This window comes from Flavobacterium nitrogenifigens (genome assembly GCF_003254565.1).
In the GTDB taxonomy this organism is placed as follows: Bacteria; Bacteroidota; Bacteroidia; order Flavobacteriales; family Flavobacteriaceae; genus Flavobacterium; species Flavobacterium nitrogenifigens.
The window spans coordinates 57,672-115,342 of the sequence record NZ_QJRI01000173.1 but is presented as its reverse complement, the minus strand read 5'-3'; the positions used below and the strand labels follow the sequence as shown (position 1 = coordinate 115,342).

Here is a 57,671-nt window from a genome sequence, read left to right as displayed (position 1 = left end):
CGAAAAATTGCAAATAATCGCCTCTAGTAAATCCGGAATGCTAGTCCTTATTTGAAGCCTATAACCTTTTATTAATTTTTTAAAAACTTACTTTATGAGAAATCTTAATTTCTTTATGATGGCATTCCTCGCACTTACTATTTTCGGCTGTAAGAAAGCTGATTACTCTGCCGCGGAGGCTGTAGATTCTACCGCAGTTGCGGTAACAACGACCGATTTAATTGAAGAGGAAAATTATATTCCTGATGCAAATACAGAAAGCTATGCAGGATTAGAAGAAAATCCGTTTGAATCTCCACTAAAAGAACCACTATCCACTTTTTCTATCGATGTTGATAATGCATCGTATACCAATATCCGCCGATTTATAAACGAAGGACAGAAAGTTCCAAAAGACGCAGTTCGTGTCGAAGAAATGATCAACTTCTTTAAGTACAAATATCCACAGCCAGATGGCGAGCATCCGTTTGCGATTAATACAGAATACAGTGACTGTCCGTGGAATAAAAACAGCCGACTGCTTAAGATTGGTTTGCAGGGAAAAAATATTCCAATGGCAAATTTGCCGGCTACTAATCTGGTTTTTTTAGTGGATGTTTCTGGTTCTATGGATGAACCAAACAAATTGCCTTTGCTAAAAGAATCTATGAAGGTTTTAGTGAAAGAGCTAAGAAGTATTGACAAGGTTTCCATCGTAGTTTATGCGGGATCTGCGGGAGTAGTTTTAGAACCAACTTCTGGAGATAATAAAGACGAAATTATGGATGCTTTTGACGATTTGCACGCAGGCGGAAGTACAGCAGGAGGAGAAGGAATCGAATTGGCGTATAAACTCGCACAGCAAAATTTTATTAAAGACGGAAACAATAGAGTAGTAATAGCTACAGATGGTGATTTTAATGTTGGCGCTTCTTCTGATGATGATATGCTGAAATTGATTGAACAAAAAAGAGAGTCTGGTGTTTTCTTAACTGTTTTAGGTTTTGGAATGGGAAATTACAAAGACAGTAAAATGGAAATTTTGGCCGACAAAGGAAATGGAAATTATGCTTACATCGATAACATTCAGGAAGCAAATCGTTTTCTTGGAAAAGAATTTAAAGGATCTATGTTTGCTATCGCGAAAGATGTAAAAATCCAAATTGAGTTTAATCCGAATCATGTTCAAGCGTATCGATTGATTGGTTATGAAAACCGAAAACTAAACGCAGAAGATTTTAAAAATGATAAAATTGATGCAGGAGAATTAGGCAGCGGACATTCGGTTACGGCTTTGTATGAGATTGTTCCGGTAGGTGTAGAGAGTGACTATGTTACTTCTGATTTAAAATATACTAAAACGCAGAAAGTTGCTGAAAATCATAGTGATGAGTTGGCTACGGTAAAGTTTAGGTATAAAAAACCTGATGGCAATAAAAGTATTGAAATCGTAAATGTTATAGCAGATAAGAAAACTGACTTAGAAAATAGCTCTCAAGATTTCAAATTCACAACTGCGGTTTCTTGGTTCGGACTAAAATTACGCGAATCAAAATATATTGCCAACAGCTCAAGTTCGGATATCAAAAGATTAGCAAAATCTGGTTTGTCAAATGACGAAGATGGTTACAGATCTGAATTTGTTAGATTGGTTGATGCGGTGAATTAATTATTAAATTCCAAATAATTTAAAATCCCAAATTCCAAAACAGTAATTGGAATTTGGGATTTTTATATTTAAATATTTTAAAACTTTATTTCACTTCTTTAATTGTAGAAGAATCAATCCAACCTTGAGTTCCATCTGTTAGTTCGATTTTTTTCCAGCCAGCAACACTTTCCAAAACATAAACTTTTGCGCCCTCATGCAATAAAATAATTCCATTTGAAGATTTTTGAGGTTTGTGTCTTACTTGGCTTAATTCAGAAAATACAATAGCAACACGATCGTTTTCAAAATGACTTTTTTCAGACATTCCGGCAGAAATGCTTAAAGCAAAAGCTACTAAAATGATAAACATTCCGACAAAATAAATTCTTTTTGCCAATGTAGCATTTGAAAAATAATATCCTATAAAACTTAATAAAAACACAAAACCAAGTGCAACAGAGATTTTAGCCCAAACATTATAGTCAAAAATTGAAGTAAAGTTCTGAATCAGTTTGGCAAAACCTACTTTCGGAACTTCTTTGATTTCGTCAATCGTCAGTTTTTTGGCAAACTTTAAATTGTTTAAAGTCTCCGGATCGTTTGGTTTGAGAACCAAAGCTTTTTCATAATTATAAATCGAAGGTGCAACCTGATTTAGTTTGTAATAACAGTTTCCAAGATTAAAATACACTTCGGCAGAATGTAATTTATCTTCTTTTATAATGTTCTCATAAACTTGCGCAGCTTCTTTATATTGCCCTTTTTGGTACAATGCATTAGCCGATTCAAAGCGACCTTGCGCAAAGAAAACCTGCGAGATGAATAAAAAGAGATATAGTATGTTTTTCATTTTCTTTTTTAATAAGATTTTCAACTTTGCGAACTTAAAATCGACGCAATCTAAATCAATTTTCTTAGAGAACTTTGCGGTAAAAAAAAATTAAACAATCTGTTTTTCTAATTCAGAAATAATCAAAACAGCTTTATCATAATCCTGCTGAATTGAAGCGCTTGATGCTGGTGCATAACGTGCAAACTCACAGTTTTCGGTCAAAGCAATAAAATTCTGAACCGTTTCTGCATTTGCATTTCTAGACAATAGCAATTCTCTAATATTGTCTTTGCTCATTTCTGAAGTTTCAATATGCAGTTTAGCTTTCAAGAAATTATGCATTGCTTTTTCTAATGCGATATAGAAAGGCTCTTTGTTGTTAAGATGTTTCTTCGCTTGCGATAAATATTTCTTAGCCAGTTTATTGTTCATTCTAATTCTATTTCCAGTAACATCACTATCCATAGCTTCTTTTTTCTTTCTAGCTAAAATGATGATCGGAATAATGATGAATGGAGCAAACAATAATCCTAAATAAAGACTTGAATCGTAAAAATCTTTTTTCTCAACTGGAATTAATGCTGTTTTAGATTTAATATTTTTGAATTGATCTGCTTTGGCCACAATATTTTTAGAAGCTGCTCCTGTATTTGCCTCAGCAGGTGTTGGCCCGTCTAAAACATCAATCATAATTTCTTTTGAAGTGATCGTTTTATAAGTTCCGCTACTCAAATCAAAATACGAAAACTGCATTGGTTTAATGGCATATTTTCCTCTGTATTGAGGAACAATCGTATACTTATCTGTAATTCTTCCAGACATACCTGTTAGAGAAGTTGTTACACTCTCATCATGAACAGGATCATACATTTCTAATGCATTTGGAACAACTGGTTTAGGAAGCGTGAATAATTTCATGTTTCCAGTTCCTTGTGCACTTACAATTAAATCAAGCCCTTCGCCATTTTTAAGCGTTGTTTTTGATGGAGTAACTGTAAAATTTAATTTTCCAACTGCGCCTGTAAATCCTTCTGGTTGAGTGCTTTCAGGAAGCGGTCTTACATTGATTGCTTTAGCTCCAGCAGTAACTATTTTATTACCTTGTGTCGTAATCATTTGACCAAACATATCACGACGATTAGAAGCCATTTCTATTTCAATATCTAATGAAAGAGGATCAATAGTAAGTCTTCCTGATTTCTGAGGGTATAAAATCGTCTTTTTTAAGATTACATAGTAAGCCTGTTGACCTTGATAAGATCCTTGTTGTACAGAAAGTTGTTTTACATCAATATTCTGATTCCAGAAATCATTGTATTTAGGTTTTGCTAATTCTTTAAAACCATTAACACCAATATTATTAAAATACAATTTATAAACGACTGTGATTGGTTCGTTTAAGTACGGATTTGTTTTTGAGATTTCTGCAACAAGTTCCAATAATTCATTTCCAGATCCTTGAGGTCTGTCATTTGGATCTCTTTCTTGAGCAACTGCATTGGTTACTGTAACTTTTATCGGATTGGTTTTGTAAACCTGGCCATTAAATTCTATTGCCGCCTGTTTGATTGTAATGGATCCTTTTCGCTCAGGCTGTATGATATAAGAATATATTTTTTGAAAAGAGCTACGACCATTTATCCAAGACTGGCTAATCTGTTGGCTTGGTCCCGCAACCATTTTAAATCCATCGAAAGAAGGTTGCTCGAAATTATCTCCGTCCACATTCATGATGAAGTCTATGCGGAGTCTTTCATTTATTCCAAGCGAGTTTTTGCTGACTCTGGCTTCAAATTGTACTTGAGCCATAAGTCCTTGAAAAGTGATTAGAAATAGAATTAAATATCTTTTCATTACTTGTTTTAGTCGTTGTTTGTTTAACTGTTTAATCGTTTAACCGTTTTGTGTACTAACAAATAAACGATTAAACGATTCAACTTATTTTACCAGTCTTTTTCTGTTTTCTTAGGACTACCTTTTACTTTTTGAGCGTTTACTTTGTCCTGAATTTTCTTTTCTTCATTATTAACAGCATCTAATAAATTCTGAACACGTTCTTTTGATATTCCTCCAGGCTGTGGTTTTGGCTGGCCTTGATTGTCTGATTTATCGTCTTTTTTAGGATCATTTTGGCCATCTTTTTTGTCTTTGTCTTGATCGCCTTTATCGTCTTTTTTATCCTTGTCCTTATCTTTATTTTTGTCCTTGTCTTTATCTTTGTTTTTATCCTTATCCTTGTCTTTGTCCTTATTTTTATCTTTCTGATCGTTTTTAGGAGGATTTTCTTTTAGCTTTTGTTTGGCATAAGCATAGTTGTAACGCGTTTCTTCATCTGTTGGATCGTTACGAAGTGCTTGCTTGTACGCTTCAACTGCCTGCGTATAATCTTTCTCTTTCATGAAAGTGTTTCCAAGATTATGATAAGCCTTGTGTTTTTCAGGTCTCGTTTTGGCATTTTTTATCGCTTTCGCGTAAGCAAATTTAGCTTCCGAAACTTGATTTTGTCTATAAATGGTATTTCCTAAGTTATAGGCCGCTGCAGATTTTTTAGGAAATTTTGATTCCGAAATTCTATAGTTTGCCTCAGCATCAGTAAATTTATTCTGCTTATATTCTTCATTCCCAACAGGCAATGATTTGTCTTTTTCTTGTGCAGCAACTGCAAAAGAAACGGTTAGTAAAATATAAAGGAGTAAATTTTTCATTCTAGTTTTATTTTTTTTCGCCACGAATTTGCTTCGCCTGTTCACTATCGTTCGGGTCACAAATTGGCACTAATTTTTTTTTATCATTATTTTTGAATTTCACAAATTAAATAATTGTCTTTCGTGTAAATTCGAGTAATTAGTGGCTGACTTTTTTATTTCTTTTCATTAAATAAATCCAACTCTTTGATCCAGCTTGTTTTTCTTTCTAATAAGAAAATGTCTAGGAAAAGCAATAAAAATGCAAATCCGATGAACCATTGAAACTGCGATTGAAACTCGGCCATTTGCGTAGCTTCAAATTCTGTTTTCTGAATATTGTTTAAAGCATTTTTTACATATTCTAAAACTTCTTTTGTGCTTCCGCCGTAAACATAACCACCTTTTGTTGCTTTTGCAATTGTTTTTAAACCTTCTTGATTTAATTTGGTGATTACTGTTTCTCCGTTCTGATCTTTTTGATAGCCTCTTACAACACCATTTTCTTTTAACGGAATTGTTCCTCCTCGTTCTGTACCAACACCAATTGTAATGATTTTCATTCCCAATTTATTGGCTTCTTCTGCCGCAGCAGTCGCACCTTCAGAATGATCTTCTCCATCAGAAATTAGAATTAATAATTTGCTGGTTTTGCTTTTTTCATCAAAATAAGTCGAAGACAATTTAATCGCTTCGTCCAAAGATGTTCCTTGAGACGAAACCATTCCTGGGCTCATGCTTTGCAGGAACATTTTAGCAACGCTGTAATCTGATGTGATTGGCAAAACAGGGAAAGCGCTTCCTGCATAGGCCACGATTCCGATTCTATCGCTTCCTAAATTGTTGATGATCTGCGAAACCAACTGTTTGCTTTTATCCAAACGGCTTGGAACAACGTCTTCTGCCAACATACTTTTAGAAACGTCGACAGCAAAAACAATATCAATACCTTCTCGTTTTACGGTTTCCATTTTGGTTCCAATCTTCGGATTTACCAAACCAATAATCAAACAGGTAAGAGCTAGAAGAATGACTACAATTTTTAAAACAGGTTTAAAAACCGATTTCTCCGGACTCAATCTTTTTACCATTTCTAAATCACCAAATTCACGTTGTGTTCTTCTTTTCCAATACATATTGAAAAGGAAAATACATACCACAATCGGGATGAGTAATAAGAGATATAAATATTTTTTTTCGTCTAATTCCATAAATATTTTTAAAATTCCAATCTCAAATTACTGTTGAGATAAATTCCAAATTCCAAACTTGTTTTAAACTCCAATTCTAAAAATTTCAAATTCCAATTTGTTATTTGGAATTTCATTTTTGGAATTTTTTGATTTTGAAAAAATCAAATGAAGCTTCTATAAACTGTATTTCTTAATCCAACTTCAAGCAATAATAAAAAGCCAGCAAATAAAACAAAAAACCTGTACTTTTCATCATAATCATAGAACTTCAATTCTTGAATTTCTGTGGTTTCCAATTTATTGATTGAGTTGTATATTTCTGCTAATTTATCGTTGCTGGTAGCTCTAAAATAAGTTCCGTCTGTTTTACGGGCAATACTCTTCATCAATCTTTCGTCGATTTCAACTTTCTGCATTTTAAACAAGAAACCTCCGTTTGGCGCGTAAGCATATGGTGATTCTGCCATTCCGTTTGTACCAAGACCGATTGTATATACTTTTATACCGTATTGTTTTGCAATGTCAGCTGCAGTTTCAGGTTCGATAAATCCAGCATTGTTTACACCATCAGTAAGCAGAATGATAACACGGCTTTTTGCTTTACTGTCTTTTAGACGGTTAACAGCGGTTGCCAATCCCATTCCGATTCCAGTTCCATCTTGTAAAACAGTATCATATTTAATTCCTTTTATGGCTTCAAGAATAATGGCTTTATCACTGGTAACTGGAGTTTTAGTATAAGCTTCAGAAGCGTATAAAACCAAACCAATTCTGTCGTTTGGTCTTTCTCCAACAAAATCTGCAGCCACTCTTTTTAAAGCTTCCATACGGTTTGGCTTTAAATCTTTTGCCAACATAGATCCAGAAACGTCAATTGCCATTACAATATCAATTCCTTTTGTTGTTTTAGTCTGGTTACTAATGTCTACCGTTCTTGGTCGAGCCAAAGCTATAATCAAAGAACATAAAGCAAGAATTCTGAAAACGTATAAAGCAGGTTTGAATTTTGTCCAAAACGATTCGCTGTTTTGAAATCCTGCAGTCGAACTCATTTTTAAGGTAGCCGATTGCTGGTTGCGTTTCCAGAAAAACCAGATTATTGCAATCGGAATTAATAGAAACAACCAAAGAAATTCTGGATTTAAAAAAGTGATCTTGCTCATTAGTTGTTTGCTCTTTGAAGTTCAACAGAATTTAGTATTCGGGTCGTGATTTCATTGGCATATGTATCGCCTTCTTCGTGCAGAATCATGATTTGCTGTAAACCTTGATCTTGTTTGAAAAGCAGTAATTCATAATATGCTTTTGTACTCGTTTTGGTTGCTGGATTCAAAACAGTCATTGTTCCGTAACCTTTTATTCCCTGAATACCTTCGTTTGTTTGAAAATCTTCTTGTTTTACAATAATATTTTGTCCGCCTTGAGCTTCAATGATTTTTAGTGTGCCTTCAAGCGTTTTGTTTAAGTCAATATCGGTTGGCTGTTTAAATTTAGATGTAGAAACCGTTACATAGAAATTGTCAATCAGGCTACCATATGTAAAAAGCTGCATTTCTTTGATAAGAGCCATCGCTTCTTTTGGAAGTGCTTTTTGTGCGTCTAGTCTTTTTAAAACCTTTGGAGTTTCGATAAGAACGGCTGGATTTCCGTAAGCACTTTTTACCCATTCGCCTTCTAATAATTCTTTTGAAGGGTGGCCAATTATATTGTCTTTTACGTAATTGAACCCTTTGGTAACCACAAAGAAAGTTGTTGTGGCAAACAATAAAAGTATGATAGTCGCAACAGCATAGCCAATTCTTGCGTTACGCTGTTTTTTAAGCTGTGCCTGAATTTGTTTTTGTCTTTGCGCTTCGTTTAACAATTGATCTTCGATATCCTCAGGAACTTCTGTCGGGATAGCATTATCAAGTGTTAAAATTACTTTCTGAATCTTATTTTTATCTTCTTTAATTTCAAAATCAAGCGGTTTTGATTTCGCAAATTTTACTAAATCGGCCTGACGTAAAACACGTTCCAGATTTTCAACTGTTTCTGGTGTCAGCGTCATTTTCTTTTGAGTCGATGCTGTTCTAATTGCTGCAATTAACTCAGAAGTTGTACTTTCCATTGCTGGAATATGAATAGCTTCTTCAATGTAGTTACGAGCAATATCAGTTAGTTCACTATAGTATTCTTTAATCTCACCTTTTTGAACCAGTTCTTTTTGCTCTAAGTTGTTTAATAAACTAGTCGCTTTTTCGATAGGTGTTTTGTAAACTTCCTCTTCGATTTTTTTCAGCTGGCGCTTTTTAACGTACCAATAAACAAAAGCTCCGATTCCGATAATAGCTAAAGCAATTAAAACATAAATCCACCAATTGCCGATTCCTTCGTCAACAGTGGAAATATCTTTAATGTCGTACATTTTTTGCTGTAAAGTGTCCACTTTTACATTGGCAACTTCAACTTTAATCGAATCGCTGTAAAAAGGCTTTTTGTCTATTAAAATCTTAACACTTGGAATTGTATAACGACCAGAATCAAACTGAGTTAAACCATATTTTTTTATAAGTTCGTAATTAGTAGCATCTTTCTTAACCGTATCAATTGGATACGATTGAATAACTTCTAACGGGCCAATATTTTTAAGTTTCGGAAATTCAACTTTTGCTGTTGAAGTTACAACTGTTTTCAAGGTCAGTTTGAACTCGGCACCAATTTTATTTTTGGTAGTATCAATACTTGTTTCCACTTGTTTCTGCTGAGCAAAAATCATAGTAGAAAAAAGCAATAAAAATATATAAAGTTTAAATTTCATTTGATTAACGATTGAAGATTAACGATTTTTGATTTTTGATTTTTCCAAGGATTGTCAATAGTTTTCTAAAATTGTAATCTTTAATTTTTATGAATTATTTTTTGATGTTTTAATACTTGAAATGAAATTGATATTAACTGATTCACTTCTTCTTTTGCTTTCAAGATTTTATAAAAAATCAAAAATCTTTACCTCGATTTAAAATAGCCTAATAGTTTAGTAACGTAATTTTCGTCTACTCTGGTATTTACAATTCCTGCTCCAGATTTACGGAAGGTATCTTTAAAGTAATTTAATTTCTCCTGATAGTGCTTCTCATAATTCATTCGAACTGCTTTAGAGCTAGTATCAACCAATTGTATTTTTCCTGTTTCAGAATCCAGCATAGAGACCATTCCTAAATTTGGAATTTTTTCTTCGCGCATGTCATATACACGAACTCCAATAATATCATGTTTTTTAGAAGCAATTTTTAAAGTATGCTCGTAAGAGTCAGACATAAAATCGGAGATCATAAAAACGATGGCTTTCTTTTTTTGAGTTCCAGATAAAAACTTCAAAGCTTGAGCGATATCTGTTTTGTAGCTTTTTGGTTCAAATTCAATCAATTCGCGAATGATACGAAGTACGTGCGAACGTCCTTTTTTTGGCGGAATATATAATTCTACTGTATCAGAAAATAAGATTAAACCAATTTTGTCATTATTCTGTGTAGCAGAAAAAGCCATCGTTGCCGCAATTTCGGTTACGATGTCTTTCTTAAATTGATTTTTAGAACCAAAAGATTCCGAACCCGAAATATCGACCATTAAAACCATGGTTAATTCGCGTTCTTCTTCAAAAACTTTAACGTGAGCTTCGTTGTAGCGTGCGGTTACATTCCAATCGATGTTACGAATATCATCTCCGTATTGGTATTGACGCACCTCGCTAAACGTCATTCCTCGTCCTTTAAATGAAGAGTGGTATTCTCCCGAAAAGATATGATTACTCAGTCTTTTCGTTTTGATTTCTATTTTCCGTACTTTTTTTAAAAGCTCTTTTGTATCCATTTTTTTTAGTGTTCAGTGATCAGTTAGAAAGTGATCAGTCAAGTCCAAATTCCAACAGGTCTTTCTGTCTTTATTAGTGTTCAGTTAAAAGTATTAGTAGGGAACTGAATACTAAAAATCTGAACACTGAGCACTTTTTTTAAGGTACTTCAATCTCGTTAACGATTTTGTTGATAATGTCTACAGAAGTAATGTTTTCTGCTTCTGCTTCGTAAGTGATTCCAACTCTGTGGCGCAATACATCGTGAACAACTGCACGAACGTCTTCTGGAATTACATAACCGCGACGTTTGATGAAAGCATAGCATTTTGCAGCATTAGCCAAGTTGATACTTCCACGAGGAGAAGCTCCGAAACTGATAAGCGGTTTTAAATCGGCTAATTTGTATTTTTCTGGGTAACGTGTAGCGAAAATAATATCTAAGATGTATTTCTCGATTTTTTCATCCATATAAACTTCACGAACCGCTTCCTGAGCACGTAAAATCTGATCAACAGAAACTACAGGATTTACTTTTTCGAAAGATCCTTTTAAGTTTTGACGAATTACGAAGCGCTCTTCATCAATTTTTGGATAATCAATCACAGTTTTTAGCATAAAACGGTCAACTTGCGCTTCAGGAAGTGCGTAAGTACCTTCTTGCTCAACTGGGTTTTGTGTTGCTAATACTAAAAATGGACGATCTAATTTGAAAGTTGAGTCACCAATTGTAACTTGTTTCTCCTGCATCGCCTCCAAAAGTGCTGACTGAACTTTTGCAGGAGCACGGTTAATCTCATCGGCAAGTACGAAATTGGCGAAAATCGGTCCTTTTTTAATTGAAAACTCGTTTGCTTTAATATTGTAAATCATGGTTCCGATAACATCGGCAGGCAATAAATCTGGTGTAAACTGGATACGGCTGAAAGAACCTTGCACCGCTTGAGAAAGCGTATTGATGGCTAAAGTTTTTGCCAGACCAGGAACTCCTTCCAATAAAATATGCCCTTGTCCAAGTAATCCGATCAATAGACGCTCGACCATATGTTTCTGACCCACAATAACTTTGTTCATTTCCATTGTAAGAAGGTCTATAAAAGCACTTTCTCTTTCAATTTTTTCATTTATCGCTCTAATGTCTAAAGTCGTTGTATTTTCTTCCATATAAATATTTTTAAAACCTTGATTTTAACGCCTAATTTTTGAGAGTGCAAATTGAATATTTTTTGATAAGTAAGATGTTAAAGAATGGTTAAAACTTCGACCAATGACTTAATTTTAAGGACTAATTGTGAATCTATTTTTATATTTTTAAGAACTTTGATGATTATGTTTTATAAAAGCATAATTATTACCAAAAATAACGCATAATTATTATGAGCAAAACAGTCTTATCGCCTATAATTTCGGGCACTATGAATTGGGGAGTTTGGGATAAAAACCTTACAACCAAAGAAATGGAAAACATGATACAGGTAAGTATCGAAAACAAAATTACGACTTTTGATCACGCGGATATTTACGGTTCGTATACGACCGAAGCCGATTTTGGAAAAGCCTTTCACGCAAGTAAGATTGCCCGTGAAAAATTACAACTAATTACCAAGTGCGGAATTCAGATGATTGCTGAAAAACGCCCTGAAAACAAAATCAAACATTATGATTATTCTAAAGACTATATTATTAAGTCTGTAGAAACTTCTTTGAAGAATTTAAAAACAGATTATGTAGATGTTTTTTTACTTCACAGACCAAGTCCTTTAATGCAGGCTGATGAAATCGCAGAAGCAGTAGAAAAGTTAAAAGGCGAAGGGAAAATTATCGATTTTGGTCTTTCAAATTTTACAAGTTCTCAAACCGAATTAATTCGTAGTAAAACAGAAGTGAGCTATAATCAAGTGCAATTTTCGGCAACGCATTATGAAGCAATGACAGATGGAAGTTTAGATTATATGCAGACGCATGGAATTCGTCCGTTGTCTTGGAATCCGCTTGGAACTGTTTTTAGAGAAGACACCAAAAAAACACGTCGTCTGAAAAAACTGTTCTCTGAGTTGGTAGAAAAATACCATTTAGGTTCTGACACTTTATTATTGGCTTGGATTTTAAAACACCCAGCAAAAATAATTCCTATTGCAGGAACAGTAAACATTGCCAGAATTCAGTCTTTAATGAAAGCAGTTGAATTGGAAATGGATAACCAAGATTGGTTTGCTATCTGGACAGAAAGTATGGGCGACGATGTGCCTTAATTTGTGCTATTCTGAAAAATGATATACCTAGAAAATTTTGAAAAAAAAGATTATTCAGAATTGATCGATTCTGTCAAAAATGCCAAAGATTTAATGCAATTTGGCGGACCAGAATTTGCTTTTCCTCTAACAGAAGAGCAGATAGATAAAACGCTTTCTGATGAAAATAGAATTGCTTTTAGAGTTGCAAATATTTCTAATGGCAATACTATTGGACATTGTGAGATTTATTTTTACGATGGTTTTGCAAAATTAGGACGAATCTTGATTATGGATAAAAACCAAAGAGGAAAAGGAATCGGCGAGCAGATGGTTACTTTATTGCTGCAATATATTTTTGAAAACAGAAAAGAAAGAAATATTGAGTTGAATGTTTTTGACTTTAATATCGGAGATCAAAAGTGTTATGAAAAAGTTGGGTTTACTTTAAATCCCGATAAAAAATACCTAAGAGAAGTAGATGGAGAAACCTGGACGGCGCTCAATATGGTATTGAATTTAGAAGAATGGAAAAATAAGAATTGAAATATTCTACAGATTAAAGACATTCACAGATTTAGAAGTCATTTTTAATTCTTTAAATGAATAACCATAAAAAAACAGCTATTCTACTTTTCAGAATAGCTGTTTTTTATGTTTTAGAGTTTTATTCTAAAATCAGAGTGTTCATGTTTGTGATTTGCCCGTTTACGACCACCACATTAGGAACAATTAAAGCAGGCAATTGTGAACTTACATCAGGTGTAATGGTTACAGAATAAGTTCCCGCCGGAATACCATTTAGCTGAAACACTCCTAGCTCATCTGTATAAGCTGAAACAGTTGTGTCTCCAACCTGAACTGATACTAAAGATTGGAAAGTAAAAGGTGTTACAATTCCTTTGATTATTCCAGATGTTGCATTTGTAGAAACTCTAATTACAGGATGTAAATTGAAGTTGCCAGAATTACCAGCTTCTACAACTATAGAATGCTCTACATCAAAATCTAATAAAAAGTCATAAGTTGCGCCAGCTGTCAATGTTTGGTTAACTTTTAATTTTAAACCCGATTGTTGAGCACTTGGTGTTTTTAAAGGATAAGTTGTGCCGTCTTTAACAACAGTATTTTTATCTCCAAGAATTAATCGAATTTGGCCTAAATATCCAGATGGCACTTCGTTATCTGCCAAAAGTACATTTACACCACCAGTTAAATCCAATAAATTATATACTCCAGGTTTAATATTTCCTATACTAACCCATCCATCTTCGCCAGTTTCAGAATTGCTTTTAATTTTAACGTCTAAAACTTCAACGTTTACCTGATCGTAATCACCCGGTGCATCTGTCATTCGTACACTTACTTTTGAAGTTTGTGAACTATCATTATTATCACTACTGCTACAGCTTGCTAGAAATAGAGTAGATAATGACGCCAAGAGAAAAATTCTAAATTTGAGGTTTACAGCTTTCATAAGTCTCTTTGTTTTTAAATTAGTAAATTTATAACGCAGAACGAACTTCATTTAGTGCTTTTATGCCGTAATTTTGTGTTGAATTAATCTAATCTTTAGATAATTGGGTTTTGTATAAAGTATAAAAATTGAACTTTACAATTGACACGTTACTTTAATCTGTGTCAAAAAAATAAATAATTTAAAATGAAAAAAACAGTTTTAATTACTGGTGCTACGAGCGGAATTGGAAAAGCGACTGCTCAGATTTTAGCAAAAAACAATTATAAAGTGATTCTCTGCGGAAGACGTATAGACCGCTTAGAAGAACTTCAAAATGAACTTTCAGCTTTTACTGAAGTGCATTCTTTAGCATTTGATGTTCGTGACAAAGAAGAAGTTTTAGAAAAAATAGGTTCTCTGCCAAACGATTTTTCTACAATCGATGTTTTAATTAATAACGCTGGAAATGCTCACGGTTTAGATCCAATTCAGAACGGAAATTTAGACGATTGGGATGCCATGATAGATATTAATGTAAAAGGACTTTTATATGTGTCAAAAGCGATAATTCCGCAAATGGTCGAAAGACAATCGGGTCATATTATTAATATTGGTTCAACTGCGGCAAAAGAGGTTTACCCGAACGGAAATGTATACTGCGGTTCTAAGCACGCCGTTGATGCCATTACAGCAGGAATGCGAATCGATTTGAATCCGTTTGGAATTAGAGTTGGTGGTATTCATCCAGGAATGGTGGCAACAGAATTTAGTGAAGTCCGTTTTAAAGGAGATGTTGAACGAGCAGCAAATGTTTATAAAGGATTTGATCCGCTACAGGCAGAAGATATTGCCGATATTATTCACTTCATGGTTTCGAGACCTTATCATGTAAATATTGCCGATTTGGTTGTTATGAGTACAGCACAGGCGTCTTCGACGATTGTAAAGAAAAATATTTAAATAAAATCGAATGTAGAGACGCACAGTAGTGCGTCTTTTTTTTAATTTTAAGTTTTAATAAATTAAATTAGTGCGAATTAGTGCAATTCGTGGCAAAATAAAACCGACATGATTAATAAGCGCCTTTTAATTAAAAATCTACTCGCTCATAATGACGAAAGTAGTTTTTATGATAAGAAAAGGCAATTGAATCTTCATTCCAGAGAAGGAAAAGGAAAGTTCTTAAAGCACATTTGCGCATTATCCAATTCCAATCCAAACAATAATTCTTATATCGTAGTTGGAGTAGAAGATCAGGATAACGAAATTGTAGGTGATGACTTCTTTGATGATAGCCGAATTCAAAATCTGGTCAACGCTTTCTTAGAAAATCCACCGAAAATTCAATATGAAAACGTTCCTTTTCCCAACCTTCCAAAAGATAAAGTAATCGGTCTGGTTACCATCAAACCAAAAAGTAAAATTTCTTACTTTAAAAAAGGAATTCACACCATTCTTGCTAATAGTGTTTTTATAAGACGTGGCAGTAATTCTATTCCTTTAGAGGAACACGAGGAAATTGAAAAAAGCAATCAGAATACAGAAACCGTAATTGGAATAGAAAATAGTTCTCGAAATAGCATTCAATATACTTTAGACGGAGTTATTGATTTTATGAATTTCAGACATAAAGATATGTCTCCGAAATATCGTGTTTTCAAGGAATTGTTTGTAATCTGCTGGGCTGGAGTCCCGAAGAAACTTAGAGATATAACTTATTTGTCACGTGTTGATATTGAATTGATAAACGAACAGATTAAACTTTTTTATTCTGCGCAAGATGTGGTTACGATCGATTATAATGATGATACTTTTACGATAACAGAGTATGTGCCGCTTGGTTTAAATGACAAAACGAGTTATTATCCGTTAGAAGAGCAAACAATTCATTTTTTTGATAACGGATATTATAAAATTGATCGTCAAATGCTTTTTCAGCCACCTGAGTTTAACCGAAAAATGCTGCATCATATTTATAATTCTAATATAGCGCTACTTAGAAAATTGGAAAAAGAGATGTCGTTATCCGAGCGCGAAATGAAAGATCTGGAAAACCTTCCTTCTACTTTTATGATTTGTTATTTGAATGGTTTTGAAGATGCCAGACAGAAGTTAATTGATGCAAAGTTACTTCTGAAACCTTATAAAAATATTTATTCTTCTTTTAAAGAGGCTTTGAGGGTTTTGCGTAAAATGAAATATGATGTGCAGTAAGAAAGGTTCTGAGCTGCTGAGATACTAAGGTTCTAAGGTTTTTCTGTAGAGACGCACTGCAGTGCGTCTAACACAATCTTTGTCGATATGCTGGATTTAGACACACTGCAGTGCGTCTCTACGATAATATACAGGAACTAAATTAAATCGTTTGATTTATTTTTTCTATTGAAAATTCAAATACTTTTTTACTTCTTCGTACGGAAACACAAGTTCTTTTGGACCGTCTGCGTAAGATGCGGCTTCGTATGAGTTATAGTATAAAAGTAAACCTTGAGAAGTATAAAAAATGTTTTGAGGAAGTTGAAACTTATCGTTTTCAAACATTAAACCTGTAGCATTAATATTGGCTTTTTCTGGAATTTTATATTTTGATCTAAAAGTTTTTTCGGCGAAAGCTTTAAACTCATTTTCGTTTTTAAATAACTGTTTGTTGAAAATGGTTTTCCCAGTTTTCTTATCAAACAATAATGATCGGTAGCCTTGATAGCCGTGAGCGCCGCCAGTAAACGTATAATGGTCGATTTTAAGGTTTAAAACTTGATCAGAATCAAATTCGACATTTCCAATAATTTTTGCTTCCCAGCCAAAAGTATCATTTGGGAATTTTTGATGCATTTCTTCGTATGAGGTAATAAACGATTTTGCCAACGATTTATAATCATCGACTTTTACTGAATCTTCTTCGAAAAATACAATCTCTTTTATAACAGCAAAAACTTTTTTATTAATGCTGTCTGATGTTACTTTAATATTTTTAGCAATAGGGACTTCTATCGTGATTTTTGGGCAATCATTTGTGCACGGTACAGTAGATTTCTCTTCAAACGTTTCATTTTCAAATGAAAGCTCTTTTTTGCAACTTGTAAAAATCAAACACAAAAAGAGTATAAATAAGTAATTTTTCATATCAAAAAGTGTTAATTATCTACAAAGGTAAGAAGTTGTGTCGCGATAAAATAAATTAAGCGGTAAATTTGTAAAAGAATTTAGGAATTTAAATTTATAACTATATGAAATTCAATACAAAAGTAATACACGGCGGACAGCATCATGATCCAAGTACAGGTGCAGTTATGCCGCCAGTATATCAAACTTCAACATTTGTGCAAACAAGCCCAGGGAAACCTTTGGCAGATTACGAATATAGTAGAGCTTCAAATCCGACTCGTACTGCTTTAGAAGACGCTTTGGCAAGTATTGAAAACGGAACCCGCGGATTGGCATTTTCGTCTGGTCTTGCAGCTACAGATTGCGTTTTAAGATCGTTTAAAGCTGGAGACGAAATCATTGCGATGGATGATTTATACGGAGGAACATACAGAATGTTTTCTCGTGTTTACAAAGATTCAGGTATCAAATTTCATTTTGTTGATATGACAAATATCGAAAAATTGAAAAGTTTAATTAACGAAAATACTAAACTGATCTGGGTAGAAACACCAACCAATCCGTTGATGAAATTGGCGGACATTCAAGAAATAGCAAAAATCACTCAAGAGAAAAAAATTCTTCTTGCTGTAGATAATACTTTTGCAACTCCTTATTTACAGAAACCTCTTGATTTAGGAGCTGATATTGTAATGCATTCGGCTACAAAATATTTAGGAGGACATTCTGATGTTATTGCTGGAGCTTTAATTGTAAAAGACGCAGCCCTTGGAGATCAATTGCATTTTCAACAATTTGCAACAGGAGCAACTCTTGGGCCAATGGATAGCTTTTTGGTTTTAAGAGGAATTAAAACTTTGGCTTTAAGAGTTCAGAGACACTGTGAAAATGGAGAAAAGGTGGTAGAATACTTAAGTAATCACCCAAAGATTAAAACAGTTTATTATCCAGGTTTAAAAAATCATCCGTTTCACGAAATTGCTAAGAAACAAATGAAAGCGTTTGGCGGAATGGTTTCGTTCGATTTCAAATCTGGTAAAAAAGAAGATTCGATTGCGTTTTTAGAAAAACTGAAAGTATTTACATTGGCTGAATCTCTTGGTGGAGTAGAATCATTGGCAAATCATCCAGCTTTAATGACGCACGCATCGATTCCTGCCGATAAAAGAGCAGAGGTGGGTATAACTGATGATTTGGTCAGATTAAGTGTTGGTATCGAAGATGCAGAAGATTTAATCGCAGATTTGGAGCAAGCGCTTTCTTAAAAAAGAAATTCCAATAAACTAAAATCCCAAATTCCAATTTTGATTACTTTGGAATTTGGGATTTTTATATTTTGGTTTTAATTTTTTTTAGTATTCTAAATAGTAGATATATCCGAAATTAAACCAAACCTGCCAATCGTTAGATTTGTTTTCTTTGTAAATATCTTTGTTTGGGTTTAATCCGTCGATCCAGTCTGAGTTGTACATTTGAAAACGAGTTTCAAACATTAAATCGCTCATTTTTGTTAATTTGTAATGAACTCCCACGGAAGCTGTTGCAGATAAAACTACGCCAGTCTCAGTAGAAAATCCATGTGCTCGTCCGTCAGACGGAGTTAAGTATTTTCCTGGAGTATTAGCAGGAAGTGTAATGTCTCCTAAACGCGATCCAATTTTTGTAGAATAATAACTTGCTTGAATACCCAAAGCTCCATACGGACTGAAGCTACCAACTGTGTTTTCAAAATCGTGAATTTTCATAAAAGGAGAAAATTCAATCTGTGCGCCCAAATTTACTATACTTGAGCTTGCGTGCATGTTTCTTAATTGCGTAGCAAATATCCCATTAGGTTTATGTTCAACCCATTGGCCATGATGCTTTAAGGTAGTTTTACTGTATGACAGATCAGATCTTACTTTAAAATGTTCTGTAAAATAATTTTCTCTATTGTTATTGGCAGAGAAGTTTATAAAGTGCATGATTCCAATGCCAAAGCCTGTATTTCTGATGTTATTATCAAAGTTGTTTCTTTCTCCAAAATCGGACTGTAAAGTAACGGGTCCTGCATAGATTCCGATCTCTTGAGCCAATCCTTGTGCTGATACAGCAGTTGAGATGCCCAATAAGGCAAATAATGTGATAAATAGGTGCTTAGGCATTTTTTAGGGGCTTACAAATCGAAGCAAATATATAAAAAACCTAATCGATTCAAAATATTAAATTGCTGTATTGAAAAATAAGTAACAAAATACTTAATTTACTAACTTTTAAAAGGTGATTTGCATGTAAACACCTACATGAAAAATGTGTTTTTTTTGGAATGTTTGAAAAAACCACAAATCGTTTCAAAAAAGTGAAAAATGTAACATCGAATCATTATTTGCTATATCTTTGTCAGTTAAAACGAAAACGTTTTCTTAAACAGGTTTTCTTATTTTTATAAGAGTAAAAATTAAATCTAAATTATCTGAAAATTTATTTCAAAGATGGAACAAAAAATAAATGAGTTTATGGCTCTTGTTGAGTCAAAAAATCCAAATGAGCCAGAATTTCTTCAAGCAGTTAGAGAATTTGCAGAAACTGTAATTCCGTTTATATCTGAGCGTAAAAAATATGATGGAAAGAACATTCTTTTGAGAATCGCTGAACCAGAAAGATCAATAATATTCAGAGTTCCGTGGGTAGACGATAAAGGAGAAATTATTGTAAATAGAGGTTTTAGAATTCAGATGAACTCTGCAATTGGACCTTATAAAGGAGGGATTAGATTTCACCATACAGTAAATCTATCAGTTTTAAAATTCCTTGCTTTCGAACAAGTTTTCAAAAACAGTTTGACAACTCTTCCAATGGGTGGAGGTAAAGGAGGTTCTGATTTTGATCCAGAAGGAAAATCTGATGCAGAAATTATGCGTTTCTGCCAGTCATTCATGACAGAATTATGCCGTCATATTGGTCCAGATCTTGATGTTCCAGCTGGAGATATTGGTGTTGGAGCAAGAGAAATTGGTTATTTGTTCGGACAATATAAAAGAATTAGAAATGAATTTACAGGAGTTTTAACTGGAAAAGGTTTGGCTTATGGTGGTTCATTAATCAGACCTGAAGCTACAGGGTATGGAGTAGTTTATTTTACAGATCAAATGCTTCGTACTATCGGGCATGAGATTAAAGGTAAGAGAGTAGCTATTTCTGGTTTTGGAAACGTGGCTTGGGGAGTAGCTTTAAAAGTAAATGAATTAGGAGGTAAAGTGGTTACAATCTCTGGACCTGACGGATACATTTATGACGAAGAAGGTATTTCTGGAGAAAAAATTGACCATATGGTTGAAATGAGAGCTACCGGAGATAACAGAGCAGAAAGATATTTAGAAAAATATCCAAATGCGATATTCCATAAAGGGAAAAGTCCTTGGGAAGTAAAAGTAGATATCGCTATTCCATGTGCTACTCAAAACGAATTAAACGGAGAGGATGCTAAGAAATTAATCGATAATGGCGTTTTATGTGTGACTGAAGCTGCAAACATGCCTTCTACATTAGATGCTATTAAGCTTTTCTTAGATAATAAAGTATTATTCGCGCCAGGAAAAGCTGCAAATGCTGGTGGTGTTGCTGCTTCTGGATTAGAAATGACTCAAAACTCAATCCGTTTGAACTGGACTAGTGAAGAAGTCGACTTGAGATTGAAAGAAATCATGATCGGAATTCATAACCAATGTAAAAAATACGGTGCTGAAGAAGACGGATATGTGAACTACGTAAAAGGAGCAAACATTGCCGGATTTGTGAAAGTTGCCGATGCGATGCTTGCACAAGGTGTTGTTTAAGATTTACTTACTACTATAAAAAATACCCTCGATTATCATCATAAGATATCGAGGGTATTTTATTTGTGCTAAAAATTAAATAAAATCTCGTTTGTAGTATATTTGCGATAATCGAATACATTAAATGATGAAAAAAGTATTTTTCTGCAGTTTGTTTTTACTTCTCATTCAGTTGTGCGAGGCACAAGGCGAACTGTCTTGGCAGGGATATTTTTCATTTAATGAAATAAAAGATATTTCTGAGTCGGCTACGAGCGTATTTGCTGCTTCAGAAAATGCATTGTTTTCAAAAAATACAGCAACAAATATTCTTAAAACTACGACCACCGTTGACGGACTATCAGGTCAAACCATTTCTGCGGTTTACTATAGTGAGACATTCAAAAAAACAATAATCGGCTACGAAAATGGCTTGATAATTTTGATTAATGATGTTGACGGAAGTATTCTAAAAGTAGTTGATATAATAAATAAACAATTGCCAGCAAACACAAAAAAGATCAATCATTTTATGGAAGATAATGGATTGGTTTATGTTTCCTGTGATTTTGGAATTGTGCAGTTTAATTTGAAAACTTCACAGTTTGGTGATACTTATTTTATTGGTGATAATGGCGTTGAAATAAGCGTTAAACAAACCGCTATGTTTAACGGATTTATTTTTGCAGCAACATCGGGTGGTATTAGAAAAGCAGATAAGACAAATGCCAATCTTATAGATTACAAGCAATGGTCGGTAGTAAATAGTGGAAATTGGTCTAGTTTAGAGGCTTTAGATGCTGAGCTTATTGCAATAAATGATTCTGGATACATTCATAGATTCAATTCAAACACATTTGTTGGTTTTTTGCAATTGCCTCAGGCAGCTGTAGATACAAGAGCAAAAAATCATAGTTTATTTGTTACCACTGCCAATACGGTTTATGTTTATAATAATCAGATGATGCTGAACCGACAAATTACAAATTCTGAGGTTTTAGATAATACTTTAAATTTTAGCTGTGCAACGGCAGTAGGAAATCAGATTTTTATTGGAACAAAAGAAAAAGGATTATTTGTCTCTTCTCTTAATACTATTGCTGCTTTTGAGAATAATACGCCTGCGGGGCCTGTTCGAAACAATATTTTTGCCATAGATGCAGGTTCAAGTGTTTTGTGGGCGGTTTATGGCGATTATGATGTTTCGTATAATCCTTATCCTTTAGATAATTACGGAATCAGTAAGTATAATGCTTCAGGATGGCTGAATATTCCATATTCTGAAGTGTATGATGCAAAATCAATTACAAGAGTTCTTGTTAATCCAAACAATGAAAAACAAGTTTATGCAAGTTCTTTTTTTTCTGGTTTGGTAAAAGTTGAAAATGATGTTCCGAGTTTTTTATACAATGAAAAAAATAGCGGTTTAGAATCTTTAACAACAGGAGATCCAAGCTATATTGATATCCGTATCAATGCAACGGCATTTGATAAATCTGCAAATCTTTGGGTAACAAACAGCCGAATTAAAAATGGGCTCAAAGTTCTAAAAACAAATGGACAATGGGGAAGTTATGCGATGACTTCTATTTTGGATAATGCTGAAGAAAGTAATTATTCAAGTTTGGTTATTGATCGAAATAATGTCAAATGGATTGGAACCAATAAAGATGGAGTTGTTGGTTTTAATGAAAGCGGTAATGTCTTCAAAAAAATGACTTTTGGAGTTGATGCGGGAAATCTTCCAATTGCAGATGTCAGGGCATTAGCTTTAGATACAAAAAATCAGCTTTGGATTGGGACAACAAAAGGTTTGAGGGTTTTGTCTAATGTTGGAAGTTTTCAGTCGGAAAGTCAGCTAAAAGCAAATGCAATTATTATTACAGAAGACGATTTGGCTCAAGAATTATTATATGAGCAGTTTATCACTTCTATTGTAGTTGACGGCGCAAACAATAAATGGATTGGAACTGCCGATTCTGGAGTTTTTATGGTTTCGCCAAATGGTCAAGAAACCAAATATCATTTTACCATAAATAATTCTCCATTACCAAGCAATTATGTAAATGACATCAAGATAAATGCTAAAACGGGAGAAGTTTTTATTGCAACCAATAAAGGATTAATCTCATTTAACGGAATCGCAACAGGAGCAAACGATGACTTGAGCAATGCATACGTCTATCCAAATCCTGTGCGCCCAAATTATACTGGAACAGTAAAAGTTGCTGGATTAATTGATAAAGCCAATGTTAAAATTACTGATATAGAAGGTAATCTGGTTTTTGAAACAACCTCTTCTGGAGGAACAATAGAATGGGACACAACAGCTTTTGGCAAATACAAAGTGGCTTCTGGTGTTTATATGGTTTTTATTTCTGCCGAAGATGGAGGTGAAACTAAGGTTAAAAAAGTAATGATAATTCGTTAGTATTCAGTCGCAGTTTTCGGTCACAGTCACAGTTTTTAGTTTTGGATAGAAATCTAAAATCTAAAATCTACAATCTAAAATTAAAAATGCTCGTTAAAACCAAAGCCATAGTAATTTCATCATTAAAATTTCAGGAAAAAAGCTTGATTGTAAAATGTTTTACACTTTCCAGCGGACTGAAATCTTATTTTGTGCGTGATGCTTTTTCTAGCAGAAAGGCAAGTCAGAAGATTGCCTATTTTCAACCGTTTTCGATTTTAGAAATTGAAGCTGTCCATAAAAATAAAGGCACGCTTGAAAATTTTAAAGAAATAAAAACGGCGGTTCCATTTCAAAGCATTCACACGGACATTGTGAAAAGTACAATGGTAATGTTTCTTTCAGAAATGCTTCATTATTCCATTCAAGAAGAAGAGAAAAACGAACAGCTTTTCTTGTTTTTAGAAACGGCGCTAACTTGGTTGGATCATCATGATGAAATTTCTAACTTTCATTTAATACTCCTCTTAGAAATTACAAAATACCTCGGTTTTTATCCTGATTTGTCAGAGGTTAATCTTCCTTTTTTTGAGATGAATGAAGGGATTTTTACTCTTTTTCAGAATGGGAATGTACTTTCGGAACATGAAACCAATCTGTTTAAAAAACTCCTTGACTTAAAGTTTGATAATGATCAAAAAGTTTTTCATGTTTTGGAAAGACAAATTCTGCTGAGAATTCTGATTGATTATTACAGTTTGCATTTGGAGGGATTCAAAAAACCTAAATCTTTAGAGATTTTAAAGGAAGTTTTCTCTTAAATCACGAAAAAAGATATTATTTGTTGCGGAATATACTCAAAATTTCCAAGAACTGGTCTTTTTTACCTTATCTTTTATCTATTTTCCTCAAAATTCCTTACTTTCGCACCTCGTTTAAGAAAAGGATAAAATGAGTACAAAATTTACTGAATACAAAGGACTTGACTTACCAACTGTAGCGTCTGAAGTTCTTGATTTTTGGAAGAAAGAAAATATATTTGAAAAGAGTGTAACAACTCGCGAAGGTGCTGAGCCTTTCGTATTTTTTGAAGGTCCGCCTTCAGCAAACGGATTACCTGGAATTCACCACGTAATGGCACGTGCGATTAAAGACATTTTTTGCAGATATAAAACTCAGAAAGGTTTTCAAGTAAAAAGAAAAGCTGGATGGGATACTCACGGTTTGCCTGTGGAATTGGGTACCGAAAAAGAATTAGGAATTACAAAAGAAGATATTGGCAAGACCATTTCTATCGAAGAATATAACGAAGCGTGTAAAAAAACCGTTATGCGTTATACGGACGTATGGAATGATTTGACCGAAAAAATGGGGTATTGGGTTGATATGGATGATCCGTATGTGACTTATAAACCAAAGTATATGGAATCTGTTTGGTGGCTTTTGAAACAAATCTACGATAAAGGTTTGTTGTACAAAGGATACACGATTCAGCCTTACTCTCCAAAAGCAGGAACTGGGTTATCTTCTCACGAAGTAAATCAGCCTGGAGCTTATAGAGATGTTACAGATACTACAATTGTAGCGCAATTCAAAACTTTACCAGAAACACTTCCGAGCTTTTTACAGGGATTTGGAGATATTCACATTTTGGCCTGGACGACCACGCCTTGGACACTTCCGTCAAACACAGCCTTGACAGTTGGTCCAAAAATCGATTATGTTTTAGTTAAAACTTTCAATCAATATACTTTTGAGCCAATCAATGTGATTTTGGCTAAAAACTTAGTTGGAAAACAATTCGGAAAAGGATATTTCGTAAGTGAAGACGATGCTGATTTTGACAATGTAAAAAATGGCGACAAAAAATTGCCATACAAAATCTTAACAGAAGCGAAAGGAGCAGATTTAGTAGAAATCCGTTACGAGCAATTATTGCCATACGTATTGCCATACCAAAATGCTGAAAATGCATTTAGAGTAATTTCTGGAGATTTCGTTACAACAGAAGACGGAACAGGAATCGTGCATACGGCTCCGACTTTTGGTGCAGATGATGCTAAAGTAGCAAAAGAAGCTAAGCCAGAAGTACCGCCAATGTTGGTTTTAGACGAAAACGGAACAGCAGTTCCTTTAGTTGATTTGCAAGGAAAATTCACTTCTCATGTAGGTGATTTGGCTGGTAAATATGTTAAAAACGAATATTACGATGCAGGACAAGCTCCGGAGAAATCTGTAGATGTTGAAATTGCTATTCGTCTTAAAGAAGAAAACAAAGCTTTTAAAGTTGAAAAATACGTGCACAGTTATCCACACAGCTGGAGAACAGACGAGCCGTTATTATACTATCCTCTAGATTCATGGTTCATCAAAGTAACCGATGTAAAAGATAGAATGTTCGATCTGAACGAAACTATCAATTGGAAGCCTAAATCTACTGGTGAAGGACGTTTTGGAAATTGGCTTAAAAATGCTAATGATTGGAACTTATCTCGTTCTAGATATTGGGGAATTCCGTTGCCAATTTGGAGAACAGAAGATAAAACAGAAGAAGTTATTATCGGTTCTGTTGAAGAATTGTACAATGCAATCGAAAAGTCAATCGAAGCAGGTTTCCAAAAAGAAAATCCATTTAAAGGGTTTGAGATTGGAAATATGTCTGAATCAAACTATGATTTAATTGATTTGCACAAAAATGTTGTTGATGCTATCACTTTGGTTTCGGCTTCTGGAAAACCAATGAAGCGCGAAAGTGATCTAATCGACGTTTGGTTTGATTCTGGAGCAATGCCTTATGCACAATGGCACTATCCTTTTGAGAACAAAGATAAAATTGACGGAAACAAAGATTTTCCAGCGAATTTCATTGCCGAAGGAGTAGATCAGACTCGTGGATGGTTCTATACTTTACACGCTATCGGAACTTTAGTTTTTGATAAAATAGCGTACAAAAACGTAGTTTCAAACGGTTTGGTTTTGGATAAAAACGGAATTAAAATGTCTAAGAGTAAAGGAAATACCATAGACCCGTTTAAAACCATTGCAGAAAACGGCCCAGATGCTACACGTTGGTATATGATTATGAATGCAAATCCGTGGGATAACTTGAAGTTTGACCTTGAAGGAATTGCTGAGGTGAAACGTAAATTCTTCGGAACACTTTATAATACCTATTCGTTCTTCTCGTTATATGCAAACATCGACGGATTTAAATATGCTGAAGCCGAAATTCCGTTAAACGAAAGACCTGAAATTGATCAATGGATTATTTCTGAATTACATTCGCTAATCAAATTTGTTGACGAATGCTACGAAGATTACGAGCCAACAAAAGCTACAAGGGCCATTTCTGACTTCGTCCAGGAAAACTTAAGTAACTGGTACGTTCGTTTATGCCGTCGTCGTTTCTGGAAAGGAGAATACGCTAAAGATAAAATTGCGGCTTACCAAACGCTTTATACTTGTTTACTTACAATCAGTAAACTAAGCGCTCCAGTAGCTCCATTTTTTATGGATAAATTATACAGAGATTTGACAGCTTCTACGGGAACCGAGGATTTTGCTAGTGTTCACTTGGCAGAATTCCCAAAATTTGTCGAAAACTTTGTTAATAAAACGTTGGAAAGCAAAATGCAGAAGGCGCAAACGATCTCATCTTTGGTATTATCACTACGTAAAAAAGAGATGATAAAAGTACGTCAACCTTTGCAAAAGGTAATGATTCCAGTACTTGACGAGAATCAGCGTGCTGAAATCGAAGCAATTTCGGACCTTGTAAAAGCCGAAGTAAACGTGAAAGAAATTGAACTTTTAGACGATGCTTCAGGTATTTTAGTGAAACAGATTAAGCCTAATTTTAAAGCTCTTGGACCACGTTTTGGTAAAGATATGGGTCTGATTTCTAAGGAGATACAAGGTTTTTCTGCAGATCAGATTAACCAGCTAGACAAGCAAGGGACGCTAGATATTGTTATTGCAGGAAATAGTGTAACTTTATCATTAGAAGATGTGGAAATTACATCACAAGATATCGAAGGATGGTTGGTTGCTAATTCAAACGGAATAACAGTTGCGCTTGATATTACTCTTACCGAAGAATTAAAAAATGAAGGTATCGCTAGAGAATTAGTTAATAGAATACAAAATATTCGTAAAGATTCAGGATTTGAGGTTACGGATAAGATTAAAGTTCAAATAAAACGAGACGGTATTTTAGAAGATGCAGTTTCAAAAAATGAAGACTATATTAAGTCAGAAACATTAACAGACGAACTGGTTTTTGCTGACACGTTAGAAAACGGCACAGAAATTGAGTTTGATGACATTAGAACCATTATATTAATTTCAAAATAGTTAGAAAATGATAGATGAAATTACAAGATACTCTGACGCAGATTTAGCAGAGTTCAAAGAGATAATCCAAGCAAAAATTAAAAAAGCGCAAGAAGATCTTGATTTGATCAAAAGTGCCTATATGAACGATTTGAATAACGGAACTGACGATACTTCTCCAACTTTTAAAGCTTTTGAAGAAGGAAGTGAGACCATGTCAAAAGAAGCGAACTCTCAGTTGGCTATCAGACAAGAGAAATTCATTCGCGATTTAAAAAATGCTTTATTCCGTGTAGAAAACAAAACATACGGTATCTGCAAAGTAACGGGTAAATTAATTAGCAAAGAAAGGCTTAAAATCGTTCCTCACGCAACAATGAGTATCGAAGCTAAAAACTTGCAGAGATAATTATAAAATATCTTTAGATAGAAAGAAAACGCTCCTAAAAAGGGAGCGTTTTTTTTGTTTAATGTTCACTGAAATTCAGATTTGATGATGTAAATTACTATTGAAAGAAATTATTTATAATTAATCAAGATAAGCGAATTTTAAGGTCGTTTTTTTTGTAAGAATTAAGCAGGTAAAATTACCTAAGATTTTTTGCGATAAATAAAAAAAACCGCCTTGGTTAGGGGCGGTGTTTTTTAAAAGTAAAATTGTTGCATAATTACGCTAGATTTTTTTCAACGTCTGCTTTGTGTTTTCTTAAAATAGCTCTTGTCATACCTAAATTTGCTTTTGAAGCATCAGCTGCAAGATAGATCATGAATTTTTTGTTAGGAGAAATGTCGATAATGTGAATTTGATTCGATAATGTAATCAAAATATCTTCGATGTCCTGGTTTAAGTTAAGTGCTTTAACTGCACTCAATTTAGCTTTTACAACTTCTAAGTTGTACGCTGCAGCTAATTCAGGATCAAAATTAGGATCGACTGTTAGGTTTCCAAAACTTAATCCAGATTCAATTTCTGTTACTGCTACAGCGATAAAGCCGTTTACGTTAGTTTTCATTTCGTTTAAAAACACGTTTAAAAAATCATTGCTCATAGTTCATTTGGGTTATTTGTTAATAGAATTTTATGTTATTTCAATAGAGAATTTTTGCTTAATTCAACAGAAACTTCTTCTGTAGAACGCATTAATAAGGCTAGATTACTTCCTTCTTTAGAAAAAGCAACGATAAAGTTAGAACCGCTTATTTTGTTTCCAACAATAACGCCTTCAGCACTTTTTAGGTATAATTGTTTTAGAGAGCCTTTTTCTAAATCAATTAAAAATTTTTCGCTCATAGATAAAATAGCTGCACTCATTGCGGCAATACTGTCGCCGTAGTCAAGATTTAAGGAAGTGATAAGTTTTCCTTTTCCGTTCAAAATTAATGCAGCAGTAGATTTTGTGCTGACAAGAAAGTCGTTTAGTGTAGTTGTGATTTCATTCATGATTTTGTAGGATTTTGGGAGGAATGTTAAATTTAGTTTGTGTTGGTATTCGTTTTCAAAAATTAATGCAAGTTGTCCTAAACAAGTGTTAATTTTTATTAACAAATATAAATTAAATTATGTATCATTGTAATACCAAATCAGTAATAATTTTAATTATTTACGACGAAAAACTTACATTATGGCTAAAGTATTGAAATTCAAAGAAGTAAACTCTGATGTAGAGCGCAGAATGAAAGAATTTGAAAAACTGCGTGTTAAATTTAAAGCAGATGTAAAAAAGGGCGAAGCTAAGAAACTGGCTGCCGGAAAAGAGAGCAAAGGAATCTTCAAGTCGATTTCAGATTTTTTCTCCGACAGTCCGAAAGCGCCAGCAAAAGCAGCTGTAAAAAAGTAAACTTTACTACGTTTAGATTAGCAGATAAACTTGTTTGGTTTGTTGCAAAAGAATTAACGCTCCTTTAGGAGCGTTTTTTTTGATTTAATTGTTATTTTTGCCCATCAAAAAATCATAAAATGTCATTACGAAAAGCGTATTTCCTTATATTTCTAGTTTTAATTGTTGATCAGCTTTCTAAAATTTATGTCAAAACAAATTTTGTTCTTGGTGAAGAAGTTGTAATTGCTGATTGGTTTAGAATTCATTTTATTGAAAATGAAGGAATGGCTTGGGGAACAAAAATACCAGGAGAATACGGAAAACTAATTTTGACGGTTTTCAGAATCTTTGCCGTTGTTGGAATTGGCTGGTGGCTTTCTGATTCTATAAAAAAACGTCATTCTACATATTTAGTAGTTGCTATTGCGTTGATCTTTGCAGGAGCGGCAGGAAATATTATCGATTCTGTTTTCTACGGAGTTATTTTTGATGACAGTACTCACAACCTTGCAACAATTTTTTCTCCAGCTCCTTATGGAACATGGTTTCATGGTTTGGTAGTAGATATGTTCTATTTTCCTATTTGGGAGGGAAATCTTCCTGAATGGCTTCCGCTATTTGGTGGAAAACATTTTGCCTTCTTTAATGCTATCTTTAATGTGGCCGATGTAGCAATTTCTACTGGTGTAGGAATACTTTTGGTTTTCAATAGAAGAGCTTTTCCAAAACACTAATTATTTTTAAAAATACAAGATAAAAAATTCCAAATTCCAATATTTGTTTGCGATTAGTGCTTCAAAAATTGGAATTTGGAATTTTTCATTATTGGGATTTATATTTAATTGTGCTATTTTTACAATATTAAAACCAAACTTATGCAAAGTCCGTCTTTTTCCATTTATGATGCTTCTGCAGGATCAGGAAAGACGTATACTTTGGTAAAAGAATATTTAAAAATTATTCTTTCTTCTCCAAAAAACGATGCATACAGAAATATCTTAGCCATAACTTTTACCAATAAGGCTGTTCATGAAATGAAAAGCCGTATTGTTGGAAATTTATCTGAATTTGCAAAAGACGATCCGTCTCCAAAAGCGGCTGATTTAATGGAAGATCTTTCACGCGATACTGGACTTTCGATTATTAAAATTAAAACCAAATCGCAGCAAATCATTAAGCACTTAATTCATAATTATGCTGCTTTTGATATTTCTACTATTGATAAATTTACACATAAAGTTATTCGTGCTTTTGCACATGATCTTAATCTTCCAATGACTTTTGAGGTGACTTTGGATACCGAAAACTTATTAGTTGAAGCTGTTGACGCCATTATTGCACAAGCGGGTGAAGATGAAACTTTAACCAAATTGCTCATCGATTTCACAATGGAAAAAACCGATGACGACAAAAGCTGGGATATTTCTCGTGAAATTCTCGATACTGGTAGATTGGTTTTGAATGAAAACAATCGAAATGAAATTCTGCATTTTCAAAATAAAACAATCGGAGAGTTTGTTGAGATTAAAAAGAAAATGCAAGGGCTTTGTAAAGAATTGGAAGAAACCAATGAGGGTCTTGCAGCTAAGGCAATTGAATTAATTGATAAAAACGGAATCGACCCAAAATCATTTTCAAGAGGAACCTTTCCGAACCATTTGCAAAGTATTAAAGACGGAAAATTTAATCCGAAAAATAAAACCTTTCATGAGTTTGACGATATTGCGATTAATAAGACGGCAAAAGACAGAGCTTTAATTGAAAATATTATACCTGAACTTCTTCAGGTATTGAAAGAGGTTTATCAGAATTTCGAGAAAAGAGATTTTTACAAAGCCTTTTTAAAAAATATTACGCCGCTTTCTTTGCTGAATACGGTAAGTAATGAACTTGCAAAAATTCAGTCGGAACAGAATGTCTTGTCTATTTCAGAATTCAACGCGATAATTCACCGGGAAATTCAGAATCAGCCAGCGCCTTTTATTTATGAACGTTTGGGAGAGCGTTATCGAAATTTCTTTATTGATGAGTTTCAAGATACATCAGAAATGCAATGGCAGAACCTGATTCCGCTGATTGATAATTCGCTTTCTGGATTAGATGATTTTGGAAATAAAGGAACTCTGATGATTGTTGGAGATCCGAAACAATCTATTTATCGCTGGCGCGGAGGAAAAGCAGAGCAATTTATAGAACTGAGTAAAGAAGAGGTGGCTTTTTTTCATCATGAAAAAGTAGTAAAACATCTCGATACAAACTATAGAAGCTATAGCGAAGTCATTGAGTTTAACAACGCTTTTTTTAAATTGATTTCTAGCGAATTTTCAAATGAAGATTATAAAAATCTGTACGAAAATCATAGTTTTCAAAACACCAATTCGAAAAAAGGCGGTTATGTAGACATTTCGTTTCTTCCGATTATTGATAAAAATGATTTTGCAGATGAAGATGATGTTGTAGAAAAATCAGATTTGTATGTTTTAGCTACTTTAAATACGATTCAAGAAGTAGTTAAGCAAGGTTTCGAATATAAAGATATTGTAATCCTGACTAGAAAAAGAGATCAAGGAATTGCAATTGCTAATTATTTGACAGAGCAGGGAATTCCGTTGCTGTCTTCGGAAACTTTGATGATTCAGAATGCGTCAGAAGTTCGTCTGATTATTCATCTTCTTCGATATCTAAATAATAATTCAGATTTAGAATCAAAAGCTAACTTTTTACATTTCTTGGCTTCAACTAAAGATTTGTCAATGCCTATCCATGATTTTATTGCGATGGGAATGAATCATCGATTTGAAAAAGAATTTGAAGAATGGCTTTTGACATTTGATGTTTCTTTTTCTTTCGAAGATGTTAGAAAAAAATCTCTATATGAAGCGGTTGAAATTATCATTTCTAAATTTATTCTTCCATCAGAAGGAAATGCCTATGTGCAGTTTTTTCTAGATATTGTTTTAGAAAGAGATATTAGGAATCAAGCCGGAGTTGCAGATTTTTTAGTTTTTTGGGATAAAAATGCGGAGAAATTTAGCATTCCTTCTCCTGAAGGAAATAATGCTGTTCGAATCATGACTATTCATAAGTCTAAAGGATTGGAATTTCCAGTTGTAATTATGCCTTTTGCAGATGAAGATTATAATCGAAAACCAAAAGACAAGTTGTGGCTGGATACAGAAGAAATAGATTTGGGAGTTCCAAAAGCTTTGGTTGATAATAGCAGTGCGGTTGAAAGTTTCGGAGAAAACGCATCGGCAGTTTTTAATTTGAAAAAACAAGAAGAGCTTTTAGATAATATAAATGTGCTCTATGTTGCTCTGACTCGTGCTGAAGAGCAATTGTATGTTATTTCTCAATCGCTAAAAGCTAAAAGTGATGGTGAATATCCAAACAATATGGCTTCTTTTTTTATTAAATTTTTGATTCATGAAGGAGTTTATGATGAAGAAAAATTGAATTACGAATTTGGAAATAAAGCTAGATTGTCAAAATCTTCAAAAACAATTGACATGGTGAAGTCTATTCCAATTGTGAAAGAAGTTTTAAATCCTAAAAATATTAAAATTGCTCAACGCGAAGCTTTAATGTGGGGAACGCATCAGCAGGAAGCGATTTCGTATGGAAATATTGTGCATGAGATTTTGGCTTTTGTTAAAGATAGGTCAGATATTGATTTGGCTGTTACAAAATCACTCGAAAATGGTTTGATAACTTATGATCAAAAGGATCAGGTATTGCAGACTTTGAATGAAATTGTAAATCATTCAGAGCTCAATATATGTTTTGATGCAAATCACACAGTTCTAAATGAGCAGACTATAGTTCAGAAAGAAGGAAGAATTTTAAAACCTGATCGAATTGTGTTGTTAGAAAGTAAGGAGGCTTATTTGTTGGATTATAAGACAGGAGTGCCTAATGCTAAATATCAGCAGCAAATTCAGGAATATCAAGACGCAATTGAAGATTTGGGGTACACAGTGTTAAAAAAAGCTCTTGTATATATAGGAGAGGAAATTGAAGTAGTAAATTTGTGAAAAAATTAATCAGATGTTAAAGAAAAAACGAAGCTTAATTTGGGTTAAGTTGTTAATTTTTAACGTTTTAAATAAATAAAAAATGTACGGTAAAATAAAAGAACATCTGCAAAAGGAATTGCAGACGATTGAAGAAAATGGAATTTTCAAAAAAGAGAGAATTATTACTTCTCCACAAGGTGCTGAAATCACAATTTCGACTGGAGAAACAGTATTGAACTTTTGTGCTAACAATTATCTAGGGCTTTCTTCGCATCCAGAAGTGGTGCAAGCAGCAAAAGATGCAATGGATACACATGGATTTGGAATGTCGTCAGTGCGTTTCATTTGCGGAACACAAGACATTCATAAAACATTAGAAAAAAAGATTGCCGATTTTTACGGTACAGAAGACACTATATTATATGCAGCTGCTTTTGATGCAAACGGTGGTGTTTTTGAACCTTTATTAGGAGAGAACGATGCAATTATTTCAGATAGTTTGAATCATGCTTCTATTATTGATGGAGTTCGTTTGTGTAAAGCAGCTCGTTATCGTTATGAAAATAACAATATGGAAGATTTAGAGCAGCAGTTAATTAAAGCAAATGAAGCTGGAGCTCGTTTTAAATTAATTGTAACTGATGGAGTCTTCTCTATGGATGGTTTAGTGGCGCCATTAGATAAAATTTGTGACTTGGCAGATAAATACGATGCAATGGTAATGGTTGATGAATGCCATGCTGCAGGTTTTATTGGAGCTACAGGAAAAGGAACTCTTGAAGCAAAAGGAGTAATGGGAAGAGTAGATATTATCACAGGAACCCTTGGTAAGGCTTTAGGAGGAGCTATGGGAGGTTACACTACTGCCAAAAAAGAAATTATAGAATTGCTTCGTCAGAGATCTAGACCATATTTGTTTTCAAATTCATTGGCGCCTGCTATTGTTGGAGCTTCAATAAAAGTATTTGAATTATTAGAGAAAGATACAGCGCTTCGTGATAAACTAGAATGGAATACCAACTATTTTAAAGAAGGTATGAAAAAAGCAGGCTTCGATATTATCGATGGAGACTCTGCAATTGTTCCGGTTATGCTGTATGATGCAAAATTATCTCAGACTATGGCAAACGAACTTTTGAAGCAAGGTATATATGTTATTGGTTTTTTCTTTCCTGTGGTTCCAAAAGATAAGGCAAGAATACGAGTACAATTATCTGCAGGGCATGAAAAAGAGCACTTGGATAAGGCTATAAACGCCTTCACAGTTGTCGGTAAAATGTTAAAAGTTATATAATTACCACTTCAGTTAAATTTTTGTAGGTTTTTTTTAACATTTCATTTTGTATTTAAAAAATTTGGTGTTACTTTTGCTTGTAATTAACTAAATTGTAATTAAAAAAATTAAGTATGAAACATCTTAACAAACTTTTAGTTGCTGTATTGATGGCGATGGGTTTAAGTTCTCACGCGCAAGACAGTAACAATCCATGGGCGATCTCTTTCGGGGTTAATGCTGTGGATACAAGGACTAGTGCAAGTCCAGATCATGTTGACTTTTTTCCTGCACACTTTTCTCAGCCATTCGCTGTAAAAGATAACTGGAATATTCTTCCTTCTTTATCTTACATTGGTGTAAATAGATATGTGGGGCATGGTTTCTCTGTAGGTTTACAGGGATCTGTGAACAAAATTGACAAATATGTTGTTTTTGCTCCAACTGCTGCAGGTCACGATGGAAGAGGTATGATCGTAGAAAATCCTGGAGACTTAATGTACTACGGAATTGATGCTACTGTGAAATATAGTTTCCAAGAGTTAATCAAATCTAAAGTGGTTGATCCTTCGTTATCTGTTGGTGGAGGTTACACTTTCTTCGGAGATAGCAGCTACGGAACTATTAATCCAGGTGCTGGTGTTACTTTCTGGTTTACAGATGCTATTGGTCTTGAGCTTGCTACAAGATACAAATGGTCAGTTAGCGGAGATAGAGAAGATGCTAATGGAACTCCAGATGCTCCATCTCACTTCCAACATACTGCAGGTTTAGTTTTCAAATTCGGAGGTAAAGATACTGACGGAGACGGAATCTATGACAAAGACGATGCTTGTCCAGATGTTGCTGGTTTAAAACAATTCAACGGATGTCCTGATACTGACGGTGACGGAATCGTTGATGCTTCTGACGCTTGTCCAGATGTATTTGGTTTAGCTGCATTAAACGGATGTCCTGATACTGACGGAGACGGAATTGCTGATAAAGATGACGCTTGTCCAGATGTTGCTGGTTTAGCTGCTTTAAAAGGTTGTCCTGATACTGACGGTGACGGAATCGCTGATAAAGACGATAAATGTCCTACAGTTGCTGGTCCTAAAGAAAACGGTGGTTGCCCATTCTTAGATGCTGATAAAGATGGTGTTGCTGACAAAGATGACGACTGTCCTACAGTTGCAGGTCCTGCTAGTAACAGAGGATGTCCAGAAGTAACTTCTGAGGCGTTAGAAGATCTTAAAGTTCAAGCTAGAGCGGTATACTTCAACTCAGGAAAAGCTACTTTCAAAACTGGTGACAAAGAAACTCCAGCTAGATTAGATGCTATTAAAGAAATCCTTAAAAACTATCCAAACGCGAAATTCTCTATCGAAGGACACACAGATAGTACAGGTTCTGCTAAATTAAACCAAAAACTTTCTGAAGATAGAGCTAAAGCTGTAATGGACGCTTTAATCCAAAGAGGTGTTAATCCAGAAAACTTAGAGTATAAAGGATTTGGTTCTAGCAAACCAGTTGCAAGCAACAAAACTGCTGCAGGTAAAGCACAAAACAGAAGAACTGAAATTAGACACATTGGTTCTAAATACCAAGGTAAACTATAATTTTAGTTTTTAAATAAACAGGAAAAGCCATTCTTAATTGAATGGCTTTTTTTATTTTTATACTATGATAAATGATTCTTTTCTTCAAAAAATTGCCTCTGTTGTAATTCAGGATTATGTTGAAAAACTTTCCGAAATAACGATAATTCTTCCTAATAAAAGGGCAAAGGTTTTCTTGATTGAAGCACTTAAAAAGGCAACGTCAAAAACGATAATTGCCCCACAGATTACTAGCATAGAAGATTTTGTTCAAGATGTTGCATCAATTCGTTCTGTGGATTCGATCGAGCTTTTGTTTGAATTTTATGAAGTCTATTTATCTATTACAGAAAAAAAGAATCAGCAATCTTTTGAGTTATTTGCAAATTGGGCTAAAACACTTTTGCAGGATTTTAATGAAATTGACAGATATCTTTTAGATCCTTCACATGTTCTGTCTTATCTAAAAGATATTGAAGATATAAAGAGATGGGGGCTTGAGGTAGATCAAAAAACAAAATTATTAGAGAATTATATTGACTTCTGGAAATTACTTCCTGTTTATTATGAGTCGTTATATAATCATCTGCTATTTAAATCAATTGGATACCAAGGTTTGATTTATAGAGAAGCAGTAAATAATCTGAATCATTTTTCGAATACTATCGGTAATCGCACTTTTATTTTTGCAGGATTCAATGCTTTGAATGCCGCTGAGGAAAAGATTGTGCAGCATTTGCTAGCATTAGATCAAGCGAAAATTTACTGGGATGCTGATCAGGCATTTCTAAATGATCCATATCATGATGCAGGCTTATTTTTGAGGAGGTTTAAAGAAAGTTGGAAACATTATAAGTCAAATGTTTTTGATTGGATAGTAGATGATTTTTCGGAGCCAAAAAACATTCAAATAATTGGAACTCCCAAAACAATAGGACAAGCCAAATTGGCTGGAAGTATCATTGAGAATTTAATCGATCAAAATCCCGATGCTTCTTTAGATAAAGTTGCAGTTGTGCTTGGAGAGGAAAACTTATTAGTTCCGGTTTTGTACTCGCTTCCTGCTTCGGTTGGAGCGCTAAATATTACGATGGGATATTCGGGAAAGAATAATCCGTCGCAGATATTTGTTGCTAAATTGTTTAAAATGCATACCAATGCGCTTTCTCGAAAAGGTGGCAGTTATGTTTTTTATTATAAAGATGTGCTTGATATTTTGACACATCCACTGGTTGAACCTTATGCAAATGCGCAAAGGCTGGTAAGAATTATTAAAGAGAATAATTATACTTTTATTACGCATCATAAAATTTTGGAGCTTCATCCAGAACCTTCTAGTTTTTTTAATTTGTTATTTGAAAAATGGCAGAGTGGATCTATAGCGGTATTAAAGAATATTTCAGCTCTATTAATTACGATTAAAGAGCATTTCAGTAATGATAATGAGGAGGAAAAAATTGCGAAAGCCTTTGTTTATGGAGTGTTTAAAGTGATTAATAAACTAATAAATTATTATTCAAAACATCACCATATTGATAATATTGACACTTTGCATTCTATTTATAAGCAAATTATAGATTTGGCAGAAGTGTCGTTTGAAGGTGAACCGTTGCGTGGTTTACAGATTATGGGGGTTTTAGAAAGCCGTGTTTTAGATTTTGAAACCGTGATCATAACTTCTATGAATGAAGGGAAATTTCCTGCTGGTAAATCTCAAAATTCTTTTATTCCTTATGATGTTAAAAGAGAGTTGGGCCTTCCGACATTTAAAGAGAAAGATGCGATTTATACGTATCACTTTTATCATTTACTTCAAAGAGCTAAAAACATTTATCTGATTTATAATACCGAAAATGACGGATTGGACGCTGGTGAAAGAAGCCGTTTTATTACGCAATTAGAAGTTGAAAAAAAATCAAAGCATAATATAACTTTTGATATTTATAATCCAGAACTGCCTAATACGGCCTACGAACCGATTTCTGTTCCTAAGTCTGAATTGGTGATGGAAAGATTGAAGGAAATTGCAGTTAATGGTTTTTCGCCTTCTGCTTTGACTAGTTATATCCGAAATCCGATTGAGTTTTACTTTCAAAAAATATTGAGAATCCGTGAAGTAGAAGAAGTTGAAGAAAATATTGCTTTGAATACTTTGGGAACTATTATTCACGAAACGTTAAAAGCACTATACGAGCCTTTTATTGGGAAATTTATTTCTGAAAGCGATCTTTTAAATTGCTTTAAATTACTTGATGATGAAGTTCTGAAACAATTTAAACTGGTTTACAAAGAGGGAGAAATCAAGAAAGGGCGAAACCTTTTGGCTTTTGAAGTGGCAAAACGAAATGTAGCTAACTTTCTAAAGATGGAATTAGAGTCTGTAAAAAACAATGAAGCAATTCAGATTATTGCTTTGGAGCAGACTTTTCAACGCGAGTTTATTCATCCGAAACTGCCATTTCCTGTTTTAATTAAAGGAAATGTGGATCGTATTGAACGCCGAGACGGAAGAATTAGAATTATTGATTATAAGACAGGAAAAGTAGAGAAGTCTAATGTTGTACTGAAAACATGGAACGGGTTAACGCAGGAGCTTAAAAATGATAAAATCATTCAGGTTTTGGCGTACGCTTTCATGTATGAGAAAGAAGCAGGCGAACTCCCGATAGAAGTTGGTATTATCTCATTCAAAAACCTAAAATCTGGATTTTTACCTTTCGGGTTTAAAGAAGAAAAAGATTTAGATGCTATAGTGACACCGCAGATACTAAACTCTTATTTAGAAGAAATTGCCAATTTGTTAGGAGAAATTTTTGATATTAATATTCCTTTTGAGGAAAAAATCTAGACTATCTCTATCAGAAAATTTCAAAACATATTTGAGTTTTATAAGACAACTTTGATTGCGAATTTGGTGGTCTCTGTTATTGCCTTTCTTTTTTGGGGAGTTGATCATTTTTTATTGATGATAGCCACACTAGGTTTTGGGTCAAGTATTGGATTTAAAGAAATGTATCGCCAAAATGAATATTTATTTTATATGAATAATGGTTTTTCGAAAAGAAGGCTTTTGTTTTACTGTTTCTTGCTCAATTTTGCGCTTGTATTTTTGTTTGCTGTCGCGTTAATTTCAATTCAAAAAATATCTTGAAAAAACATATTCTTGAAATAAGTGGTATTCAAAAAAGTTTTAATGATAAATTATTGCTTTCAGATATTTATTTGAAATTGGAAACGGGTCAGATAATTGGTCTATTCGGTAGAAATGGCTCTGGAAAATCTACATTATTGAAGATTATATTTGGGATAGTGCCTGCTTTAGATAAAAGTATTTTTATTAACGGAATTTCAAAGAATAATTCTTCTGTGTTGTTAAATGAAATTAGGTATCTACATCAAAACCAATTTATTCCAAATCATTTTTCGGTTTTTCAAACCATTCGGTTGTCTGTCGATAAACAAAAAATATTTGTTTTTTGCGAAGATGATTTTTTAAAACCTCTTTTAAATCAAAAAATTAAGGATTTGTCTTTTGGAGAATTGCGCTATCTTCAGGTTAAATTGATGTTTTTTAATCAATCAAAATTTGTATTGCTGGATGAGCCGTTTAGTGGTTTATCTCCAAAAATGATTGAGATTATAATGTTGTTGATTAAAGAAAATTCTGAAGAAAAAGGAATAATCCTTACCGATCATAATTATAAAAGTGTGATAGGAATTGCAACCGATTTAAGAATGTTAAAGGAGGGTAAGTTGCGGGTAATCAATAAAAAAGCCGAACTTGTCAGTGAAGGTTATTTGGCAAATTCGACAATTTTTTAGACGCTATTAGCTGAATATTTTCTTGAAAAAACCTTTTTTAGATTTTTCTTCAGAAGCCGTAGTATTAATGTGTCCGTTTTCAATACGAAATCTTCTAAACTTCTCCAATTTTACATTTAAGTCAAAGCGTAATTCGTCAACAGTTTTCATTTTTAGTAAATTTTTTTGCAAAGCTATAGAAAAACTTTTGTCAAATGCAATAATCTGCAAATGTTAATTTTAGAAATGAGTTTTGTTAAGTAAAATGTTACGTTTTTAGTATTATTTGCTTTTTATGTTAATTTTTTTTGCGTTTTTTTTGCAAAAAAATAGGATTAATTAAGTGATAAATAAAAGTGTGCCAGTACGTTATATTGCATCTTTTTTTAACAAGTGTTTATCGCACAATTGCTAATATTAAAATATCTTTGGCGCTTCCAAAAACATGACAAAATAAGAATATGATTGATTTACAAACACTGGTGCAAGAGACTGGCGCAGAGTCTGGGCTAAGTTTTAATATTGATGGCATCTTAAACGAGTCTGTGAATTTAGAATATGACGGAAATGTAGCAGCAATGATCGGAATGATTTTGAAGATGTGCCTTGAAATGTCTGAAGACGTTAACAATGGAGATCTTAAACAAGTTATGATCAAAAATAATGACGGAATTGTTGTGGCAAGCAAAAATCAAGATGATAATTGCGTCGCGTTGCTTTCTAAAGATTTAAGTAAAATGGGACTATTGCTGAGAAGAATGGATTCTGTTTTTAACAACTAATTTAAAACCAAATATTTTAATACACATGTCAGATTTTTTGCAAAACTTTCAAAACGATTTAAAAGAGAATATTAACGGATTTATTGCTGTTTCTGTTACAGAAGTTGAAACAGGAATGTCTTATTGTTCGTTAACAGTAAAATCAGATTTTGATCCAGAATTAGCTTCTGCCTATAATTTAGAAGTTGTAAAAGCAAAATTAAATGCGATTAAAGCTTTAGGATTAAATCAAAAAATTAATGATATTTTAATTACCCTGACAGATCAGATTCATATTATTGATGTTTCTGAAGACGGAAGATACTTTATCTACTTGGCAGTAGATTCGACTAAAGCAAATCTTGGTTTGACAAGAGCGACTTTATCTAAATACAAAAAAGATATTACTTCAAAGTTATAACGATATTTTGCCCCCAAGAATGAGAAAAAGGCTGTTTCAACCCTAGGTTAGAAATGGCCTTTTTCGATTTTACTGCTTAGATTTTTATTCAAAGAAATGTGACAAAGTTGTTTTTAATTCTTCTTTGTTTTCTATTTGGCTCATGTGTCCATCCTCAAAAGAAATTAATTCTGCAGTTGTGTCTTCAATTTGCGAAAGGCTTTCTTCGTAGTTTAAAACAGGATCTTTTTTACCTAAAATCAATAAAACTGGAAAACGGTTTTCTTTTAAAAGCCATTCTCTATCTTTTCTGATTTTCATTCCTTCTTGAGAAGCAATAATTCCTTGTAAAGGTGTTTTTAAGGCTTCTGTTTTTACTTTTTCTATTTCTTCAGATAATCGTGTTCTGTTATTTTCGCTGAATAAATTTGCAATAGCCAGACTTACAAAGCTAACATAGTTTTGTTTTACAGCTTTAATTGCGCGAGTTCTGTTTAGTTTTTTCTCCGCGCTGTCTTCTTTTGAAGTTGAATTTAGTAAAACCAATTTCTGGATTTTCTGCGGATACAATTCGGCGAAAGCCAAACCAACATAACCACCCATCGAATGTCCAACAATTGTAGCTTTTTCAATTTTTAAATATTCCAAAACTTCATTTACTGCATTGGCATTATCTTCCATTTCGTGAACATAACCCAATGGTTCAGATTCGCCATGACCTAATAGATCGATTGTAACTACTCGATATTTTTCTGAGAAAAAATCAACATAATCTTTCCACATTTTTTTGTTTTCCAGAAAGCCGTGAAGTAAAACTATTGTGTTTCCAGTTCCCGAATCTGAGTATGATATTTTAGTATTTTTATATAAAAGCGTTTTCAAAATGAAAGATTTTTTGTTCTGAAGTACAAAGTTAAGAAAGCTGAACTAAAATATCGTGATGTCTTGATTTAATTGGGAAATCTTTAAAATAGCTATAAATTTATTTATGACAAACTGATACCTGAAGAATAAAAAAAGATGGCTTTCGTCTATGAAAGCCATTCTAATTAAAACCTATTGTCACCATCCAAGAGATTTCCTAATCCGCCAAGAAGACTCCCTTCTTCGCGACTGTTTCCGCCAGATCTTGGTGCCGAAGCAATAATTCTGTCAGCCAATCTAGAGAAAGGGAGCGATTGAATGTAAACCGTTCCAGGACCTTTTAAAGTGGCATAAAATAATCCTTCGCCACCAAAAATAGAATTCTTGATGCCACCAATAAATTCAATATCATAATCTACATCTTTGGTAAAACCAATAATGCATCCCGTATCTACTTTTAGGACTTCTCCATGAGCCAGTTCTTTTTTGGCCATTGTTCCGCCAGAATGTACAAATGTCATTCCATCTCCTTCAATTTTTTGCATGATAAAACCTTCACCGCCAAATAATCCGCGACCTAATTTCTGAGAAAATTCTATTCCAACAGAAACACCTTTGGCAGCGCATAAAAATGAACTTTTTTGACAGATAAATTTACCTTGAAACTCAGTCAAATCAATCGGAAGGATTTTTCCAGGATAAGGCGATGCAAATGAAACTTTGCTTTTGGTATTGCCTTGATTTAAAAATGCGGTCATAAACAAACTTTCGCCCGTCAGAACTCTTTTACCTGCATTTAAAAGTTTGCCAAATAAACCAGATCCCTGCTGTTGAGAACCATCTCCAAAAATGGTTTCCATTTGGATATTGTTTTCCATCATCATAAAACTGCCGGCTTCGGCAATTACAATTTCCTGTGGATCTAATTCTATCTCCACATATTGCATTTCTTCTCCAAAAATCTGATAATCTATTTCGTGTGCTTGCATAATTTCTTAGTTATTCGTTTTTTAAAATTAGACACATAATGCTGTAAAATGTTACAGATTTTAGCGCACTTCGACTGTTTTTAAGAACATTATGTGATTTTGTTATTTTAAATTAGTCTTAATTATGTTTTTTATTGCTTTAAATTCTATATTTTTGCACCGTTATTATATTTTATCAGAATGGCATTAGTTAGTGATTTGACCACCAAAGTATTATTTGAAACCGAAAAAGGATACAGTTATCAATGTGATTTGACCAATAGTATAATTATCAATTTTATTGATACAGTGTCAAGTTACAAGATTCAAGATTTTTTGATTTTTCAAAGAAAGGTTAATAGCGTTGACATTCTTAACATGCTTTACGACTTATCTGACCAGTCAGATGCACAGCTGATTGAAACTACCAAAAGAAATTTTTCTAGAAATCTTACTATCTGCGAAATAGTGCAGTTGAGAGATTTACTTAACGGAACTAAATTTACCCTTACATTGCATTCTATGCTTTGCAATATTGTTAATGTAGAGCTTATTTAGATTCTTACTTAGATTAAATCCAAATTTTCAGGCAGTTAGAGATGCCGTCTTTAATTTTTGTAATTTTACACGTATAAAAATTTAAGGTTATGAAAGATTTACTAAGAACAAGTACTTCATTAGTTGAAGGAATCGAAAAGATATTGAACTTACAAGCAAAATTAGAAAGCGACGCTTCAAACAAATATTTAGCTATGGCCGCATGGTTGGATAGAAATGGTTATGCAAATACAGCTTCTTATATGTACAAGCAAGCCGAAGAAGAAAGAGAGCATTTTCTAAAAGTTTTCAAATATATTACAGACATGGGAGGGATTGCTATTACGCCATCTGTTCCAGAGGTACAGCAAGAATTTGCTTCTTTTAGAGAAGTATTTGAAATTGCTTTGCAAAACGAAATTGCAGTTACGCAAGCGGTTAACAAAGTGATTGCAAAATGTAGAGCTGAAAATGATTATGCTACAGAAGATTTTATGATGTGGTATGTAGCGGAACAAAGAGAAGAAGAGAAAAACGCAAGAAGAGCTTTAGAGCTTTTTGATCTAATCAACGGAAACGAAGCTGACGGAAAGTTCCAATTGGATGTTCAGATTTCAAAAATCGGATAATAAACGATTTATATAATTTTAAAAGGAGCTGTCTACAAAAGGACAGCTCTTTTTATTTGTAAGCTTCAGAGAAGCGAAATATTTATAGCAAAACATAAAAGGTTACAAGATAAAGCTCCAGAGGAGCGGCATAAAGCTATAGAAGGATATATGTCGCTCCTCTGGAGCTCTTTTTTGTTTGTTTTATTGATTCTATAAATATTTCACCCCGCTGGGGGTTTTACGGTTAGAATAAATTTTGTAAAAATTTCGTCTAACAAAAAGCTGTCCTTTTAAGACAGCTTTTTTAAATTTTTATGATTTTAAGAATGAATTGATATCCGAAAAATACTTTTCTCTTGCGTCAAGCCATCCGTAATGTTTTGAATGTTCTAATAAAATCAGTTTCGAATTTGGAAAAGTCTGCTTTGCCAACTCTCCAATTTCATTGCTGATAATATCTTCTTTGCCCTGAATAATTAAAACAGGATTTTTGAAATTCTTCAATTTAGATTTACAGTCAAAATTCATTTTCTGCATATCTGCCCACAACAAACCATTGATTGTTGAATTTCCCTGAGTTAATCTTTCAGCAATAATCGGGACAAATTTCTGATCGTAAACATAAGCTGGAGCCATCGCGCGTCCGCGTCCTAAACGGGCTTTATGCGAAGTGTCGCCTTTTTCTATTTTTTCGTTCCAATAATTCATAGAATCTTTTTCAATTTGAGAAAGATTAGATTCAATCAAATTTGGACCTTTTAATAAAGATAAATCGACACCTCCTGAAGAAGATAAAACCAGTTTATTGATGCTGTTCGGATAAATTGTTGCGTAATACGAACCCAACATTCCTCCAAAAGAGTGCCCGAGAATATTCCATTTTTTGATTTTAAGATGTTTTCTTAATGATTCGATATCATCGGCCATTAATTTCATTGAAATAGTCGTAGGGTCTAATTTTGAAAGTTTCGATTTTCCAGTTCCTCTTTGGTCGTAAATAATTGTTTGTTGGTTTTTGCCTAAAACTTTCGCCATATCTTCAAAACCATTACTGTTCATTCCGGGACCTCCGTTTATAATTAAAAGCGGTTCGCCTTTTCCGAATGTTTTGTAATAGGTTTTACTTCCATCATTATTCAAAGCAAAACCTTCACTTTGAGCAAAAATAGTTGTGGCAATTAATAAGAAACCAAGAAGAAAAATCTTTTTCATCAAAAAATTATTCATTCATCAACGTTTCGATCTCGTCTACTTCAATAGGAATATTGCGCATTAAGTTGAAAGGCTCTCCTTTTTCCTGAACCACAACATTGTCTTCTAAACGGATTCCGAATTTTTCTGCTGGAATGTAAATTCCTGGCTCAACTGTGAAAACCATATTAGCTTTCATTGGTTCGTGAAGCAATCCGTAATCATGCGTGTCAAGTCCTAAATGGTGAGAAGTTCCGTGCATGAAATATTTTTTGTAAGCAGGCCATTCTGGATTTTCGTTCTGAACATCGGCTTTATCTATTAAACCTAAACCAAGTAATTCAGAAGTCATAATTTTACCTACTTCAACATGATATTGTTTCCAAAGCGTTCCTGGTGTAAGCATTTTTGTAGCTTCGTTTTTCACTCTCAAAACGGCGTTGTAAACCGCTTTCTGACGATCAGAAAAACGTCCAGAAACTGGAATTGTTCTAGTCATGTCGCTTGAGTAATTAGCATATTCTGCTGCAACGTCAAGCAAAATCAAATCACCTTCTTTACATTGCTGGTTGTTTTCGATATAGTGTAAAACATTTGCATTGTTTCCAGAAGCAATAATTGGTGTATAAGCAAAACCTTTAGAACGGTTACGGATGAATTCGTGAGCCAATTCAGCTTCAATTTCATATTCCGTAACATTTGGTTTTACAAATGATAATAATCTGCGGAAACCTTTCTCTGTAATATCACAAGCATGCTGAATCAAATCGATTTCTTCGCTTTCTTTTACAGAACGAAGTCTTTGTAGAATTGGGTTGCTTTTTGCAACATTGTGTGCTGGATAACGCTCTTTCCACCATTTTACAAAACGCGCTTCACGAGTTTCTGTTTCTACAGTCGCACGATAATGTTCGTTGGTGTTGATGTACATTGTATCGGCATACGTCATCATTTCGTTCAAAACTTTATGAAAATCTTGCAACCAATAAACCGTTCTAATTCCAGAAACCTGAAAAGCACGTTCTTTAGTTAGTTTTTCACCTTCCCAAACTGCAATATGCTCATTGGTTTCTCTTAAAAAAAGAATTTCTCTTTGGTGCTCATAAGGCGCATCTGGAAACAAAAGCAAAACACTTTCTTCCTGATCTACACCGCTCAGGTAAAAAATATCTCTATGCTGTGCGAACGGCAAAGTACTGTCGGCACTAACTGGATAAATGTCATTTGAGTTGAATACTGCAACAGAGTTAGGTTTCATTTCAGCCATGAACTTTCTGCGGTTTTTTACAAAAAGAGCGCTGTTTATTTGATGATATTTCATAATTATTTCGTTTTTGAACTTCGAATTTCAAAATTAATGATTTTTGATTTAGTGGCGTATAGCAGATTTATTAAAGTTTTCTTATTTGTTTTGGTTTTGCCACGAAGGCGCTAAGGCACAAAGTTTTTGTACAATCTTGTCATTCCGAGGAACGAGGAATCTCCGCAAGTAACTCCACAAAGATTGATAAGCGCAAAGTTTTTGTCATCTCGACGGAGGAGAGATCACACTAGAAACTCGACAAAGATTGATGGTTTTGTCCCACGCAGATTTGGCAGATTCCAGAGATTTTTAATCTTAGCATCTCAATATGGGCGTGCCCCTCCGGGTCGGGCTTTCGGCTATATCTTTTATTCCGCTCCGCTTCATAAAAGGATACCGCCTCTATCCCTCACGCGAATCTCGTTTTGGCAAGTTTATTATTTGTATAGGTTTTGAGTTTCAATTGTGAGAATTCGTATATTGGTACTGCGAAACAAAATAAATCATTCTCAAAATTCCATTTTAATAATATTTAAATAATTATGTCAATGACTCAACTTGCTTTTTTTAAAAAAGTAGATATGCCAACAAAATCAAAAATTGAAGAAAGTATTCGTGAATTAGGTTACGATTTTAAAATCTTAAATAAATTTGAAATATTATATGGTCAAGACAGTCTTAATTGTTCTATAAATGGATTTGAGACTTTTTTTGAAATGTATTTTGAAGAACCTTCTGAAATAATTAATGATTTAGAGTGGATTAAAACAGATATAATAGATGAAGATGTCGCTGTGTCATTTATTTGGGGAGCTGACTATGCGGCTGGAGCCAGTATTGGACTTATCTCTGTTGCATTGATCGATAACTGTAATGCTCAAGTTTATTATTTAGATGATGAAATAAAATATTCTAAAGAAATGCTTCTTTCTGATACTCCTGAATTTTTGAATGAATTAGAAAAAGAAAAAAGAAGAAGTCATCAAAAAAATGCAAAACCTTCTCAAGAAATTAAACAAGCAGTAAAAAAGAAAAGTTTTATAGAAAGAATCAAGACGCTTTTTAATTAAAAATTTCTATAGCTTAATGTGCTATAATTATCGAAGAATAAATTAATGAATCCAAAGATCAAAATAAGAAAAACCCAAGTAGAAGATCTAAACTTCGTCTACAAAGCAATCTGTGAACTCGAAAATGAAATTTTAGATTTTGAAGTTTTCGAAACGATATTCAACGAAAACATTTCAAACCCAAAAAATCTATATCTAATTGCCGAAAACGAAACTGAGGGTTTAGGTTTTATTAGCTTTCATACTCAAAATTTGCTGCATCATTGTGGATTGGTTGGTGAAATTCAGGAGTTTTTTATTTATCAAAAATATCGTGGTCAAGGCGTTGGAAGAGCATTAATAAATGAGATTTTAGATTTTGCTGAGCAGAATGATTTAAAAAGTATCGAAGTAACGACAAATAAAAAGCGAGTTGAGAATGTAGCGATTTATGAGAATTTGGGTTTTACTTTGAGTCATAATAAGTTTACGATTTATCAATAAAGATGTTTTTTAACCGCAAAGCCCGCTAAGTCTTACGCAAAGTTCGCAAAGTTTTGTGTTCAAAGCTTTGCGAACTTTACAATTATTCAATGTAACTTAAGATTGAAATTTTTTTGCGGACTTTGCGGTTAAATTTTAAAGATGCCTAAAAACTTATTTTAAAACTAATGATAATTCAAAAAGCGAACATAACCGACAACGAAATCCTAACTGCAATAACCAAAAAATCAAAAGCATATTGGGGATATTCTGCAGAACAAATTCAGAAATGGGATAAAAATCTAACCATTTCTCAAGATTATATTAGAGATCAAAATGTTTTTAAATTGGTAGACAATGATTTTATTGTAGGTTATTATTCTTATGTTTTCAAAAATGAAAAAGTAATCGAACTCGATAATTTGTTTATCTTACCGGAGTATATTGGAAAAGGATTTGGAAAACATTTAGTTCTCGATTTCTTAAACCGAATAAAAGAAGAGAAAACAGAAAGAATAATTCTCGATTCAGAACCCAACGCCGAGGAATTTTATTCTAAAATGGGATTTGTAAAAATTGGTGAATTTGAAACTTCCATAAAAAATCGGTTTATGCCTATTATGGAAATGAAACTTTAAAATCTAACTGAATTAAAATTATGACTACAAAACAAAGCTGTCTAATCGGATTAGTGTTTTTTCTAATCAGTTACTTATTCTTTTCTAAATTATTGCCAAGTTTAAGCGAATCTGTAGATTTTGCGCATTGGTTTAATTTAATTGGAGCTTGTTTTTTATTGTCTTTTAATGAGGTATTTCCAAAAACTAAGACAAATAAAGTTGCTTCTGTTTTGACCACTTTGGGGATAATTGCACATATCGGTCTTTGCACAATTGATTTTATAATGTCAAGCTACGGAAATAATGAAATCGAAAAAGCTGAATTAAGTCAGCATATTAGTAATTCGCCTTTGATTTTTTATCCATTTGTAGCCGTTGGACCGTCTTTGCTTTTTCTAGGTCTGGCTTTGCATGCATTCACTTTTATAAAAACGGAAACCTTAAAGTCTTTAATGGTAATTGTTGGTTCGGTTGCTGTGGGAGTTTCCTTTTTTGCTTTAAAAAATGGAGTTTTGATGGTTTTAAGCTGTGCGCTTTTTGTTTTAGGATTGGGTTTGTTGCTTTATGTGCCACGACCTTTGTCAAAGTTTTAAACCCAATCTTGTCATTCTGAGGAACGAAGAATCACACTAGAGATTCCGTATGCAAAATCGCCAATCTTTGTCGAGTTTCTAGTGTGATTGCTTCGCCAGTTCGCTATCGCTCGTGTCTTCGTTCCTCAGAATGACAAATTAGTTGAATATAAAAGCAAAATCGGAGCAAATTCTCTTCGGTTTTTTTTATCCGAAATTCGTATTTTCGTTCCAGAAACTAAAACTTAAAGATTGAAAAAATATCTAAAATACCTAATAGCACTCTTTCTGACTTTTGTCGTGATTGCAGGCGATGGTGCTTTATATTCTCAATCTAAATCGGCAGAATATTATCAGTCTTCGTTTGTAGTTTTAAGAAAAGAATTAGAGCTTAAAAGTTCTCGTTTATATAAATTCGGGCAAGTTGTTTCCTGGAATGAAATAAGATTTTCAGTTGTTTTGAATTTTCTCAAAACCGAAACTGTTTTTACTTTTCAAGTTAAAAAGCTTCTGAAACTGCAAAATTTGCTTCATCAAAATCTAACTTCATTTATAAATCAATCTGTTTTTATAAATGAAATAATCACTTCAAAACATTTCGATAAAAGTTTATACACTGCTTAAGAAAATTTATTTCTGAGCATAGATGATTCAATAATGTCTAATTATTTATCATTTTCAAAATGTATAAACAAAATAATAATTCTCGTTTGGAGCAATCTAAGCGACCACTTCTTCATTGGATAAAAAGAAAATTCATAATTATAATAACCGCTTTTATGCTAGGCATGGCAAACGGAATGCATACCGAAGATACTAGAATTAAAGGAAATCAAAATTATACTGAACAGCATAAGAAGGATTGATTACCTTTTATTTAACCGCAAAGGGCGCAAAGGTTTTTTTGAGATATCTAAATAAACGCAAAGTTCGCAAAGCTTTGTGTTCATAAAAAGGTTTGTGAACCTTGCGTAATCCTTTGTGGACTTTGCGGTTAAATTTCAAAAAACATAAAAAAAACCGAAACATCAAGCTTCGGTTTTTTTATTGGAGTTTGGGGTTTTAAAAATTGGATTTTAAAAATTTAATCCACCCATTTATAATATCTCGCCCCGATCAAAACAGGAATTTCTTTTTCGATTCTGTCTAAAACCCATTCGTTTTTCGGAGTTCTTACGCTTTGTTTTTGTTCTTTTTTATGAAGACTTTCGTAAGTGTTGAAATCAATTTCTACGCTTTCAGCTAAATTTTCAAAAAGTTTCACGTTTTCTAAAGCCGATTTCCATTCTGGCTGAATCGTTCCTTCAAAAACTTTCGATTTTGATCCGCTTCCGTAAGCTAAGAAACCGAATTTAGTTCCAGCTACTTCTTTATTAGTGTCATAAAAATGAGCTAGAGTAGATAACAATCCCATGAAAATAGAACCTGTATAAAGGTTTCCAATTAATGAAGAGGCCAATTCTGCAGGCTGTAATTTCTCAGTTACAAAACTTCTGTAATCTTCAGATTTTGCCACTTCTTTAATTTTTGTCTGATAATCTGCAGGAGCAATATCATCAGCAATAATTTTTTCGGCACTATCTAGAGCGTAGATTTCAGATAACATTCTTCTTCCTTGAAAAGAATATGGCAAGTGCATTACGATACTATGCCAAGTGTTATATAAAGTTTCGGTAGTATTTTTTAGTTTTTTGAATGAAAAGTAAGCATTTCGAGTACGATCCATGTAACATTGATTCGAATATTGTCCATCAAAAACTGGCTGGTCTTTATGAATTTCGATTTCAGCTTCTAAATTGTCAAACCACGAATCGTTGTTTGTGTTTTTGGTAATTTCTTCTTTAGAAATAGTTCTGTATGGCTTAAAGAAATCGAAAACACCTTTTGTGCTCGTTGCCCAATTGTCATCAAAAGCAATAATTCTAGGATTTGAAGCAATTAACATGGCAACTGCTCCGGCTCCTTGCGTATATTCTCCGCCAGAGTTTAAATCATATTTTGCAAAATCAGAAGTAACTACAATTGCTTTTTTCGTCGGATTCAGTTTTACGAAATCTAGGCAGTTTTGCATCGCATCAACTCCGCCAATACAAGCAAAAGTAAAATCAACAACATCACATTCTGCCAAAGAATCTTCTCCAAATTTCTGCTCCATTAAACTAATTAAATAAGAAGCAATTGGTTTTGAACTGTCAATACCGCTTTCGGTACCAACATAAATTCGGCTTATTTCGTTTAGGTTTATTTTATTGTCTGTGATAAGTTTTGTTAAAGCATTTGCTCCAAAAACTACAGCGTCTTGGTGGACGTCTGGAAAGGTCATTTTTAGTAATCCAAGACCTTTTTCTAATTTTTCTGGTTCAATATTTCTGGCAATTGCCAAAGTTTTTATGGGTAAATGTATGTTTGCTACATCAAACGAAATAGCATCAATTCCTGTTTTCATTCTTATTTTTTTGAGCCGCTAAAGGTAAAACTATGTTACGGAATGACAATTTTTTACTTAGACAAAATTTCTGCCGAAGAGCACTTTTGAAGAAAATAAATCAAATGTTTGAATAAAATAACAATATGATAAATTTTTGGTAATCTACTTAGAATTGAATTTCCTTGCTATCACTTAAAAAGCAGTATTTTGAAATTTCTCATAGTGAATTATTTTTTAGCAGCTTCGTTTTTGTACGTAAAAATACGTAGAAAATAGCTATTTTAAAATCATTATAAATAACAGCGAAATGGTTGTAGTTCTTTTGTAATTGAATTATTTTTGTGTAATTTTTTAAAACAAACTACTTAACACTTATGGCACAATCTGCACTATTGAATGCTTCCATCTTAAAGAAAGTAGCTATGGCTCTTTCGGGAATATTCTTAATCACGTTTTTAGCGCTGCATGTTTCCTTAAATTTTATTTCTATTATTAGTGAAGACGTTTTTAACGAAGCTTCTCACTTTATGGGATACAATCCGCTGATTCAGTACGTAATGCAGCCAGTTTTGGCATTCGGAGTAATTTTCCATTTCGTAATGGGATTTGTACTTACGGCTCAAAACAGCGCAGCACGACCAATCGCATACGCTAAATACAATGGAGCTGCAAACGCTTCTTGGAGTTCTAGAAATATGATTATTTCTGGATTGGTTATTTTAGCTTTCTTAGGATTGCACTTTTATGATTTCTGGTTTCCTGAAGTTACCTACAAGTATATTGCGGGTACAGCGCCAGATGCTACAAGGTATTATGGTGAGTTGGTTCACAAATTTCACGACCCAATCCGTACGGCATTGTACTGTGTGTCTTTCATCCTTTTAGGATTCCACTTATGGCACGGGTTTGCATCTTCTCTTCAATCTGTAGGGATGCACAACAAATACTCTAGATTTTTATCAAAAGTAGGTTACTGGTTTGCAGTTGTAGTTCCAGCGCTTTTCGTAATTATCGCTTTATTTCATCATTTCAATAATTAATATCAATTATAATGGCATTAGATTCAAAAATTCCAAATGGTCCTATAGCGGACAAATGGACAAATTATAAAGATCATATTAATTTAGTAAACCCTGCTAACAAACGTAATTTAGATATTATTGTAGTTGGTACAGGTTTAGCTGGAGGTTCGGCTGCGGCTACTTTGGCTGAGTTAGGATATAACGTAAAAGCATTCTGCTTCCAAGATTCTCCACGTCGTGCGCACTCTATCGCTGCACAAGGAGGTATCAACGCAGCAAAAAACTATAAAGGTGACGGTGACTCTATCTACAGATTGTTTTACGATACTGTAAAAGGTGGTGATTACCGTGCTCGTGAGGCAAACGTTTATCGTTTGGCTGAAGTTTCAGGTAATATTATTGACCAATGTGTGGCTCAAGGGGTGCCATTGGCTCGTGAATACGGCGGACTTTTAGACAACCGTTCTTTTGGAGGAACTTTGGTTTCTCGTACATTTTACGCACAAGGACAAACTGGACAGCAATTATTGTTAGGAGCTTATTCTGCAATGAACCGTCAGATTGGTCGTGGAAAAATCAAAATGTACAACCGTCACGAAATGCTTGACATTGTAATCGTGAACGGAAAAGCGAGAGGTATTATCGCTCGTGACTTAATTACAGGAAAAATAGAAAGACATTCTGCTCATGCGGTAGTAGTTGGTTCTGGAGGATACGGAAACGTGTTTTTCCTTTCAACAAATGCTATGGGAAGTAACGCAACAGCAGCTTGGAAAATTCATAAAAAAGGAGCATTTTTTGCAAATCCTTGCTACACACAAATTCACCCAACATGTATTCCGGTTTCAGGAGATCACCAGTCAAAATTGACTTTGATGTCTGAGTCTTTACGTAATGATGGTCGTATTTGGGTACCTAAAAAATTAGAAGACGCTCAGGCAATCCGTGAAGGAAAGAAAAAAGCAACTGATTTATCTGAAGACGAAAGAGATTATTTCTTAGAAAGAAGATATCCTGCGTTTGGTAACTTAGTGCCTCGTGACGTTGCGTCTCGTGCGGCTAAAGAAAGATGTGATGCTGGTTTTGGAGTTAACAAAACGGGTGAAGCAGTTTACTTAGATTTCGCAGCAGCAATTAAACGTTACGGAACTGAAGATGCTTATGTAAAAGGTTTGGATGATAAAGATGCTGCTTTAGTAACTAAATTAGGAGCTGCAATCGTGAAAAGTAAATACGGAAACTTATTCCAAATGTATTACAAAATCGTCGACGAAGATCCTTATACTACACCAATGATGATTTATCCAGCGGTTCACTACACAATGGGTGGAACTTGGGTTGATTATAACTTAATGACGACAATTCCTGGATGTTTCTCAATTGGAGAATCTAACTTCTCTGACCACGGTGCAAACAGACTTGGAGCTTCTGCTTTGATGCAAGGTTTAGCTGATGGATATTTCGTATTGCCATACACTATCGGAGATTATTTAGCTCCAGATATTAAAATGGGAGAAATTTCTACAGACTTACCAGAATTCGTTGAAGCTGAGAAAGCGGTTGTAGATCAAATCAATAAATTCATCAATAACAACGGTAAACATTCTGTAGATTATTTCCATAAAAAACTTGGAAAAATCATGTGGAATAAAGTAGGTATGGCTCGTAATGCTAAAGGTTTAACTGAAGCTATCGAAGAAATTGCTGCTTTACGTGAAGAGTTTTATAAAGATGTAAAAGTTCCAGGAGGTGCTTACGAATTTAATCAAGAATTAGAAAAAGCAACTCGTGTTGCCGATTTCTTAGAATTAGGAGAATTGTTCGCGAAAGATGCTTTACACCGTAACGAATCTTGTGGAGGTCACTTCCGTGAGGAATACCAAACAGAAGAAGGAGAAGCACTTCGTGACGACGAAAACTTTGCATACGTTGCAGCTTGGGAATACAAAGGAAAACCAAGTGATGCAGTATTACACAAAGAACCTCTTAATTACGAAAACATTAAATTAGTTCAAAGAAGTTATAAATAAGAATTTGGTCGAAAGCCAAAGTCTTAAAGTCAAAAGGCAAAAGTGCCAAGCGACTTTCGACTTTCGACTTTATGACTTTCAAACGAAAAAGGTATGAAACTTACATTAAAAATATGGCGTCAAAAAAACGCTCAAGATAAAGGAGGGATTGTAGAATATCCTATCGATGGAATCGAACCAGACATGTCTTTCCTTGAAATGTTAGACGTTCTTAACGAAGGTTTAATCAATAAAGGAGAAGAGCCTGTAGCATTTGACCACGATTGTCGTGAGGGAATCTGCGGAATGTGTTCTTTATTCATCAATGGAGAAGCACACGGACCAGATAGAGGAGTTACAACTTGTCAGTTGCACATGCGTATGTTTAAAGATGGTGATACAATTTTTATCGAGCCATTTAGAGCAAAAGCTTTCCCGGTAATTAAAGATTTAGTTGTTGACAGAAGTTCTTTTGACAGAATTCAACATGCGGGAGGATTTATCTCTGTAAACACTTCAGGAAATACGATCGACGCGAATACTATTCCAGTTCCAAAAGACGATGCAGATAAATCATTTGATGCGGCTGCTTGTATTGGTTGTGGAGCTTGTGTTGCAACTTGTAAAAACTCTTCAGCAATGTTATTCGTTGCTGCAAAAGTTTCTCAATATGCATTATTGCCACAAGGTAAAGTTGAAGCAACAGATCGTGTTTTACACATGGTTCACCAAATGGATTTAGAAGGTTTCGGTAACTGTACCAATACAGGAGCTTGTGAAATTGAATGTCCAAAAGGAATTTCGCTTGAAAATATCGCACGTATGAACCGTGAGTATTTAGCAGCAAGCTTAAAAGGATAATACACAATTTAGTATATTTTAGAAAAACGCTTCCGTTACGATGGAAGCGTTTTTTGTTTTTATATTTTATCAGCAATTAGATTTATTTCCATAAAGATGCCAAATTATTGTATAAAAGGGCTTAAAATGTCTGGTTTTTGTTTTTTGGAGTAAAGTGTTTCTGTTGAGTTTTAAATTGATGTAATGTGCTAATTTGATTTTTTGTTTAGATGAATTGTTTAATGAAATGTTTATTTTTGTAAGAAGAAAAAAATAATTGGCATGAGCACTGAAAATGAAGTTTTAAATTACAGTAAAGAAGAACGTAAAAATCATATTCTAAAAGAGATCAACTTGCATACACGTGTGAGTTTTGAAACTCTTTCGGCAAAACTTGGTGTTTCTGAGGATACCGTTCGACGTGATATAAACGAACTTGACGCCGAAGCGCTTATCATCAAAGTGAAAGGTGGTGCAATGACCAAAGGTTATCATTATTCTTCTTTGAATCAGACTTATGCCGTAGAAGCGAAGCAAGTTATTGCACAAAAGGCAGTCGATCTTCTTCATGATGGTATGGTTTTAATTGTTGATGGAGGAACCACCATTCGTGAATTTATCCGTTTAATTCCAAACGATCTTAATCTGACTGTTTTTACTATTACCGCTCTAACGGCTGTCCAGCTTTTGGATAAACCAAATATTAAAACCATTATGATTGGCGGAAGTATTTCTTCTTACAGCCAAATGTGTGTGAGCGGAGAAGCTTTTCAGCAATTAGCGAGCATAAAAGCAGATCTTTTGGTTTTAGGAACAAATGCTCTTGATGTTGAGGGTGGTTATTCAGATTCTGACTGGGAAACAGTTCAGGTAAAAAAAGCGATGATTAATGCTTCTAGGAAAACAGCGGTTTTGACCATTACTGAAAAATTGAATACGGTTCTTAAAATGAAAATTGCGAATTTATCTGAGGTAAATTATGTAATCACAGAAGTAGAGCCGAATCACGAAAAACTGCAGGCTTATAAAAGCGCTGTTCCAAGTCTTATTGTGGTATAATTTCAAAGTGTTTTTGACTTTCATACAATTTAAAAAATGAAAATAGCTTTAATCCAAACCGATCTTTTTTGGCAGAATGCCAGTAAAAACAGAGAAAACTTCGATTCAAAAATCAATGAGATTGATTCGGAAGTAGATTTGATTGTACTTCCAGAAATGTTTTCAACCGGATTTACAATGAATGCTTCTGAAGTTGCTGAAACTATGCAGGGTGAAACAATTGGTTGGATGAAGTTTAAAGCAAAACAAAAAAATACCGCAATTACGGGAAGTGTAGTCATTGCAGAAAATGGGAAGTATTATAATCGAATGGTTTTTGTTTTTCCGTCTGGCGAAATTAAATATTACGATAAACGTCATTCATTCTCTCTGGCAGGCGAAGATAAAGTATATACGCGCGGAAATCAAAAAGTGATTATAGATTATCTAGATTGGAAAATTTGCCTTCAGATTTGTTACGATTTGAGATTTCCTGTTTTTGTGCGAAATTCAGAAAATTACGATCTAATTTTGTATGTGGCCAATTGGCCAAAAGTACGCACCAATGCCTGGGATGCTTTACTAAAAGCTCGAGCAATAGAAAATCTTTCTTATGTAATTGGAGTAAACAGAATAGGGAAGGATGCACACAATTTTGAACATATTGGTCATTCGCAAGCATTAGATTTTTTAGGCAATTATATTTTAGAGCCACAAGAAAAAAATGGTGTCTTTGTCGTAGAATTAGACAAAAACACCATGTATGAGACGCGTAAAAAATTAGACTTTTTAAGCGATAGAGATCTGTTTGAAATCAAACTTTAGAAAGGACTAAGGTTTATTGATGACTATAATTTCTTTATGTGGATTTTTAGTTCGAATGAATATTTTTTTATAATTCCAGTCTGAACCATTTCTGTCAGCATGAATTTCTAATTTTCCATTTTTTATATCACCATTAACTCTGATGGATAAATCAACAG

General features: G+C 33.8%; 52 protein-coding genes (1 of these 52 only partly in view). 32 read left to right on the top strand and 20 right to left on the bottom strand.

What is annotated here, in order from left to right; all coding sequences use genetic code 11:
• Positions 1-94: 94 nt before the first annotated feature.
• Positions 95-1,648, top strand: coding sequence for a vWA domain-containing protein (locus DM397_RS10685; protein ID WP_111377520.1), 1,554 nt, complete (start codon positions 95-97; stop codon positions 1,646-1,648).
• Between the two features lie 85 nt (positions 1,649-1,733).
• Here the strand turns inward: DM397_RS10685 and DM397_RS10680 are convergent, their stop codons facing one another.
• The 8 genes from DM397_RS10680 to DM397_RS10645 all read right to left on the bottom strand — a co-directional run bounded on the left by DM397_RS10680 (position 1,734) and on the right by DM397_RS10645 (position 11,335).
• Positions 1,734-2,480: a tetratricopeptide repeat protein gene (locus DM397_RS10680; RefSeq protein WP_111377519.1), complete on the bottom strand. Its 747-nt coding sequence runs from the start codon at positions 2,478-2,480 to the stop codon at positions 1,734-1,736.
• 90 nt (positions 2,481-2,570) lie between these two features.
• The gene (locus DM397_RS10675) at positions 2,571-4,316 is read right to left on the bottom strand and encodes a BatD family protein (protein ID WP_111377518.1); all 1,746 of its coding nucleotides are present in this window, start codon (positions 4,314-4,316) and stop codon (positions 2,571-2,573) included.
• A gap of 89 nt (positions 4,317-4,405) precedes the next feature.
• Positions 4,406-5,167: a tetratricopeptide repeat protein gene (locus DM397_RS10670; RefSeq protein ID WP_111377599.1), complete on the bottom strand. Its 762-nt coding sequence runs from the start codon at positions 5,165-5,167 to the stop codon at positions 4,406-4,408.
• 155 nt (positions 5,168-5,322) lie between these two features.
• On the bottom strand, positions 5,323-6,357 hold the full coding sequence (locus DM397_RS10665; RefSeq protein ID WP_111377517.1) for a vWA domain-containing protein: 1,035 nt from the start codon (positions 6,355-6,357) through the stop codon (positions 5,323-5,325).
• A 143-nt stretch (positions 6,358-6,500) separates the two neighbouring features.
• A complete protein-coding gene (locus DM397_RS10660; RefSeq protein ID WP_111377516.1) occupies positions 6,501-7,502 on the bottom strand; it encodes a vWA domain-containing protein in 1,002 nt (333 codons plus the stop codon).
• Positions 7,502-9,139 carry a hypothetical protein gene (locus tag DM397_RS10655; RefSeq protein ID WP_111377515.1) on the bottom strand — a complete coding sequence of 546 codons (1,638 nt, stop codon included), beginning with the start codon at positions 9,137-9,139 and terminating at the stop codon, positions 7,502-7,504. The genes DM397_RS10660 and DM397_RS10655 overlap by 1 nt, the downstream gene beginning before the upstream one ends.
• Before the next feature lie 188 nt (positions 9,140-9,327).
• Positions 9,328-10,191: a DUF58 domain-containing protein gene (locus DM397_RS10650; RefSeq protein WP_111377514.1), complete on the bottom strand. Its 864-nt coding sequence runs from the start codon at positions 10,189-10,191 to the stop codon at positions 9,328-9,330.
• Positions 10,192-10,330: 139 nt separating this feature from the next.
• The gene (locus DM397_RS10645) at positions 10,331-11,335 is read right to left on the bottom strand and encodes an AAA family ATPase (RefSeq protein WP_008465328.1); all 1,005 of its coding nucleotides are present in this window, start codon (positions 11,333-11,335) and stop codon (positions 10,331-10,333) included.
• A 212-nt stretch (positions 11,336-11,547) separates the two neighbouring features.
• On the opposite strand from DM397_RS10645, the gene DM397_RS10640 reads away from it, so the two are divergent.
• The gene (locus DM397_RS10640) at positions 11,548-12,423 is read left to right on the top strand and encodes an aldo/keto reductase (protein WP_111377513.1); all 876 of its coding nucleotides are present in this window, start codon (positions 11,548-11,550) and stop codon (positions 12,421-12,423) included.
• An 18-nt stretch (positions 12,424-12,441) separates the two neighbouring features.
• Positions 12,442-12,948 (top strand): GNAT family N-acetyltransferase, encoded by a 507-nt coding sequence (locus DM397_RS10635; RefSeq protein ID WP_111377512.1) that lies wholly within the window; start codon positions 12,442-12,444, stop codon positions 12,946-12,948.
• 121 nt (positions 12,949-13,069) lie between these two features.
• Here the strand turns inward: DM397_RS10635 and DM397_RS10630 are convergent, their stop codons facing one another.
• Positions 13,070-13,879, bottom strand: coding sequence for a DUF4382 domain-containing protein (locus DM397_RS10630; RefSeq protein ID WP_111377511.1), 810 nt, complete (start codon positions 13,877-13,879; stop codon positions 13,070-13,072).
• A 186-nt stretch (positions 13,880-14,065) separates the two neighbouring features.
• On the opposite strand from DM397_RS10630, the gene DM397_RS10625 reads away from it, so the two are divergent.
• Both DM397_RS10625 and DM397_RS10620 read left to right on the top strand, forming a co-directional pair.
• Positions 14,066-14,821, top strand: a complete 756-nt coding sequence (locus DM397_RS10625; RefSeq protein ID WP_111377510.1) for an SDR family NAD(P)-dependent oxidoreductase — start codon at positions 14,066-14,068, stop codon at positions 14,819-14,821.
• A gap of 108 nt (positions 14,822-14,929) precedes the next feature.
• On the top strand, positions 14,930-16,075 hold the full coding sequence (locus tag DM397_RS10620) for an ATP-binding protein (protein ID WP_111377509.1): 1,146 nt from the start codon (positions 14,930-14,932) through the stop codon (positions 16,073-16,075).
• A gap of 165 nt (positions 16,076-16,240) precedes the next feature.
• Here the strand turns inward: DM397_RS10620 and DM397_RS10615 are convergent, their stop codons facing one another.
• A complete protein-coding gene (locus tag DM397_RS10615) occupies positions 16,241-16,984 on the bottom strand; it encodes a DUF3298 and DUF4163 domain-containing protein (protein ID WP_111377508.1) in 744 nt (247 codons plus the stop codon).
• Positions 16,985-17,088: 104 nt separating this feature from the next.
• Between DM397_RS10615 and DM397_RS10610 the strand changes: the two genes are divergently transcribed.
• Positions 17,089-18,231: a cystathionine gamma-synthase gene (locus tag DM397_RS10610; protein ID WP_111377507.1), complete on the top strand. Its 1,143-nt coding sequence runs from the start codon at positions 17,089-17,091 to the stop codon at positions 18,229-18,231.
• 87 nt (positions 18,232-18,318) lie between these two features.
• On the opposite strand, the gene DM397_RS10605 is transcribed toward DM397_RS10610, so the two are convergent.
• Positions 18,319-19,110 carry a THC0290_0291 family protein gene (locus tag DM397_RS10605; protein WP_111377506.1) on the bottom strand — a complete coding sequence of 264 codons (792 nt, stop codon included), beginning with the start codon at positions 19,108-19,110 and terminating at the stop codon, positions 18,319-18,321.
• Between the two features lie 327 nt (positions 19,111-19,437).
• Here DM397_RS10605 and gdhA point away from each other — a divergent pair, with 327 nt between their 5' ends.
• The 5 genes from gdhA (at position 19,438) to DM397_RS10580 (ending at position 27,911) form a co-directional block, all read left to right on the top strand.
• Positions 19,438-20,781 (top strand): NADP-specific glutamate dehydrogenase, encoded by a 1,344-nt coding sequence (gene gdhA, locus DM397_RS10600; RefSeq protein ID WP_111377505.1) that lies wholly within the window; start codon positions 19,438-19,440, stop codon positions 20,779-20,781.
• A gap of 127 nt (positions 20,782-20,908) precedes the next feature.
• Entirely contained in the window at positions 20,909-23,191 is a 2,283-nt protein-coding gene (porZ, locus tag DM397_RS10595; protein WP_111377504.1) for a type IX secretion system anionic LPS delivery protein PorZ, read from the top strand.
• 86 nt (positions 23,192-23,277) lie between these two features.
• Positions 23,278-23,991, top strand: a complete 714-nt coding sequence (gene recO, locus DM397_RS10590; RefSeq protein WP_111377598.1) for a DNA repair protein RecO — start codon at positions 23,278-23,280, stop codon at positions 23,989-23,991.
• Positions 23,992-24,121: 130 nt separating this feature from the next.
• Complete coding sequence (gene ileS, locus DM397_RS10585; RefSeq protein ID WP_111377503.1) at positions 24,122-27,523, top strand: isoleucine--tRNA ligase; 3,402 nt, start codon at positions 24,122-24,124, stop codon at positions 27,521-27,523.
• Positions 27,524-27,530: 7 nt separating this feature from the next.
• Positions 27,531-27,911 (top strand): TraR/DksA family transcriptional regulator, encoded by a 381-nt coding sequence (locus DM397_RS10580; protein ID WP_012022792.1) that lies wholly within the window; start codon positions 27,531-27,533, stop codon positions 27,909-27,911.
• A 259-nt stretch (positions 27,912-28,170) separates the two neighbouring features.
• On the opposite strand, the gene DM397_RS10575 is transcribed toward DM397_RS10580, so the two are convergent.
• Together DM397_RS10575 and DM397_RS10570 are read right to left on the bottom strand one after the other, a co-directional pair.
• Entirely contained in the window at positions 28,171-28,551 is a 381-nt protein-coding gene (locus tag DM397_RS10575) for a hypothetical protein (RefSeq protein ID WP_111377502.1), read from the bottom strand.
• 35 nt (positions 28,552-28,586) lie between these two features.
• A complete protein-coding gene (locus DM397_RS10570; protein WP_109190909.1) occupies positions 28,587-28,943 on the bottom strand; it encodes a roadblock/LC7 domain-containing protein in 357 nt (118 codons plus the stop codon).
• Positions 28,944-29,124: 181 nt separating this feature from the next.
• Here DM397_RS10570 and DM397_RS10565 point away from each other — a divergent pair, with 181 nt between their 5' ends.
• The 7 genes from DM397_RS10565 (at position 29,125) to DM397_RS10530 (ending at position 40,013) form a co-directional block, all read left to right on the top strand.
• Positions 29,125-29,340, top strand: a complete 216-nt coding sequence (locus DM397_RS10565) for a hypothetical protein (RefSeq protein WP_111365665.1) — start codon at positions 29,125-29,127, stop codon at positions 29,338-29,340.
• Between the two features lie 119 nt (positions 29,341-29,459).
• On the top strand, positions 29,460-30,056 hold the full coding sequence (locus DM397_RS10560) for a lipoprotein signal peptidase (RefSeq protein ID WP_111377501.1): 597 nt from the start codon (positions 29,460-29,462) through the stop codon (positions 30,054-30,056).
• Positions 30,057-30,197: 141 nt separating this feature from the next.
• Positions 30,198-33,356 (top strand): UvrD-helicase domain-containing protein, encoded by a 3,159-nt coding sequence (locus DM397_RS10555; protein WP_111377500.1) that lies wholly within the window; start codon positions 30,198-30,200, stop codon positions 33,354-33,356.
• Positions 33,357-33,438: 82 nt separating this feature from the next.
• Positions 33,439-34,632, top strand: a complete 1,194-nt coding sequence (kbl, locus tag DM397_RS10550; protein ID WP_111377499.1) for a glycine C-acetyltransferase — start codon at positions 33,439-33,441, stop codon at positions 34,630-34,632.
• Positions 34,633-34,745: 113 nt separating this feature from the next.
• On the top strand, positions 34,746-36,212 hold the full coding sequence (locus DM397_RS10545; RefSeq protein WP_111377498.1) for an OmpA family protein: 1,467 nt from the start codon (positions 34,746-34,748) through the stop codon (positions 36,210-36,212).
• Positions 36,213-36,276: 64 nt separating this feature from the next.
• The gene (locus DM397_RS10540) at positions 36,277-39,039 is read left to right on the top strand and encodes a PD-(D/E)XK nuclease family protein (protein WP_111377497.1); all 2,763 of its coding nucleotides are present in this window, start codon (positions 36,277-36,279) and stop codon (positions 39,037-39,039) included.
• Between the two features lie 299 nt (positions 39,040-39,338).
• Complete coding sequence (locus tag DM397_RS10530) at positions 39,339-40,013, top strand: ATP-binding cassette domain-containing protein (RefSeq protein WP_111377495.1); 675 nt, start codon at positions 39,339-39,341, stop codon at positions 40,011-40,013.
• 6 nt (positions 40,014-40,019) lie between these two features.
• On the opposite strand, the gene DM397_RS23795 is transcribed toward DM397_RS10530, so the two are convergent.
• On the bottom strand, positions 40,020-40,163 hold the full coding sequence (locus DM397_RS23795; RefSeq protein WP_162615477.1) for a hypothetical protein: 144 nt from the start codon (positions 40,161-40,163) through the stop codon (positions 40,020-40,022).
• Positions 40,164-40,453: 290 nt separating this feature from the next.
• On the opposite strand from DM397_RS23795, the gene DM397_RS10525 reads away from it, so the two are divergent.
• Complete coding sequence (locus DM397_RS10525) at positions 40,454-40,774, top strand: roadblock/LC7 domain-containing protein (RefSeq protein ID WP_111377494.1); 321 nt, start codon at positions 40,454-40,456, stop codon at positions 40,772-40,774.
• Positions 40,775-40,799: 25 nt separating this feature from the next.
• Entirely contained in the window at positions 40,800-41,174 is a 375-nt protein-coding gene (locus DM397_RS10520; RefSeq protein WP_111377493.1) for a hypothetical protein, read from the top strand.
• 84 nt (positions 41,175-41,258) lie between these two features.
• Here DM397_RS10520 and DM397_RS10515 read toward each other — a convergent pair whose 3' ends face one another.
• Positions 41,259-42,035: an alpha/beta fold hydrolase gene (locus DM397_RS10515; RefSeq protein WP_111377492.1), complete on the bottom strand. Its 777-nt coding sequence runs from the start codon at positions 42,033-42,035 to the stop codon at positions 41,259-41,261.
• Positions 42,036-42,202: 167 nt separating this feature from the next.
• Complete coding sequence (locus tag DM397_RS10510) at positions 42,203-43,006, bottom strand: TIGR00266 family protein (protein WP_111377491.1); 804 nt, start codon at positions 43,004-43,006, stop codon at positions 42,203-42,205.
• Positions 43,007-43,186: 180 nt separating this feature from the next.
• On the opposite strand from DM397_RS10510, the gene DM397_RS10505 reads away from it, so the two are divergent.
• A complete protein-coding gene (locus tag DM397_RS10505) occupies positions 43,187-43,543 on the top strand; it encodes a hypothetical protein (protein ID WP_111377490.1) in 357 nt (118 codons plus the stop codon).
• Positions 43,544-43,632: 89 nt separating this feature from the next.
• Positions 43,633-44,151, top strand: coding sequence for a ferritin (locus tag DM397_RS10500; protein WP_111377489.1), 519 nt, complete (start codon positions 43,633-43,635; stop codon positions 44,149-44,151).
• 294 nt (positions 44,152-44,445) lie between these two features.
• Here the strand turns inward: DM397_RS10500 and DM397_RS10495 are convergent, their stop codons facing one another.
• Together DM397_RS10495 and DM397_RS10490 are read right to left on the bottom strand one after the other, a co-directional pair.
• Positions 44,446-45,345, bottom strand: coding sequence for an alpha/beta fold hydrolase (locus DM397_RS10495; RefSeq protein ID WP_239457838.1), 900 nt, complete (start codon positions 45,343-45,345; stop codon positions 44,446-44,448).
• Between the two features lie 7 nt (positions 45,346-45,352).
• Positions 45,353-46,645, bottom strand: a complete 1,293-nt coding sequence (locus DM397_RS10490; RefSeq protein ID WP_111377487.1) for an aminopeptidase P family protein — start codon at positions 46,643-46,645, stop codon at positions 45,353-45,355.
• Between the two features lie 530 nt (positions 46,646-47,175).
• On the opposite strand from DM397_RS10490, the gene DM397_RS10485 reads away from it, so the two are divergent.
• The 5 genes from DM397_RS10485 to DM397_RS10465 all read left to right on the top strand — a co-directional run bounded on the left by DM397_RS10485 (position 47,176) and on the right by DM397_RS10465 (position 49,975).
• Positions 47,176-47,697, top strand: a complete 522-nt coding sequence (locus DM397_RS10485; protein WP_111377486.1) for a hypothetical protein — start codon at positions 47,176-47,178, stop codon at positions 47,695-47,697.
• Between the two features lie 45 nt (positions 47,698-47,742).
• Positions 47,743-48,180: a GNAT family N-acetyltransferase gene (locus tag DM397_RS10480; protein ID WP_111377485.1), complete on the top strand. Its 438-nt coding sequence runs from the start codon at positions 47,743-47,745 to the stop codon at positions 48,178-48,180.
• A 167-nt stretch (positions 48,181-48,347) separates the two neighbouring features.
• On the top strand, positions 48,348-48,797 hold the full coding sequence (locus tag DM397_RS10475) for a GNAT family N-acetyltransferase (RefSeq protein WP_111377484.1): 450 nt from the start codon (positions 48,348-48,350) through the stop codon (positions 48,795-48,797).
• A 20-nt stretch (positions 48,798-48,817) separates the two neighbouring features.
• Positions 48,818-49,372, top strand: a complete 555-nt coding sequence (locus DM397_RS10470; RefSeq protein WP_111377483.1) for a hypothetical protein — start codon at positions 48,818-48,820, stop codon at positions 49,370-49,372.
• Positions 49,373-49,603: 231 nt separating this feature from the next.
• The gene (locus DM397_RS10465; protein WP_142479088.1) at positions 49,604-49,975 is read left to right on the top strand and encodes a hypothetical protein; all 372 of its coding nucleotides are present in this window, start codon (positions 49,604-49,606) and stop codon (positions 49,973-49,975) included.
• 460 nt (positions 49,976-50,435) lie between these two features.
• Here the strand turns inward: DM397_RS10465 and DM397_RS10455 are convergent, their stop codons facing one another.
• Positions 50,436-51,797 (bottom strand): hydroxymethylglutaryl-CoA synthase family protein, encoded by a 1,362-nt coding sequence (locus DM397_RS10455; protein ID WP_111377480.1) that lies wholly within the window; start codon positions 51,795-51,797, stop codon positions 50,436-50,438.
• A 356-nt stretch (positions 51,798-52,153) separates the two neighbouring features.
• Between DM397_RS10455 and DM397_RS10450 the strand changes: the two genes are divergently transcribed.
• From DM397_RS10450 to DM397_RS10430, 5 genes are all read left to right on the top strand, one after another.
• Positions 52,154-52,819, top strand: a complete 666-nt coding sequence (locus tag DM397_RS10450) for a succinate dehydrogenase cytochrome b subunit (RefSeq protein WP_111377479.1) — start codon at positions 52,154-52,156, stop codon at positions 52,817-52,819.
• Between the two features lie 11 nt (positions 52,820-52,830).
• On the top strand, positions 52,831-54,831 hold the full coding sequence (locus DM397_RS10445) for a fumarate reductase/succinate dehydrogenase flavoprotein subunit (protein ID WP_111377478.1): 2,001 nt from the start codon (positions 52,831-52,833) through the stop codon (positions 54,829-54,831).
• 93 nt (positions 54,832-54,924) lie between these two features.
• On the top strand, positions 54,925-55,671 hold the full coding sequence (locus DM397_RS10440) for a succinate dehydrogenase/fumarate reductase iron-sulfur subunit (RefSeq protein ID WP_111365707.1): 747 nt from the start codon (positions 54,925-54,927) through the stop codon (positions 55,669-55,671).
• A 261-nt stretch (positions 55,672-55,932) separates the two neighbouring features.
• On the top strand, positions 55,933-56,709 hold the full coding sequence (locus DM397_RS10435) for a DeoR/GlpR family DNA-binding transcription regulator (protein WP_111377477.1): 777 nt from the start codon (positions 55,933-55,935) through the stop codon (positions 56,707-56,709).
• A 36-nt stretch (positions 56,710-56,745) separates the two neighbouring features.
• Complete coding sequence (locus DM397_RS10430; RefSeq protein ID WP_111377476.1) at positions 56,746-57,513, top strand: nitrilase family protein; 768 nt, start codon at positions 56,746-56,748, stop codon at positions 57,511-57,513.
• Positions 57,514-57,519: 6 nt separating this feature from the next.
• Here the strand turns inward: DM397_RS10430 and DM397_RS24215 are convergent, their stop codons facing one another.
• Positions 57,520-57,671 carry the 3' portion of a cytochrome c oxidase assembly factor Coa1 family protein gene (locus DM397_RS24215; protein WP_394364556.1) on the bottom strand. It continues 151 nt past the right edge of the window, so 152 of the gene's 303 nt are visible here — the last part of the coding sequence; its start codon lies off the right edge, out of view; it ends in the stop codon at positions 57,520-57,522.

Excerpts from the sequence above, each read along its gene's own strand:
- DM397_RS10685 (WP_111377520.1), top strand. The coding sequence starts at position 95 with ATGAGAAATCTTAATTTCTTTATGATGGCATTCCTCGCACTTACTATT.
- DM397_RS10680 (WP_111377519.1), bottom strand. The coding sequence starts at position 2,480 with ATGAAAAACATACTATATCTCTTTTTATTCATCTCGCAGGTTTTCTTT.
- DM397_RS10675 (WP_111377518.1), bottom strand. The coding sequence starts at position 4,316 with ATGAAAAGATATTTAATTCTATTTCTAATCACTTTTCAAGGACTTATG.
- DM397_RS10670 (WP_111377599.1), bottom strand. The coding sequence starts at position 5,167 with ATGAAAAATTTACTCCTTTATATTTTACTAACCGTTTCTTTTGCAGTT.
- DM397_RS10665 (WP_111377517.1), bottom strand. The coding sequence starts at position 6,357 with ATGGAATTAGACGAAAAAAAATATTTATATCTCTTATTACTCATCCCG.
- DM397_RS10660 (WP_111377516.1), bottom strand. The coding sequence starts at position 7,502 with ATGAGCAAGATCACTTTTTTAAATCCAGAATTTCTTTGGTTGTTTCTA.
- DM397_RS10655 (WP_111377515.1), bottom strand. The coding sequence starts at position 9,139 with ATGAAATTTAAACTTTATATATTTTTATTGCTTTTTTCTACTATGATT.
- DM397_RS10650 (WP_111377514.1), bottom strand. The coding sequence starts at position 10,191 with ATGGATACAAAAGAGCTTTTAAAAAAAGTACGGAAAATAGAAATCAAA.
- DM397_RS10645 (WP_008465328.1), bottom strand. The coding sequence starts at position 11,335 with ATGGAAGAAAATACAACGACTTTAGACATTAGAGCGATAAATGAAAAA.
- DM397_RS10640 (WP_111377513.1), top strand. The coding sequence starts at position 11,548 with ATGAGCAAAACAGTCTTATCGCCTATAATTTCGGGCACTATGAATTGG.
- DM397_RS10635 (WP_111377512.1), top strand. The coding sequence starts at position 12,442 with ATGATATACCTAGAAAATTTTGAAAAAAAAGATTATTCAGAATTGATC.
- DM397_RS10630 (WP_111377511.1), bottom strand. The coding sequence starts at position 13,879 with ATGAAAGCTGTAAACCTCAAATTTAGAATTTTTCTCTTGGCGTCATTA.
- DM397_RS10625 (WP_111377510.1), top strand. The coding sequence starts at position 14,066 with ATGAAAAAAACAGTTTTAATTACTGGTGCTACGAGCGGAATTGGAAAA.
- DM397_RS10620 (WP_111377509.1), top strand. The coding sequence starts at position 14,930 with ATGATTAATAAGCGCCTTTTAATTAAAAATCTACTCGCTCATAATGAC.
- DM397_RS10615 (WP_111377508.1), bottom strand. The coding sequence starts at position 16,984 with ATGAAAAATTACTTATTTATACTCTTTTTGTGTTTGATTTTTACAAGT.
- DM397_RS10610 (WP_111377507.1), top strand. The coding sequence starts at position 17,089 with ATGAAATTCAATACAAAAGTAATACACGGCGGACAGCATCATGATCCA.
- DM397_RS10605 (WP_111377506.1), bottom strand. The coding sequence starts at position 19,110 with ATGCCTAAGCACCTATTTATCACATTATTTGCCTTATTGGGCATCTCA.
- gdhA (WP_111377505.1), top strand. The coding sequence starts at position 19,438 with ATGGAACAAAAAATAAATGAGTTTATGGCTCTTGTTGAGTCAAAAAAT.
- porZ (WP_111377504.1), top strand. The coding sequence starts at position 20,909 with ATGAAAAAAGTATTTTTCTGCAGTTTGTTTTTACTTCTCATTCAGTTG.
- recO (WP_111377598.1), top strand. The coding sequence starts at position 23,278 with ATGCTCGTTAAAACCAAAGCCATAGTAATTTCATCATTAAAATTTCAG.
- ileS (WP_111377503.1), top strand. The coding sequence starts at position 24,122 with ATGAGTACAAAATTTACTGAATACAAAGGACTTGACTTACCAACTGTA.
- DM397_RS10580 (WP_012022792.1), top strand. The coding sequence starts at position 27,531 with ATGATAGATGAAATTACAAGATACTCTGACGCAGATTTAGCAGAGTTC.
- DM397_RS10575 (WP_111377502.1), bottom strand. The coding sequence starts at position 28,551 with ATGAGCAATGATTTTTTAAACGTGTTTTTAAACGAAATGAAAACTAAC.
- DM397_RS10570 (WP_109190909.1), bottom strand. The coding sequence starts at position 28,943 with ATGAATGAAATCACAACTACACTAAACGACTTTCTTGTCAGCACAAAA.
- DM397_RS10565 (WP_111365665.1), top strand. The coding sequence starts at position 29,125 with ATGGCTAAAGTATTGAAATTCAAAGAAGTAAACTCTGATGTAGAGCGC.
- DM397_RS10560 (WP_111377501.1), top strand. The coding sequence starts at position 29,460 with ATGTCATTACGAAAAGCGTATTTCCTTATATTTCTAGTTTTAATTGTT.
- DM397_RS10555 (WP_111377500.1), top strand. The coding sequence starts at position 30,198 with ATGCAAAGTCCGTCTTTTTCCATTTATGATGCTTCTGCAGGATCAGGA.
- kbl (WP_111377499.1), top strand. The coding sequence starts at position 33,439 with ATGTACGGTAAAATAAAAGAACATCTGCAAAAGGAATTGCAGACGATT.
- DM397_RS10545 (WP_111377498.1), top strand. The coding sequence starts at position 34,746 with ATGAAACATCTTAACAAACTTTTAGTTGCTGTATTGATGGCGATGGGT.
- DM397_RS10540 (WP_111377497.1), top strand. The coding sequence starts at position 36,277 with ATGATAAATGATTCTTTTCTTCAAAAAATTGCCTCTGTTGTAATTCAG.
- DM397_RS23795 (WP_162615477.1), bottom strand. The coding sequence starts at position 40,163 with ATGAAAACTGTTGACGAATTACGCTTTGACTTAAATGTAAAATTGGAG.
- DM397_RS10525 (WP_111377494.1), top strand. The coding sequence starts at position 40,454 with ATGATTGATTTACAAACACTGGTGCAAGAGACTGGCGCAGAGTCTGGG.
- DM397_RS10520 (WP_111377493.1), top strand. The coding sequence starts at position 40,800 with ATGTCAGATTTTTTGCAAAACTTTCAAAACGATTTAAAAGAGAATATT.
- DM397_RS10510 (WP_111377491.1), bottom strand. The coding sequence starts at position 43,006 with ATGCAAGCACACGAAATAGATTATCAGATTTTTGGAGAAGAAATGCAA.
- DM397_RS10505 (WP_111377490.1), top strand. The coding sequence starts at position 43,187 with ATGGCATTAGTTAGTGATTTGACCACCAAAGTATTATTTGAAACCGAA.
- DM397_RS10500 (WP_111377489.1), top strand. The coding sequence starts at position 43,633 with ATGAAAGATTTACTAAGAACAAGTACTTCATTAGTTGAAGGAATCGAA.
- DM397_RS10495 (WP_239457838.1), bottom strand. The coding sequence starts at position 45,345 with ATGAAAAAGATTTTTCTTCTTGGTTTCTTATTAATTGCCACAACTATT.
- DM397_RS10490 (WP_111377487.1), bottom strand. The coding sequence starts at position 46,645 with ATGAAATATCATCAAATAAACAGCGCTCTTTTTGTAAAAAACCGCAGA.
- DM397_RS10485 (WP_111377486.1), top strand. The coding sequence starts at position 47,176 with ATGACTCAACTTGCTTTTTTTAAAAAAGTAGATATGCCAACAAAATCA.
- DM397_RS10480 (WP_111377485.1), top strand. The coding sequence starts at position 47,743 with ATGAATCCAAAGATCAAAATAAGAAAAACCCAAGTAGAAGATCTAAAC.
- DM397_RS10475 (WP_111377484.1), top strand. The coding sequence starts at position 48,348 with ATGATAATTCAAAAAGCGAACATAACCGACAACGAAATCCTAACTGCA.
- DM397_RS10470 (WP_111377483.1), top strand. The coding sequence starts at position 48,818 with ATGACTACAAAACAAAGCTGTCTAATCGGATTAGTGTTTTTTCTAATC.
- DM397_RS10455 (WP_111377480.1), bottom strand. The coding sequence starts at position 51,797 with ATGAAAACAGGAATTGATGCTATTTCGTTTGATGTAGCAAACATACAT.
- DM397_RS10450 (WP_111377479.1), top strand. The coding sequence starts at position 52,154 with ATGGCACAATCTGCACTATTGAATGCTTCCATCTTAAAGAAAGTAGCT.
- DM397_RS10445 (WP_111377478.1), top strand. The coding sequence starts at position 52,831 with ATGGCATTAGATTCAAAAATTCCAAATGGTCCTATAGCGGACAAATGG.
- DM397_RS10440 (WP_111365707.1), top strand. The coding sequence starts at position 54,925 with ATGAAACTTACATTAAAAATATGGCGTCAAAAAAACGCTCAAGATAAA.
- DM397_RS10435 (WP_111377477.1), top strand. The coding sequence starts at position 55,933 with ATGAGCACTGAAAATGAAGTTTTAAATTACAGTAAAGAAGAACGTAAA.
- DM397_RS10430 (WP_111377476.1), top strand. The coding sequence starts at position 56,746 with ATGAAAATAGCTTTAATCCAAACCGATCTTTTTTGGCAGAATGCCAGT.